Here is a 57,671-nt window from a genome sequence, read left to right on the forward strand (position 1 = left end):
AGAGCGCTTCGTTCACACCGAAGAGGTCACTGGTTCGAACCCAGTATCGCCCACCCGGAACCGGCGGCCCGTCTGCGATCACGCGGACGGGCCGCCGGCGTATGTACGGGGCGCCGGGGAGCGCGGTGACGATCCGTTACTTCTGAGTGCGGCGTCGGCGATCGCGCCGAGAAGTCGACCACCCGTCCCGTTCTTCCCGAAGAAGTATTTGAGGATCAAGGAGAAGGCCGACTTCCGGGACTATGTCCCATTCCGGGAGAAGTTCCGGACGTTGCCTCCGGAGGAAATCCCCGGACCTTTTCCAAAACGCCGTCACCTTTCTTCACGGGTACGGAAGGAGAGATCCCGAACCGGCGGGCGCCCGGTCCAGACTCGTCCCATGGACTGGACCCACTACCGCTTCCGCACCTGGTGGACCCTGCCCGCACCGCCCGACGCCGTCTACCGGGCACTGGAACGGGTCGAGGACTACCCCCGCTGGTGGCGGCAGGTGCGCGAGGTGACCCGGACCGACGCGGCGACCGGCGTGATCCGGATCCGCTCCCTCCTGCCCTACGACCTGACCTTCACCGCGCGCGAGGTACGCCGCGACCCGGCCGCCGGAGTCCTGGAGGCCGTGCTCACCGGGGACGTCGACGGCTGGGCGCGCTGGACGCTCACCGCGCACGGCACCGGCACCCTCGCCCGCTACGACCAGGTCGTCGACGTGAACAAACCGCTGCTCAGGCGGTTCGCCGTGCCCGGCCGGCCCCTCTTTCGCGCGAACCACCGGCTGATGATGCGAGCCGGACGACGCGGACTGGCCGCACACCTGGAAGCGGTTTGAACGAACGCCCCGCAGACCTGTATGGTTCAGTGCGTTCCCGGGCGATTAGCTCAGTGGGAGAGCGCTTCGTTCACACCGAAGAGGTCACTGGTTCGAACCCAGTATCGCCCACCGGGTAAGGCCGGTCCGCACAGGCGGACCGGCCTTTTCTCATGCCTACGCGGCCGCCGCCGGCAGGTCCGGACGCAGCGGCCACGACGGGTCCACCGTCTCCTCCGTCCCGCTGCGCGCGAACCACGCCTGAAGACCGCGGGCCTGCGCCGCGTGCCATCCCGTCTGCAGCGTGTGCAGTTCCGCCGGGGTCAGCCGCTCCAGGCGGGCCGCGAACCGGCGGCCGAGCGCGCGGACCACTTCCATCGCGGCCAGGGCGTCCGCCGCCGCGTCGTGCGCGTCCTGCAGGGCCACGCCGTAGTGCGCGCACAGATCGGTGAGGGTGCGCCTGCCCTTGCGGTAGCGGTCGAGATGCTTGTCCAGCACCCGCGGATCCAGCACCCGCAGCGACGACGCCTCGAACCAGTGGTCCAGCGACGAGGCCCGATGGCGACGCAACTCCCGGTCCAGCAGCGTCAGATCGAACGGCGCGTTCATCACCACCAGCGGCCGCCCCAGAGCGGCCTGCTCCGCCAGCTCCTCGGCCAGCTCGTGCATCACCGGCGCCGGCCAGCGCCCGTTGCGCTGGAGATGCTCGTCGGTCAGCCCGTGCACCGCCGTCGCCGCCTCCGGAACCGGCACGCCCGGATTCACCAGCCAGCGGTGAACCCGCGGCCGGAAGGCCGGGCCGTCCTGGACGACGACGGCGGCCGACACGATGCGGTCGGTCTCGACGTCGACGCCCGTCGTCTCCGTGTCGAACGCGGCCAGAGGCCCCTCGTACCAGCACGTCATACGCCCACAACTCCTCCGTCCACCTGGGCAGCTGACGCGGCGTCTCCTGCGTTCGCCTTCTGCCCGTTTGGTGATACCCGGGCTGTTTGCGCCGTACGCCGGAAGGACACAACAGGAGTGCGGGTCTTTGCAGTTCACGCGCCCGCAGCGGGGATTCACCAATCGTGGAAGGCTGTTGGTCATGGTGATGGCGCAGCCCGAGCGGGGCGGGCTGCTGCCCGAGCGCGCGAGCGCCCCACGGGGCACACTCGCCACCACCGCCTGCATGGAGACACTTCAGGTGGGCTATCTGCACGCGGTCGCCGCGGCGGCCGGCTGCTCGCTGTCGCAGCCCTTCCCCGACAACGGCATCGACTGGCACGTCAGCCACAGCGCCCCCGGACACACCGTCGACGACGAGGTGACCATCAAGGTGCAGCTGAAGTGCACCTACCAGGTACCGCCCAACCCCCCGGGCCGGTTCTTCTCCTTCACGCTGGACAACGCCCACCTGGCGAAACTCGCCCGCACCCCGGTCTCGGTGCACAAGATCCTCGTCGTGATGATCGTGCCCCGGTCGCAGGACCAGTGGCTGCGCGCCGGCCATGACCGGCTCGACCTCAGGCACTGCTGCTACTGGGTCAACCTCGCCGGCCACCCCCTCACCGGCCGGCACCGCACCACCGTGCGGATCCCGACCTCGCGCATCTTCGACGACCGGGCCCTGTGCGAGATCATGACGCGGGTCGGGACGGGAGGCAGACCATGACGCACCGCCCCCTCGACGAACCGCTGCGACCGGTGCGGCCGCACCCCGTCGACGCCCACCGCAACCGCCTTCCCGCGCCCTCCGACGTCGACCCCGCCGTCCTCGGGACCCTGCTGCGCCGGCACGGCTGGCAGCGGCGCGGCGGCGCCGCCGGCCGCTACGGCCGCTGGACCCCGCCCGGCCCCGGCGGTGCCGGCACCAGCCTGCTCGTGCCCGAGAGCCGCGCCTTCCCCGACAGCGACGACCTGCTCGGCGAGGCGCTGGACGCCCTCGCCCGCAGCGGCATGCCCTCCGCGCGCGAGGTACTGGTCGCGCTCACCCTGCCCAGCGACGAGATCCGCTGGTGGCGGGATGTACCGGAGGGGCCGGCCGACGCCGCCGGCTGGACCGTCGAGGAACGGCTGCGCGCCGCCGCCCGGCAGATGCTGCTCGCCGCCGCGCTCGCCACATGCGCGCGTGCCGGCTACCACGGCGCCCGCCACCGGCGCTCGGCCGCCGCCTGCCTGGACCACGTCCTCGTCGGCTCCGCCGCCGACGGCCGCGGCCTGACCGCCTTCGTCCCCGTCGACCCCGGACGCCCCCTCGCCGTATGCCTCCACCAGGCCCTGTACGCCGTCCGCGAGGCCGTCGACTACCGCCGGGCCACCGGCGCCATGGACGCCTTCGACGGTGCCGTCCGCGCGGGCGCCAGCCGTGAACTCACCGAGGCCGTCGCCGCCCTCGTCCGCGGCACCGAGGGCGCGCGGGTCGATGTCGAGTGGGCGCCCGCCGCGGGTGTCCCCGAGGCCTGCGCGGCCGCCGCCGAGGCCGTCGAGTTCTCGCCGGGCGACCTGCCCGTGCTCCGCGAGGCCGGCGCCCGCTATCTGCGCGCCGAACCGTCGGTGCCCGCGCGGATCACCGGCACCGTGGTGCGGATGCGCAGAGCGCAGCCGCGCGGCGAGGGCACCGTACGGCTGCGGGTGCTCGCGGGCGCCGAAGTGCCGTACGTGCGCGCGACCCTGGACGAGGAGGACTACCGCATCGCCGGGCACGCCCACCTCGTCGGACTGCCCGTGCGCGTGCTCGGACGGCTGGAGAGCCGCGGTGGCTTCCGCCGGCTCACGGGCGCCTCCGGCGTCGTACCCGTTCAGGTGGACGACGAGGAGCGGGACCGGCTGATGAAGTCGTTGCAGGAGAACGCCAAGGACAGGGACTATTTCGAGGAGGCGTGCGGCGGGGACGACCACGACTGAGGCGAACGACTGCGACCGACCGTGGACCGTGCGTAATCGTTTCGCGGTCACGGGCCCGGGGTCGGTACGATCCCAGTCATGCGCGCGCTCCAGGTATGGCGCCGCACCCCACCTGCAGTCAGGAGAGACCGGTGTCAGACGTCCGTGTGATCATCCAACGCGATTCCGAGCGGGAAGAGCGCACGGTGACGACGGGCACCACGGCCGCCGACCTCTTCGCCGGCGAGCGCTCGATCGTCGCCGCGCGCGTCGGCGGCGAACTCAAGGACCTCGCCTACGAGGTCGAGGACGGCGAGACCGTCGAGGGCGTCGAGATCTCCTCCGAGGACGGCCTCAACATCCTGCGCCACTCCACCGCGCACGTCATGGCGCAGGCCGTGCAGGAGATCTTCCCCGAGGCCAAGCTGGGCATCGGCCCGCCGGTCAGGGACGGCTTCTACTACGACTTCGACGTCGAGAAGCCGTTCACGCCCGAGGATCTCAAGGCCATCGAGAAGAAGATGCAGGAGATCCAGAAGCGGGGCCAGCGCTTCTCCCGCCGCGCCGTCAGCGACGAGGCCGCCCGCGAGGAGCTGGCCGACGAGCCGTACAAGCTGGAGCTGATCGGCCTCAAGGGCTCCGCGTCGCACGACGACGGAGCGGACGTCGAGGTCGGCGCCGGCGAGCTGACGATCTACGACAACCTGGACGCCAAGACCGGCGAGCTGTGCTGGAAGGACCTCTGCCGCGGTCCCCACCTGCCCTCCACCCGGCTGATCCCGGCGTTCAAGCTGATGCGCAACGCCTCGGCGTACTGGCGCGGCAACGAGAAGAACAAGCAGCTCCAGCGCATCTACGGCACCGCCTGGCCGTCCAAGGACGAGCTGAAGGCGTACCTCGACTTCCTCGCCGAGGCCGAGAAGCGCGACCACCGCAAGCTGGGCAACGAGCTGGACCTGTTCTCCATCCCCGAGCAGATCGGCTCCGGTCTGGCGGTCTTCCACCCCAAGGGCGGCATCATCCGCCGAGTGATGGAGGACTACTCGCGCCGCCGCCACGAGGAGGAGGGCTACGAGTTCGTCTACACCCCGCACGCGACCAAGGGGAAGCTCTTCGAGACCTCGGGCCACCTGGACTGGTACGCCGAGGGCATGTACCCGCCCATGCAGCTCGACGAGGGCGTGGACTACTACCTCAAGCCCATGAACTGCCCGATGCACAACCTGATCTTCGACGCGCGCGGGCGGTCGTACCGGGAACTGCCCCTGCGGCTCTTCGAGTTCGGCACGGTCTACCGCTACGAGAAGTCGGGCGTCGTGCACGGCCTGACCCGTGCCCGCGGCTTCACCCAGGACGACGCGCACATCTACTGCACCCGCGAGCAGATGGCCGACGAGCTCGACAAGACGCTCACCTTCGTGCTGAACCTGCTGCGCGACTACGGCCTGACCGACTTCTACCTGGAGCTGTCCACCAAGGACCCGGAGAAGTACGTCGGCTCCGACGAGGTCTGGGAAGAGGCCACCGAGACCCTGCGCCAGGTCGGCGAGAAGCAGGGCCTGCAGCTGGTCCCGGACCCGGGCGGCGCGGCCTTCTACGGCCCGAAGATCTCCGTCCAGGTCAAGGACGCCATCGGCCGCACCTGGCAGATGTCGACGGTCCAGCTCGACTTCAACCTGCCCGAGCGCTTCGACCTGGAGTACACGGCCGCGGACGGCTCCAAGCAGCGCCCGGTCATGATCCACCGCGCGCTGTTCGGCAGCATCGAGCGGTTCTTCGCGGTGCTGCTCGAGCACTACGCGGGCGCGTTTCCGGCGTGGCTGGCGCCCGTGCAGGCGGTCGGCATCCCGGTCGGCGACGCCCACGTGGAGTACCTCCAGAAGTTCGCCGCGGACGCGAAGAAGAAGGGCCTGCGCGTCGAGGTGGACTCCTCCTCGGACCGCATGCAGAAGAAGATCAGGACGCATCAGAAGCTCAAGGTGCCGTTCATGATCATCGTCGGTGACGACGACATGAACGCGGGCACGGTGTCGTTCCGCTACCGCGACGGTTCGCAGGAGAACGGCATTCCGCGTGACGAGGCGCTGGCGAAGCTCCTCGACGTGGTGGAGCGCCGCGTACAGGTGTGATGCGGCGGCCACCGACACAGGCCTTCAGGCCCCCGGGGTATCCCCGGGGGCCTTTGCCTGTCCGCAGGTCGCACGCCATATGCTGCACGCATGACGAGTGAGCCGGAACAGCAGATCGGAGTGGGGACGCAGGACGCGTTCCAGCGCCTGTGGACGCCCCATCGGATGGCCTACATCCAGGGCGAGAACAAGCCGAGCGGCCCCGGTGCCGACGACGGCTGCCCCTTCTGCTCGATCCCGGCCAAGTCCGACGAGGACGGGCTGATCGTCCGGCGCGGCGAGCTGGTGTACGCGGTGCTCAATCTGTACCCCTACAACGGCGGCCACCTGATGACCGTGCCCTACCGCCACGTCGCCGACTACACGGACCTGACCGAGGCGGAGACCGCGGAGCTGGCGGAGCTGACCAAGCAGGCGATGCGGGCGCTGCGCGCCGCCTCCGGCGCCCATGGCTTCAACATCGGCATGAACCAGGGCACGGTCGCCGGCGCCGGTATCGCGGCCCATCTGCACCAGCACATCGTGCCCCGCTGGGGCGGTGACACGAACTTCATGCCGGTGGTCGGCCACACGAAGGTCCTGCCGCAGCTCCTCGCCGACACCCGCACGATGCTCGCGGAGGCCTGGCAGGCGTAGCCCGCACCGCGGGCGTACGCCTCACGCGTCGTAGGAGTCGGCCTTCTTCGGTGACACGTCCTGGACGGCGCCGCTGAGGACCGCGGAGCGGGAGCCGAACTTCTCGACGTTCACGCCGTTCTCCTTGAGGACCTTGAGCGCCGCGGCGTGCACCACCCGCAGCACGGGGGTGGCGGCGCGCAGCGCGTCGTCGGCCATGAAGCGGTGGCGCCAGGGCTGGTCGGCCCAGGCGTGCCGCAGCCCGAACGGCTCGGGCAGGGTGAGGCTGCCGCCGAGCCAGTTCAGCAGGGGCGGGTACCAGGACAGGGGGGCGCGGGCGGCGAGCCGTACCACCTCGTCGGCGTCGATCAGGGGCAGTTTCACCTTGCGGGTCTCCCAGAAGCGGAGCGCCTTCTGGACCGTCTTCTCCTTGGCCGCCGGTTTCTCGTTGAACAGGGGGTTGACCGGTCCGAGGGCGTGGCCGGTGACCTCGATGCGCAGGGTGTCGTGCAGCACCGTCACGGTGACCAGCATGGTGATCACCAGGTGGCCGTCCCAGAGGGTCCACTGCACGCCGAGGTAGTGGCGGTCGCCGCTGCCGAACTGCTGCTTGTTGCAGATGTCCTGCATGGCGTGCGTCTTGACCGTGTACGTCTCGACGTCGGCGCCGCTCGGCCGGGAGACCTCCTTGGCGTTCTCCCCGATCGGTGTGACGACCCAGTGGGTGACGGTCGGCTTGGGGAAGCCGCCGGTGTTGATGGAGGTGCGTTCCAGCATGGCCAGGCCGCCCTGGATCGCGGTGATGACGTCCCAGCTGCGGAAGGGGTGGAACTCCTTGCCCGGTTCGGCGGAGACCAGTTCCTCGGCCAGCTGCCAGCTGCCCCAGCGCGTGCCCATGCCGAGTATGCCCTTGGGGCCGGCGTAGAAGACGGAGTTGGAGCGCTGCTCGGCACTGAGCCGGGCGAGTTCCTTGCGTACTTGTTCGGCCGCGTCGCCGGGGTTGCCCGGTACGGCTTCGGGGATCTTGGCGCCCACGCCACCGCCGGTCAGGAGGCCTTCCCAGCGCTCCCGCAGTTCGCGCGCCGAGCGTTCGCAGATCTGCTTGGCCCAGAACCAGCCGATCACGGGCATGACGACCGCCGCGCGTGCGTACCACGCCCAGAAGTCGGTGAAGGGCATCTTGATCAGGAAGAGCACGGCGAGTGCGGCCATGGCGACCAGCAGGGTGTTGGCGAGGGCGCCGGCCCGTTTGTCCTCACGTTTGCCGATGGTGGCGCGCAGGGTGAACACGAGCAGCCACACGAGGAGGCCGGGCAGGAAGAGCGCCCCGCACAGTACGGTCACCGCCGTCAGCCAGTTGTCGCGGTCGCGGCGGATGCGGTGGGCGGCCAGGCAGTGCTCCACGACGACCTGGGGTTCGAGGCCGAAGGACTGGATGAGCGGTTTGCGCCCGGCGCCGAGCATGCGGTCGATCACCGCGCGGGAGAAGGCCTCGCCGAACCTGGGGCGGAAGATCTTCGCCCAGGGGCGCGGCAGGCTGACCTTGGACTGGTGCCATTCGTTGTCCGCGGCCAGGATCTTGGTCACTTCGTCGTCCCGGTAGGCGGCCGCGGCGAGCGAGTTGGTCGCCGCTGTCTGCCCCGCCGAGCCGGACAGGGGCACCTGAGCCCCGGGACTGAAATCGAATCCGTCCGTCACTTCCGCCCCCATTGCCGCCGCTCCTGCATCTGCGGCCTTCCCGACTTCCCTGCCCGGCACACCTGTTGATCAGGTCATCAGGGTATCGGCAGCCGAGCGCGCGGACAGGCGGACGGCCGGAGCCGTCCACCTGTTCGCAACGATGCGTTCCAGCGCCCTGGTTGTGCGCCGGGCGCGCCGACTATGAAGCTTCGCGCTCCTGTTGGCGTATCCGTTCGGCCACCTGGGGCGGCATCGGCTCGTGCCGTACGTACCTGCGGTCGAAGCGGGCCGTGCCGTGCGACAGGGAGCGCAGGTCGATCGCGTACCGGCCGATCTCGATCTCGGGCACCTCGGCGCGTATCAGGGTGCGGCCGCTGCCCACCTGTTCGGTGCCCAGTACCCGGCCGCGCCGTCCGGACAGGTCGCTCATCACGGGGCCCACATAGTCGTCGCCGACCAGCACGGTCACCTCGGCCACCGGTTCCAGCAGGTGGATCCGCGCGTCGGCCGCGGCTTCCCGCAGTGCGAGCGCGCCCGCGGTCTGGAAGGCCGCGTCGGAGGAGTCCACCGAGTGGGCCTTGCCGTCCAGCAGGGTGATCCGTACGTCGATCAGCGGGTGGCCGGCGGCGACGCCCCTGGCGGCCTGGGTCCGTACGCCCTTCTCCACCGAGGGGATGAACTGCCGTGGCACGGCTCCGCCGACGACCTTGTCCACGAACTCGATGCCCGAGCCGCCGGGCAGCGGCTCCACCTCGATCTCGCAGATGGCGTACTGGCCGTGGCCGCCGGACTGCTTGACGTGCCGTCCGCGCCCCGCGGACCGGTCCGCGAACGTCTCGCGCAGCGAGACCCGGTGCGGTACGACGTCGACCTGGACGCCGTAGCGGCTGCGCAGCCGTTCCAGGGCGACGTCGGCGTGGGCCTCGCCCAGGCACCACAGCACCACCTGGTGGGTGTCCTGGTTCTGCTCCAGGCGCATCGTCGGGTCCTCCGCGACCAGCCGGGCCAGGCCCTGGGAGAGCTTGTCCTCGTCGGGTTTGCTGTGGGCCTGGATGGCGAGCGGCAGCAGCGGGTCGGGCATCTGCCACGGCTCCATCAGCAGCGGGTCGTCCTTGGCGGAGAGCGTGTCGCCGGTCTCGGCGCGGCCCAGTTTCGCCACGCACGCGAGATCGCCGGCGATGACGTGCGTCACCGGGCGCTGCTGCTTGCCGAAGGGCGTGGACAGGGCGCCGACCCGCTCGTCGACGTCGTGGTCCTCGTGTCCGCGGTCGGCCAGGCCGTGTCCGGAGACGTGCACGGTCTCGTCGGGGCGCAGGGTGCCGGAGAAGACGCGGACCAGGGAGACGCGGCCGACGTACGGGTCGGAGGAGGTCTTGACGACCTCGGCGACCAGCGGCCCGTCCGGGTCGCACGGCCGCAGTTCGCGCGGGCCGCCGTCGATGGTGGTGACCGCGGGTGCCTCGTGCTCCAGCGGGGTGGGGAAGCCGCGGGTGATCAGGTCAAGGAGCTCCACGGTGCCGATGCCCTGCCTGGCGCCCTCGGCGGCGGGCGCGGCGGCCAGGACGGGGAAGAACGCCCCGCGCGCGACGGCCCGTTCCAGGTCCTCGATGAGCGTCTTGACGTCGACCTGTTCACCGCCGAGGTAGCGGTCCATGAGGGTCTCGTCCTCGCTCTCGGCGATGATGCCCTCGATCAGCCGGTTGCGGGCCTCCTCCAGCTGCGGCAGCTGGTCCTCGCCCGGTTCGGACTCCTTGCGCTCGCCGGAGGAGTAGTCGAACAGCTTCTGCGTCAGCAGTCCGACCAGACCGGTCGCGGGCGCGTGCCCGTCGGGTCCCTGCGGGCCGCGCAGCGGCAGGTAGAGCGGCAGGACGGCGTCGGGGTCGTCCGCGCCGAACGCCTCCGCGCACACCCGTGTCATCTCCTCGAAGTCCGCGCGCGCGGACTCCAGATGCGTGATCACGATGGCGCGGGGCATGCCGACGGCCGCGCACTCCTCCCAGACCACGCGGGTCGAGCCGTCCACGCCGTCGGAGGCCGAGACGACGAACAGGGCCGCGTCCGCGGCACGCAGACCGGCCCTGAGCTCCCCGACGAAGTCGGCGTAGCCGGGGGTGTCCAGCACGTTGATCTTGATGCCGTCCCATTCGACGGGTACCAGGGAGAGCTGCACCGAGCGCTGCTGCCGGTGCTCGATCTCGTCGTAGTCCGAGATGCTGCCGCCGTCCTCCACGCGGCCGGCGCGGTTCACCGCTCCTGCGGTCAGCGCGAGAGCCTCCACCAGGGTCGTCTTGCCCGATCCGGAGTGGCCGACCAGCACCACATTGCGTACGGATGCGGGATGGTCGGCCGCCCTTGCCCTGCCGGCGGCTCCGGGGTGGGTCTGCGTCTTGTCGCCCATGATCCTGCCTCCCGTTGAGGGTGAGGTCACTGTGGGCGCGGACACGCGGCACCGCGTGCACTGGCGGCTCCTGCGACGCCCGCGGTCCTTCGAGCTTTCCACTCCCGTCACGCTGCGTCCATACGAAGGACCCGATCCCGCTGTCCACCAGCGCTTGCGCACGCCCGGCCGCCGGTGCCCGCGGAGGTCGGGCGCCCGGCCGCCGCGCACGCGCGCGCGTGACTACGATGGGCCAGCCGGTGGCCAGCAGGGGCCGCCCGGCGACACCGACCCTCGGGAAGGCCATGCTGAACAAGTACGCGCGTGCATTCTTCACGCGTGTCCTCACACCGTTCGCCGCGTTTCTCATCCGCCGGGGCGTGAGCCCGGACACGGTCACGCTCATCGGGACCGCCGGAGTGGTCGCGGGTGCGCTGGTCTTCTACCCGCGGGGCGAGTTCTTCTGGGGCACGGTCGTGATCACGCTGTTCGTGTTCTCCGACCTCGTCGACGGCAACATGGCCCGCCAGCTCGGCCGCTCCAGCCGCTGGGGCGCTTTCCTGGACTCCACCCTCGACCGGGTCGCCGACGGCGCGATCTTCGGCGGTTTCGCCCTGTGGTACGCGGGTCATGGCAACGACAACGTGCTGTGCGCGGTGTCGATCTTCTGCCTGGCCAGCGGCCAGGTGGTGTCGTACACCAAGGCCCGCGGCGAGTCGATCGGCCTGCCGGTCGCCGTCAACGGGCTGGTCGAGCGTGCCGAGCGGCTGGTGATCTCGCTGGTCGCGGCCGGGTTCGCGGGCCTGCACAAGTTCGGGGTGCCGGGCATCCAGTACCTGCTGCCGATCGCCCTGTGGATCGTCGCCGCGGGCAGCCTGGTCACGCTGATCCAGCGGGTCGTCACGGTGCGCCGGGAGTCCGCCGAGGCGGAGGCCGCGGCGGCCCGGCGGGAGCAGGGGAGCGAGGCGGCGAAATGACCGTCCAGGAGCGGCTCACCGACGGGCTGTACGGCCTCGGCTGGGGCACCGTCAAGAAGCTCCCCGAACCGGTCGCCGCACGGCTCGGCCGCACGGTCGCCGACCTGGCCTGGCGGCAGCGGGGCAAGGGTGTGCGGCGGCTGGAGGGCAACTACGAGCGCGTGGTGCCCGACGCGACCCCCGAGCGCCTCGCCGAGCTGTCGCGCGCGGGGATGCGCTCGTACCTGCGCTACTGGATGGAGTCCTTCCGGCTGCCGGCCTGGAGTGCCGAGCGGATCAGGGCGGGCTTCGACCCCAAGGACCTGCACCACCTGACCGACGGCCTGGCGTCCGGCAAGGGCGTCGTCCTCGCCCTGCCCCACCTGGCCAACTGGGACCTGGCCGGCGCCTGGGTCACCACCGAGCTGAAGACGCCGTTCACGACGGTCGCCGAGCGGCTGAAGCCGGAGACGCTCTACGACCGGTTCGTCGCCTACCGCGAGGGCCTCGGCATGGAGGTCCTGCCGCACAGCGGCGGCTCCGCGTTCGGCACGCTGGCCCGGCGGCTGCGCGACGGCGGCCTGGTCTGCCTGGTCGCCGACCGAGACCTGTCCGCCTCCGGGGTGGAGGTGAGGTTCTTCGGCGAGACGGCCCGGATGCCCGCCGGTCCCGCCCTCCTCGCCCAGCAGACGGGAGCCCTGCTGCTGCCCGTCACCCTCTGGTACGACGACTCGCCCGTCATGCGGGGCCGTGTGCATCCTCCGGTCGACGTCCCCGGGACAGGTACGCGGGCCGAGAAGACGTCTGTCATGACACAGGCGCTGGCCGACGCCTTCGCCACGGGGATCGCCGAGCATCCGGAGGACTGGCACATGCTTCAGCGCTTGTGGCTCGCGGACCTGGATCCCGGACGGGATCCCGCGCACCCCGGGACGGCGACGGCGTGAGGATCGGCATCGTCTGCCCCTACTCGTGGGACGTGCCCGGTGGTGTGCAGTTCCACATCCGGGACCTGGCGGAGTACTTCATCGGCCTCGGCCACGAGGTGTCCGTCCTCGCCCCCGCGGACGACGACACCCCGCTGCCGCCCTACGTCGTCTCGGCCGGCCGGGCGGTCCCGGTGCCTTACAACGGCTCGGTGGCCCGGCTCAACTTCGGCCTCCTGTCGGCGGCCCGGGTGCGGCGCTGGCTGCACGAGGGCCGGTTCGACGTGATCCATATCCACGAGCCGACCTCGCCGTCGCTGGGCCTGCTGACCTGCTGGGCGGCCCAGGGCCCGATCGTCGCCACCTTCCACACCTCCAATCCCCGGTCGCGGGCGATGATCGCCGCGTACGCCATCCTCCAGGCGGCCCTGGAGAAGATCAGCGCGCGGATCGCGGTGAGCGAGTACGCCCGCCGCACCCTCGTCGAGCACCTCGGCGGCGACGCGGTGGTGATCCCCAACGGCGTCGACGTGGATTTCTTCGCCCAGGCCGAGCCCAAGGCCGAGTGGCAGGGGGACACGATCGGCTTCATCGGCCGCATCGACGAGCCCCGCAAGGGCCTGCCCGTGCTGATGAGGGCGCTGCCCGGGATCCTCGCCGCCCGGCCGGGGGCCCGTCTGCTGGTCGCGGGCCGCGGGGACGAGGAACAGGCCGTGGCGGACCTGCCGAGGGAACTGCGCTCGCGCGTGGAGTTCCTCGGCATGATCAGCGACGAGGACAAGGCGCGTCTCCTGCGCAGCGTCGACCTGTACGTGGCCCCGAACACCGGCGGGGAGAGCTTCGGCATCATCCTGGTCGAGGCCATGTCGGCCGGAGCCCCGGTCCTCGCCTCGGACCTGGACGCCTTCGCCCAGGTCCTGGACCAGGGCAAGGCCGGTGAACTCTTCGCCAACGAGGACGCCGACGCCCTCGCCGAAGCCGCCGTGCGCCTGCTGGCCGACCCGTCCCGCCGAGCCGAACTGCGCGAACGCGGCAGCACCCATGTGCGGCGCTTCGACTGGTCGACCGTCGGCGCCGACATCCTCTCCGTCTACGAGACGGTCACCGCCGGCGCCGCGGCCGTGGCCGCCGACGAACGCGCCACGGGGCTGCGGGCCCGCCTGGGCCTGGCCCGGGACTGACCTCGGCGGCTCGTCCGGGACGCAAGGCCCCGGCCATCCGGGCGTGGCGTCCCGGTAGCCTTGCCGCCCGTGACCGTAACGCTCATCTGGATTGTCGTCGCGCTCGTGGCCGTCGGGCTGTATCTGAGCTGGACGGCCGGGCGGCTGGACCGGCTGCACGCCCGTATCGACGCCGCGCGGGCCGCGCTGGACGCGCAGTTGCTGCGGCGGGCCTCGGTGGCGCAGGAACTGGCCACCTCCGGCGTGCTTGACCCGGCGGCCTCCATCGTGCTGTACGAGTCCGCGCACGCCGCGCGGCAGGCCGAGGAAGAGCAACGGGAGGTCGCGGAGAGCGAGTTGAGCCAGGCACTGCGGGCCGTGTTCGCCGAGGCCCAGCAGGTCGAGGCGGTGCGCGAGGCGCCCGGGGGAGAGGAGGCGGCGCACGAGCTGACCGAGGCCGTGCGCAGGGTGCCGATGGCCCGCCGCTTCCACAACGACGCCGTGGGAGCCGCCCGCCGGCTGCGCGAACACCGCAAGGTGCGGTGGTTCCGGCTGGCCGGACACGCCCCGTTCCCCATGGCCTTCGAGATGGACGACGAGCCGCCGACGGCCCTGGCGGAGCGGGCCGCCTGACCGGAACCAGTGGCGCTCTCTCGGGCGGTGCCGGGCGAAAAGGATCCACCGGGTTCCCATTGGCCCTTGCTCTGGACTGGTCCAATCCCGTTTCCTCAGTGGCGCACCACACCCTCTTCTCACCAAGTGAGGTCACCCGTGTCCACCACGATTTCCGACTCCGCCCAGACCCCCGAGACCGGTACAGCCCGTGTGAAGCGCGGCATGGCCGAGCAGCTCAAGGGCGGCGTGATCATGGACGTCGTCACGCCGGAGCAGGCGAAGATCGCCGAGGACGCGGGCGCCGTCGCGGTCATGGCCCTGGAGCGTGTCCCCGCCGACATCCGCAAGGACGGCGGCGTGGCCCGCATGTCCGACCCGGACATGATCGAGGGCATCATCGACGCCGTCTCCATCCCGGTCATGGCCAAGTCCCGCATCGGCCACTTCGTCGAGGCCCAGGTCCTTCAGTCGCTCGGCGTCGACTACATCGACGAGTCCGAGGTCCTCACCCCGGCCGACGAGGTCAACCACTCCGACAAGTGGGCCTTCACCACCCCCTTCGTCTGCGGCGCCACCAACCTCGGCGAGGCCCTGCGCCGGATCGCCGAGGGCGCCGCGATGATCCGCTCCAAGGGCGAGGCCGGCACCGGCAACGTCGTCGAGGCCGTCCGCCACCTGCGCCAGATCAAGAACGAGATCGCTCGCCTGCGCGGCTACGACAACCACGAGCTGTACGCCGCCGCCAAGGAGCTGCGCGCCCCGTACGAGCTGGTCAAGGAGGTCGCCGAGCTGGGCAAGCTCCCGGTCGTGCTGTTCTCCGCCGGCGGTGTGGCCACCCCCGCCGACGCCGCTCTGATGCGCCAGCTCGGCGCCGAGGGTGTCTTCGTCGGCTCCGGCATCTTCAAGTCCGGCGACCCGGCCAAGCGCGCCGCCGCCATCGTGAAGGCCACCACCTTCTACGACGATCCGAAGATCATCGCGGACGCGTCCCGCAACCTCGGCGAGGCCATGGTCGGCATCAACTGCGACACCCTCCCCGAGGCCGAGCGCTACGCCAACCGCGGCTGGTGAGCGGGCTCCAAGGGACCGCACGCAGAGAGAACCCCACGTACATGACCGACTCACCCGTCATAGGCGTCCTGGCCCTCCAGGGCGACGTACGGGAGCACCTCATCGCCCTGGCCGCGGCGGACGCCGTGGCCAGGCCGGTGCGGCGCCCCGAAGAGCTCGCCGAGGTCGACGGCCTCGTCCTCCCCGGCGGCGAGTCCACCACCATCTCCAAGCTGGCCGTCCTCTTCGGAGTGATGGACCCCCTCCGCGCGCGCGTGCGGGACGGCCTGCCTGTCTACGGCACGTGCGCCGGCATGATCATGCTCGCCGACAAGATCCTCGACCCGCGTTCGGGCCAGGAGACCATCGGCGGGATCGACATGATCGTGCGCCGCAACGCCTTCGGACGGCAGAACGAGTCCTTCGAGGCCGCCGTCGAGGTCAAGGGCGTTCTGGGAGATCCTGTGGAGGGCGTCTTCATCCGCGCCCCCTGGGTCGAGTCCGTCGGCGCCGGGGCCGAGGTGCTCGCCGAGCACGAGGGCCACATCGTCGCGGTCCGCCAGGGCAACGCGCTGGCCACGTCGTTCCACCCGGAGCTGACCGGCGACCACCGCGTGCACGCCCTGTTCGTCGACATGGTGCGCGCGAACCGGACACCGGAGTCCTTGTAGGATTCCTGCGTTCGTACGCAGACGGGTTACGCGAAGGAGACAGGCAGATGTCCGGCCACTCTAAATGGGCCACGACGAAGCACAAGAAGGCCGTCATCGATGCCAAGCGCGGCAAGCTCTTCGCGAAGCTGATCAAGAACATCGAGGTCGCGGCTCGCATGGGCGGCGTCGACCTGGACGGCAACCCGACGCTCTACGACGCCGTGCAGAAGGCCAAGAAGCAGTCGGTGCCGAACAAGAACATCGACTCGGCCATCAAGCGCGGCGGTGGCCTCGAGGCCGGCGGCGCCGACTACGAGACGATCATGTACGAGGGTTACGGGCCGAACGGTGTCGCGGTGCTCATCGAGTGCCTCACCGACAACCGCAACCGCGCCGCCTCCGACGTCCGCGTCGCCATGACCCGCAACGGCGGCTCCATGGCCGACCCGGGCTCGGTGTCGTACCTCTTCAACCGCAAGGGCGTCGTGATCGTCCCCAAGGACGAATTGTCGGAGGACGACGTCCTGACGGCCGTCCTGGACGCGGGCGCCGAGGAGGTCAACGACCTCGGCGAGTCCTTCGAGGTGCTCAGCGAGGCCACCGACCTGGTGGCGGTCCGCACCGCCCTCCAGGAGGCCGGCATCGACTACGACTCCGCCGAGGCCAACTTCGTCCCCACCATGCAGGTGGAGCTGGACGAGGAGGGCGCCAAGAAGATCTTCAAGCTGATCGACGCGCTCGAGGACAGCGACGACGTGCAGAACGTCTTCGCCAACTTCGACGTCAGCGACGAGATCATGGAGAAGGTCGAGGCGTAACCGCCGCCGCGGATCGCCTGGGCTTGTACGGGCCGGTGGGACATTCCCGCCGGCCCGCCGTCGTTGTCGGTGGCAGCGGATAGCCTGGCGTCAGGCAAAGATCACCACCACGGACCGCGACCATGTCACGAGGGGAGGGGACACGCGTGCGCGTACTGGGAGTCGACCCCGGACTGACCCGCTGCGGCGTCGGTGTCGTCGAGGGAGTCGCGGGCCGGCCGCTGACCATGCTCGGCGTCGGCGTCGTCCGCACCCCCGCGGACGCCGACCTCAGCCACCGCCTGGTCGCCGTCGAGCAGGGGATAGAGCGGTGGCTGGACGAGCACCGCCCCGAATACGTGGCGGTGGAACGCGTGTTCAGCCAGCACAACGTGCGCACGGTGATGGGCACCGCCCAGGCCAGCGCCGTGGCGATGCTCTGCGCGGCCCGCCGCGGCATCCCGGTCGTCCTGCACACCCCCAGCGAGGTCAAGGCCGCCGTCACCGGCAGCGGCCGTGCCGACAAGGCGCAGGTCGGCGCCATGGTCACCCGCCTGCTGCGGCTCGCCGCGCCTCCCAAGCCGGCCGACGCCGCCGACGCTCTCGCCCTGGCCATCTGCCACATCTGGCGAGCCCCCGCCCAGAACCGGCTCCAGCAGGCCGTCGCCGCGCACGCGGCCGGACAACCCTCGACAACGAAAGGCCGTACGGCATGATCGCCTTCGTCAGCGGCACGGTCGCAGCCCTCGCCCCCGACGCCGCGGTGGTCGAGGTCGGCGGTGTCGGCATGGCCGTGCAGTGCACCCCGAACACGCTGTCCACGCTCCGCCTCGGCCGGCCGGCCAGGCTCGCCACGTCCCTCGTCGTGCGGGAGGACTCGCTGACCCTGTACGGCTTCGCGGACGACGACGAGCGCCAGGTCTTCGAGCTGCTGCAGACCGCCAGCGGGGTGGGACCGCGGCTCGCCCAGGCGATGCTGGCCGTGCACACGCCCGACGCCCTGCGCCGGGCCGTCGCCACCGGAGACGAGAAGGCCCTCACCGCCGTCCCGGGCATCGGCAAGAAGGGTGCCCAGAAGCTTCTGCTGGAGCTCAAGGACCGGCTCGGCGAGCCCGTCGGCGCACCCGTCGTCGGCGCGCCGGTCACCCAGGGCTGGCGCGACCAGCTGCACGCGGCGCTGATCGGCCTCGGATACGCCACCCGCGAGGCCGACGAGGCGGTGACCGCCGTGGCACCCCAGGCCGAGGCCGCCGGGGGCACGCCCCAGGTGGGCCGGTTGCTCAAGGCGGCCCTGCAGACCCTGAACCGAGCCCGCTGAGCCAGGAGTACGTGAGTGAACTGGGACGACACGACCGACACGCCCGCCGCCGAGGAGCGTGTCGGCCCCGGGGCGGACCGGCTGGTGGGTTCCGCCGCCGACGGTGAGGACCAGGCCGTCGAGGCCGCCCTGCGCCCCAAGGACCTGGACGAGTTCATCGGCCAGGAGAAGGTCCGCGAACAGCTCGACCTCGTGCTGCGCGCCGCCCGGGCGCGCGGCGCCACCGCCGACCACGTGCTGCTGTCCGGCGCCCCCGGCCTGGGCAAGACCACCCTGTCCATGATCATCGCGGCCGAGATGGGCGCCCCCATCCGCATCACCTCGGGTCCCGCCATCCAGCACGCCGGCGACCTCGCGGCCATCCTGTCCTCCCTCCAGGAGGGCGAGGTGCTCTTCCTCGACGAGATCCACCGCATGTCCAGGCCCGCCGAGGAGATGCTCTACATGGCGATGGAGGACTTCCGGGTCGACGTGATCGTCGGCAAGGGCCCCGGCGCCACCGCCATCCCGCTCGAACTGCCCCCGTTCACACTCGTGGGCGCCACGACACGCGCGGGCCTGCTGCCGCCCCCGCTGCGCGACCGCTTCGGCTTCACCGCGCACATGGAGTTCTACGGGCCCGCGGAGCTGGAGCGCGTCGTCCACCGCTCGGCGAGCCTCCTCGACGTCCGGATCGACACCGACGGGGCAGCCGAGATCGCCGGCCGCTCCCGGGGCACCCCGCGCATCGCCAACCGCCTGCTGCGCCGCGTCCGCGACTACGCGCAGGTCAAGGCCGACGGGACCATCACGCGCGAGATCGCCGCCGCGGCCCTGGCGGTCTACGAGGTGGACGCCCGCGGCCTCGACCGGCTCGACCGGGCGGTCCTCGAGGCTCTGCTGAAGCTCTTCGGCGGCGGCCCGGTCGGCCTGTCGACGCTCGCGGTCGCCGTGGGGGAGGAGCGCGAGACCGTCGAGGAGGTCGCCGAGCCGTTCCTCGTCCGCGAGGGCCTGCTCGCCCGCACTCCGCGCGGCCGTGTCGCCACCCCCGCCGCCTGGGCGCACCTCGGCCTCACCCCGCCCGGCTCGTCAGCTGCGGGAAACGGACAACAGGGCCTGTTCGGGGCGTGACGGCTGGGGTATTGGCCCGGGAAGGAACCCAGGTGTCATGCTGAGCGTTGTTCCTTGCATGCGGACTCGCCTAGACTCCGCCGATGCCGCCTTTGTAGGCAGTACACATACCCCCAACCAATCAGGCCGCTCCCCATCGCGGTCGTGTGAAGGAAGTTCCGACCCGTGAGTCTCGTGACCCTCCTCCCGTTCATCGTGCTCATCGGGGCCATGTTCCTGATGACCCGGTCGGCCAAGAAGAAGCAGCAGCAGGCCGCGGACATGCGCGACCAGATGCAGCCCGGCAGTGGTGTCCGCACCATCGGGGGCATGTACGCCACGGTCAAGGAGGTCAACGACGACACGGTCCTCCTCGACGCGGGCCCGGGCGTTGAGCTGCTGTTCGCCAAGAACGCGATCGCGACCGTCCTGAGCGACGACGAGTACAACCGCATCGTCCACGGCATCGAGCACGACCTGAAGTCCGACGCCGACCTCGTCCCCGACGACGCCTCCTCCCTCACCGGTACCGACGAGTCCGCCGACACCGACGGCGCCTCCGACGACAAGCCCATCGACCTCGGCAAGAAGGACGCGGCCGAGGAGCCGGCCGACGCGGCCGAGGCGAAGGCGGAGGACGAGCCGAAGAAGACCGACGGCGACTCCGAGGCGAAGTAGTCACCACCCAGGGCGCGCGGCACGACCTGCGCGCGCCCTGGGATGCGTTCACTTCGTGCGGGATTCCGACACCATGTGATGGCCGTCGCCGAGCTGACCCGGCGCGGGACGGCCCGAGAGGGAGTAGCTAAAAGGTGGCTGTATCCAAAAAGGGACGCAGTGCGAGCGCCCAGAGCAAGCCGGGGCGCTCGCTGGCCCTCATTCTGTTCGCCATTGTGGCGCTCACCGGAGGCATGTTCGTCACCGGCAACACCGCTCCGCGCCTGGGCATCGACCTGGCCGGCGGTACGAGCATCACGTTGCGGGCGGTACCGGAGCGCGGTCAGGAATCCGCGATCAACAAGGCCAACATGGACACGGCCGTCAACATCATGGAACGCCGTGTCAATGGTCTCGGTGTGTCGGAGGCCGAGGTCCAGACCCAGGGGAATGACAACATTATTGTCAACATCCCCAAGGGCACCAACTCCAAGCAGGCCCGGGACCAGGTCGGCACCACCGCGAAGCTGTACTTCCGTCCGGTCCTCGCCACCGACATCAGCGGCGCCGCCCCGGCCGAGCCGTCGCCCAGCACCTCTCACAAGGCGACCGACAAGTCCACCGGCAAGGCGACGCCCTCCGGTTCCCCGACTCCTTCGGCGAGCGAGACCAAGCAGGGCCGCCCGGTCACCGACGCCCTCAAGGCGGACGCCACCCCGTCCGCGAGTGTCTCCCCGGCCAGCCCGAAGGCCTCGGCGAGCCCGTCGGCCCCCGCCAGCGCCGCCCCGTCCCCGAGCGGCGGCTCCGGTGACGCGAACAGCAAGCTCCAGGCCCAGTACGCCGCCCTGGACTGCAGCAAGCAGGGCGTGCGCGCCACCGCCGGCAAGGGCGTGCTGCCCACCGAGTCGACCGTCGCCTGCGGCCAGAACTCGCAGGGCCAGTGGCAGAAGTACCTGCTCGGCCCCGCCGAGGTGGACGGCACCGACGTCGACAAAGCGCAGGCGGTCTTCGACACGCAGGGTGCCTCCGGCTGGATCGTCCAGCTCGACTTCACGAGCAAGGGCGGCAAGAAGTTCGCGGACATCACCGGCAGGCTGGCTCAGAACCAGTCCCCGCAGAACCAGTTCGCCATCGTCCTGGACGGCGACGTGGTCTCGGACCCGTACGTGCGCAGCGCCATCACCGGTGGCAACGCCCAGATCTCGGGCAGTTTCGACCAGCAGTCCGCTCAGAGCCTCGCCAACATGCTGTCCTACGGCTCTCTGCCGCTGACCTTCAAGGAGGACAGCGTCACCACCGTGACCGCCGCGCTCGGCGGCGAGCAGTTGCACGCCGGTCTGATCGCGGGCGCCATCGGCCTGGCCCTGGTCGTGATCTACCTGGTGGTCTACTACCGCGGCCTGGCGATGATCGCCATCACTTCGCTGATGGTCTCCGCGATGCTGACGTACACCCTCATGTCGTTGCTCGGCCCGACCATCGGCTTCGCGCTGAACCTGCCGGCCGTGTGCGGCGCGATCGTCGCCATCGGCATCACAGCGGACTCGTTCATCGTGTTCTTCGAACGCATAAGGGACGAGATCCGAGAGGGCCGCTCGCTGCGCCCCTCCGTCGAGCGCGGCTGGCCGCGGGCCCGACGCACTGTCCTGGTCTCCGACTTCGTGTCGTTCCTGGCTGCCGCGGTGCTCTTCATCGTCACCGTCGGCAAGGTCCAGGGCTTCGCTTTCACGCTCGGCCTGACCACCCTGCTCGACGTCGTGGTCATCTTCCTGTTCACCAAGCCGCTGATGACGATTCTCGCCCGTCGGAAGTTCTTCGCGAGTGGCCACAGCTGGTCGGGACTGGATCCCAAGCGCCTGGGCGCCAAGCCTCCGCTGCGCCGCACCCGTCGTCCCTCCGCCCCCATCGAGACGAAGGAGGCGTGAGGTGTCCAAACTCGGCAACCTCGGCGCCCGACTGCACCACGGCGAGGTCGGCTACGACTTCATCAAGAACCGCAAGATCTGGTACGGCGTCTCCATCCTGATCACCATCACGGCCATCCTGGGCCTGGCGGTGCGTGGCCTGAACATGGGCATCGAGTTCCAGGGCGGAGCGGTCTTCACCACGCCGAAGCACATGAGCACGTCGGTGGCCCAGGCGGAGAGCTACGCCCACGACGCCTCCTCCGGCGCGGAGTCGATCGTGCAGAAGCTCGGTGACGGCACCCTGCGCATCCAGATCGCCGGCATCGAGACCGGCAAGTCCGACCAGATCAAGGAAGCTCTGGCCAAGGACCTGAAGGTCAATCCGGAGCACATCAACGCCGACCTGGTCGGTCCCAGCTGGGGTGAGCAGATCGCCAACAAGGCCTGGCAGGGCCTGGGGATCTTCATGGTCCTGGTCGTGATCTACCTGGCGATCGCGTTCGAGTGGCGTATGGCGCTGGCCGCGCTCGTCGCGCTGATCCACGACCTGACGATCACCACCGGCGTCTACGCCCTCGTCGGCTTCGAGGTCACGCCGGGCACGGTGATCGGTCTGCTGACGATCCTCGGTTACTCGCTCTACGACACGGTCGTCGTCTTCGACAGCCTCAAGGAGCAGACGAAGGACATCACCCGGCAGACCCGCTGGACGTACAGCGAGATCGCGAACCGCTCGATCAACGGCACGCTGATCCGTTCCATCAACACCACCGTGGTGGCGCTGCTGCCGGTGGCGGGCCTGCTGTTCATCGGCGGCGGTGTGCTCGGCGCGGGCATGCTGAACGACATCTCGCTGTCGCTGTTCGTCGGCCTCGCGGCCGGTGCGTACTCCTCGATCTTCATCGCCACGCCGCTCGTCGCCGACCTCAAGGAGCTCGAGCCGCAGATGAAGGCCCTCAAGAAGCGCGTGCTCGCCAAGCGGGCGCACGCGGCGGCGCAGGGTGAGCCCCTGGAGGCGGAGTCCGCCGGGGTCACCGCCGATGACGACACGGAGGACCCGGAGGACGCCACACCCGCCGTGGTGGGCCCGCGCAACCAGCCCGCCTCCCGTGGCCGGGGCCGCGGCCGACCCTCGGGGAAGCGACGATGACCGACGTCCAGGAGCTGCTGCTCAGCCGCATCCGTGATGTGGCCGACTATCCGTCGCCGGGGGTGATGTTCAAGGACATCACCCCGCTCCTGGCGGATCCGGCGGCGTTCACCGTCCTCACGGACGCGCTGGCGGAGGTCGGCACCCGGGAGGGGGCGACGAAGGTCGTCGGCCTGGAGGCCCGCGGCTTCATCCTCGGCGCCCCGGTCGCGCTCCGCGCGGGCCTCGGCTTCATCCCCGTGCGCAAGGCGGGCAAGCTTCCCGGAGCGACGCTGAGCCAGGCGTACGACCTGGAGTACGGCTCGGCGGAGATCGAGGTCCACGCGGAGGATCTGAGCGCGGGGGACCGTGTTCTGGTCGTCGACGACGTGCTCGCGACGGGTGGTACCGCGGAGGCGTCCATCCAGCTCATCCGGCGGGCGGGGGCCGAGGTCGCCGGTGTGGCGGTACTGATGGAACTCGGGTTCCTCGGTGGGCGGACGCGGTTGGAGCCGGCGCTGTCGGGGGCGCCGCTGGAGGCGCTCCTCCGCCTCTGACCAAGGTGGGCCTGGGGGTTGCTGCCCCAGGCCCCCTTTTTTTCGGGGGCTGCGCCCCGGCTTCGCCCACCCGTCCGCCCGTCTCGGTGGGTGGGGAGGGTCCCGTCCCTGGGGCTCCGCCCCAGTCCCCGGCGGGGGCTCCGCCGCCTGCACCCCTGGTTTCCCACCCGTCTGCCCGTCTCGGTGGGTGAGGAGGGTCCCGTCCCTGGGGCTCCGCCCCAGTCCCCGGCGGGGGCTCCGCCCCCTGCACCGCGGCTTTCCGGCCGCAGCCGTCTCGTCACCCTGTGCCTTTCGGATTACCGGTTACCTGCCCGGCTCGGTGGGGGAGAGGCCCCCCGACCTGGGGCTCTGTCCAGGCCACGGCGGGGGTTTCGCGCGCGCCGTGCACGGGCGGCGCCCCGCTGTGCGGGGGCTTGAAATGTGGGTACCGGAATCCCGTGTCCGTCTTGTGTGTTTGTCCCGTAAACGGTCCTTCGATCGGGCTGGAGGGCATCCTGGAGCTCTGGATCGCTACCATGGGGGCTCCGGAGCCTGACCGGGGGACCCGGATCGCGCACGAGGAGTCCTCTTGCCAGACGAGGCCCAGCCACTGACCGCCGCAAAGCCCGAGTCCGCCTCGGCGCCCGCGGCGAAGCCCGCGCCGCACGCGAAGAGCGACACGCGTGGGACGGCCGAGCACGCCCAGTCGGCCCCCGTCGGCAAGTCGACCGAGGCCGCGCGTCCCAAGCCGGCCCCGCCCGAGCGTCCCGCGCCGCCCCCCGTCGTGCGCCCCTCCGTCGGCCAGCCCGGCCGTTCCGGCTCCTCCAACCGCGTCCGCGCCCGCCTCGCCCGTCTCGGTGTGCAGCGCGCCAACCCGTACAACCCGGTGCTGGAGCCGCTGCTGCGGATAGTGCGCAGCAACGATCCGAAGATCGAGAACTCGACCCTGCGCCAGATCGAGCGCGCCTACCAGGTCGCCGAGCGCTGGCACCGCGGCCAGAAGCGCAAGAGCGGCGACCCGTACATCACGCACCCGCTCGCCGTGACCACCATCCTCGCCGAACTCGGCATGGACCCGGCCACACTGATGGCGGGGCTGCTGCACGACACCGTCGAGGACACCGAGTACGGCCTGGACCAGTTGCGCCGCGACTTCGGCGACACCGTCGCCCTGCTCGTCGACGGCGTCACCAAGCTGGACAAGGTCAAGTTCGGCGAGGCCGCGCAGGCGGAGACCGTGCGCAAGATGGTCGTCGCCATGGCCAAGGACCCCCGCGTCCTGGTCATCAAGCTCGCCGACCGCCTGCACAACATGCGCACCATGCGCTACCTCAAGCGCGAGAAGCAGGAGAAGAAGGCCCGCGAGACGCTCGAGATCTACGCCCCGCTCGCCCACCGGCTGGGCATGAACACCATCAAGTGGGAGCTGGAGGACCTCGCCTTCGCGATCCTCTACCCCAAGATGTACGACGAGATCGTCCGCCTCGTCGCCGAGCGCGCCCCCAAGCGCGACGAGTACCTGGCCATCGTGACCGACGAGGTCCAGGCCGACCTGCGCGCCGCGCGCATCAAGGCCACCGTCACCGGCCGGCCCAAGCACTACTACAGCGTCTACCAGAAGATGATCGTCCGCGGCCGTGACTTCGCGGAGATCTACGACCTGGTGGGCATCCGTGTCCTGGTCGACACGGTCCGCGACTGCTACGCCGCCCTGGGCACCGTGCACGCGCGATGGAATCCGGTCCCCGGCCGGTTCAAGGACTACATCGCGATGCCCAAGTTCAACATGTACCAGTCGCTGCACACGACGGTCATCGGTCCCAACGGCAAGCCGGTCGAGCTGCAGATCCGCACCTTCGACATGCACCGCCGCGCCGAGTACGGCATCGCCGCGCACTGGAAGTACAAGCAGGAGGCCGTCGCCGGCGCCTCCAAGGTCCGTACCGACGCGCCGAAGCCCGCCGGCAAGGCCGGCAAGGACGCGGGCGCCATCAACGACATGGCGTGGCTGCGCCAGTTGCTGGACTGGCAGAAGGAGACCGAGGACCCCGGCGAGTTCCTGGAGTCGCTGCGCTTCGACCTGTCCCGCAACGAGGTCTTCGTCTTCACGCCCAAGGGCGACGTCATAGCGCTCCCGGCCGGCGCCACCCCGGTGGACTTCGCGTACGCCGTCCACACCGAGGTCGGCCACCGCACCATAGGGGCACGCGTCAACGGCCGGCTCGTCCCGCTGGAGTCGACCCTGGACAACGGCGACCTGGTGGAGGTCTTCACCTCCAAGGCGGCCGGCGCCGGCCCCTCCCGCGACTGGCTCGGCTTCGTCAAGTCCCCGCGGGCCCGCAACAAGATCCGGGCCTGGTTCTCCAAGGAGCGCCGGGACGAGGCGATCGAGCAGGGCAAGGACGCCATCGTCCGCGCGATGCGCAAGCAGAACCTGCCGATCCAGCGCATCCTGACCGGCGACTCACTGGTCACCCTCGCGCACGAGATGCGCTACTCGGACATCTCCGCGCTGTACGCGGCGATCGGCGAGGGGCACGTCTCCGCGCCGAACATCGTGCAGAAACTGGTGCAGGCGCTCGGCGGCGAGGAGGCGGCCACCGAGGAGATCGACGAGAGCGTGCCGCCCTCGCGCGGGCGCTCCCGCAAGCGCCGCTCCAGCGCCGACCCCGGTGTCGTGGTCAAGGGCGTCGACGACGTATGGGTCAAGCTGGCCCGCTGCTGCACTCCGGTCCCCGGTGACCCGATCATCGGCTTCGTCACGCGGGGCAGTGGTGTATCGGTCCACCGCAGTGACTGCGTCAACGTGGACTCACTGTCGCGTGAGCCGGAGCGGATCCTCGACGTCGAGTGGGCGCCCACCCAGTCCTCGGTCTTCCTGGTCGCCATCCAGGTCGAGGCCCTGGACCGCTCCCGTCTGCTCTCGGACGTCACGCGCGTCCTGTCCGACCAGCACGTCAACATCCTCTCCGCGGCCGTCCAGACCTCCCGCGACCGCGTCGCCACCTCCCGCTTCACCTTCGAGATGGGCGACCCCAAGCACCTGGGGCACGTCCTGAAGGCCGTACGGGGGGTGGAGGGCGTCTACGACGTCTACCGGGTCACGTCGGCGCGCAGCCGGGCGTAGCCCCGGCCGGACACGTACAGGGAAAGACAGTCCGGACAACGGCTGAGGGCCCCCGTAGCGCCTACGGGGGCCCTCAGCCGTCAGTGGAAGCGTCGCCGGATCCAGGCGGACCGGATCAGCCGCCGAACTCCTGGAGGCCCTTCAGGGCCTGGTCCAGGAGCGCCTGGCGGCCTTCCAGCTCCTTCTCGAGCTTGTCGGCCCTGGACGTGTTGCCCTGGGCGCGGGCCTGCTGGATCTGCCCCCTCAGCTTGTCCACGGCGGCCTGGAGCTGACCGGTCAGACCCTCGGCACGGGCCCGCGCCTCCGGGTTCGTCCGGCGCCACTCGGCCTCCTCGGCCTCCTGGATGGCCCGGTCGACCGTGTGCATCCGGCCCTCCACCCGCGGACGGGCGTCGCGCGGCACATGGCCGATGGTCTCCCAGCGCTCGTTGATCGAGCGGAAGGCGGCGCGAGCGGCCTTCAGGTCCGTGATCGGCAGGAGCTTCTCGGCCTCGCCGGCCAGCTCCTCCTTCAGCTTCAGGTTCTCCGCCTGCTCGGCGTCCCGCTCGGCGAACACCGAGCTGCGGGCGGCGAAGAAGACGTCCTGGGCACCGCGGAAGCGGTTCCACAGATCGTCCTCGTGCTCGCGCTGGGCACGGCCGGCGGCCTTCCACTCCGTCATCAGCTCGCGGTAGCGGGCCGAGGTGAGGCCCCAGTCCGTCGAGCCCGACAGCGCCTCCGCCTCGGCGACCAGCCGCTCCTTGGCCTTGCGTGCGTCCTCGCGCTGCGCGTCCAGCTGCGCGAAGTGCGCCTTGCGCCGCTTGGAGAACGCCGACCGGGCGTGCGAGAAGCGGTGCCACAACTCGTCGTCGGACTTGCGGTCCAGGCGCGGCAGCCCCTTCCAGGTGTCCACCAGCGCGCGCAGCCGCTCCCCGGCCGCCCGCCACTGATCGGAACGGGCCAGCTCCTCGGCCTCCGTGACCAGCGCCTCCTTGGCGTGCCGGGCATCGTCCGCCTGCCGGGCGCGCTGCGCCTTGCGCTCCTCACGGCGTGCCTCGACCGTCTCGACCAGCTTGTCCAGGCGGACACGCAGCGCGGCCAGGTCGCCCACCGCGTGGTGCGCGTCGACCTGCTCCCGCAGATGGCCGACGGCGGCCTGGGCGTCCTTCGCCGACAGGTCGGTGGTCTGCACTCGCTTCTCGAGGAGGCCGATCTCGACAACCAGGCCCTCGTACTTGCGCTCGAAGTAGGCCAGCGCCTCCTCGGGGGAGCCGGCCTGCCAGGAACCGACGACCTGCTCGCCATCGGCCGTACGCACGTACACGGTCCCCGTCTCGTCGACGCGGCCCCACGGGTCGCTGCTCACAGCGCCTCCTCCACATGATGCCTGCGGAGGGCCTCGAAGCTCCCCCGGGCATCGTCCACAGTTTCGTCACCGCCAACATAGGCGACCGGCGGGTGGCCTGTCCGCATCCAGCGCGACCGAAATTTCCCAGCCGGTCGTCGCTGCCGTCAGGACTTCGTCACCGTCGCCTTGTTGATCACTACGGTCGCGTTCGGGGCGGTGTTGCCCGTCTGCGGATCGGCGGGCTGGGCGCCGGCGTCGGCGATCTTCTTCAGCACCTTCATACCCGATGCGGAGATGGTGCCGAACGGGGTGTAGCTGGGCGGAAGAGGGCTGTCCTGGTACACCAGGAAGAACTGGCTGCCGCCGCTGTTCGGCTGCGACGTGTTCGCCATCGCCACGGTGCCCGCCGGATAGACGCCGCCCTTCAGGCTTTTGTCCTTGAGGTTCTCGTCGGGAATCGTGTACCCGGGACCGCCCCGGCCCGTACCCTCCGGGTCGCCGCACTGCAGGACGTAGATGCCCTCCGCGGTGAGCCGGTGGCACTTGGTGTGGTCGAGGAAGCCCTTGCCGACCAGGAAGTCGAAGGAGTTCACGGTGTGCGGCGCCGCGGAGGCCTTCAGGTCCAGGTCAATCGCGCCGCACGTGGTGTCGAGCGTCATCGTGTACTTCGCCGACTTGTCGATCGCCATCGCCGGTTCCTTGGCCCAGCTCAGCTTCTTCACCGAGCCCGCCGCCGGCTTCGCGCACGGGTCCGGCGCCTTGCTGGTGGCCGAGGCGCTGGGGGTGACCTCGGCGCTCGCGTTGGCCTTGTCGTCGTTGCCGTTCTTCAGCACCCCGGTCGTGTACAGCGCGACACTGCCGATCACGACCACGCCCAGCACCGACGCGATCACGGAGGTGCGTACGCGTGCCTTGCGCCGTGCGGCGGTGCGCCGCTGCTGCTGCCGCAAGAACTTCTCCCGGGCGAGCTGACGCCGCCGCTGCTCCTGGCTGACCACCGCGTTCTCTCCTCATGCGTCTCGTGTGTCCACCGGTACGGGTGCGTCGCCCGAGGCGGCCACCCGCGTGTGCCCGTACCGTATATGGGTTAGCTGAGGATCCGGCAGCGCCGGTAGGCTCTGACAACAGCTTTAGCCGCCCGTAATCGACACAACGAAGGACGATCGTGCTCATTGCCGGGTTCCCCGCCGGGGCCTGGGGGACGAACTGCTACCTCGTCGCCCCCGCCGCCGGTGAGGAGTGCGTGATCATCGACCCCGGCCACCAGGCCGCCCAAGGCGTCGAGGAAACGCTGAAGAAGCATCGGCTCAAGCCCGTCGCCGTCGTCCTCACCCACGGCCACATCGACCACGTGGCCTCGGTCGTCCCGGTGTGCGGCGCGCACGACGTACCGGCCTGGATCCACCCGGCCGACCGGTACATGATGAGCGACCCCGAGAAGGCGCTCGGCCGTTCCATCGGCATGCCGCTGATGGGCGAGCTGACCGTGGGGGAGCCGGACGACGTCCAGGAGCTGGCCGACGGCGCCGAACTGAAGCTGGCCGGCCTGGAATTCTCCGTCGCGCACGCGCCCGGCCATACCAAGGGGTCGGTGACCTTCCGGATGCCCGGGGCCGCGGACATCCCGCCGGTCTTCTTCTCCGGGGATCTGCTGTTCGCCGGCTCCATCGGACGCACCGACCTGCCCGGCGGTGACACGGCCGAGATGCTCGACTCGCTGGCCCGCGTGTGCCTGCCGCTCGACGACTCGACCGTGGTGCTGTCCGGCCACGGCCCCCAGACGACCATCGGCCGGGAGCGCACCACCAATCCCTATCTGCGGCAGGTGGCCGCCGGCCCGGGAGCGGACCTGGACGACGCTCCCCGACGAGGAATGTGACGAGAGACCTTCCGTGAGCACCTTCAAGGCCCCCAAGGGCACGTACGACCTGATCCCGCCGGACTCCGCGAAGTACCTGGCGGTCCGCGAGGCGATCGCCGCCCCGCTGCGCAACTCCGGCTACGGCTACATCGAGACCCCCGGCTTCGAGAACGTGGAGCTGTTCGCGCGCGGCGTCGGCGAGTCCACCGACATCGTGACCAAGGAGATGTACGCCTTCGAGACCAAGGGCGGCGACAAGCTCGCCCTGCGCCCCGAGGGCACCGCCTCCGTGCTCCGCGCCGCCCTGGAGGCCAACCTCCACAAGGCCGGCAACCTGCCGGTCAAGTTGTGGTACTCCGGTTCCTACTACCGCTACGAGCGCCCCCAGAAGGGCCGGTACCGCCACTTCTCGCAGGTCGGCGCGGAGGCGATCGGGGCGGAGGACCCAGCGCTCGACGCCGAGCTGATCATCCTGGCCGACCAGGCCTACCGTTCGCTGGGCCTGAGCGACTTCCGTATCCTGCTCAACAGCCTGGGCGACAAGGAGTGCCGTCCGGTCTACCGGGCCGCCCTCCAGGACTTCCTGCGCGGCCTGGACCTGGACGAGGACACCCGCGCCCGGATCGAGATCAACCCCCTGCGCGTCCTGGACGACAAGCGGGAGTCGGTGCAGAAGCAGCTGACGGGCGTCCCGCTGCTGCGCGACTACCTGTGCGACGGCTGCAAGGCGTACCACGAGGAAGTGCGGGCGCTGCTGGAGGCCCAGGGGGTCGCCTTCGAGGACGACGCCAAGCTGGTCCGCGGACTCGACTACTACACCCGCACCACCTTCGAGTTCGTGCACGACGGGCTCGGTTCCCAGTCCGCGGTGGGCGGCGGCGGCCGGTACGACGGACTGTCCGAGATGATCGGCGGCCCCGCGCTGCCGTCGGTGGGCTGGGCGCTGGGCGTGGACCGTACGGTCCTGGCCCTGGAGGCGGAGGGAGTCGAGCTCCAGCTCCCGTCGAGCACCAGCGTGTTCGCGGTTCCGCTCGGCGAGGAGGCACGCCGGGTGCTGTTCGCGAAGGTCTCCGAACTGCGCAAGGTGGGCATCGCCGCCGACTTCTCCTACGGCCACAAGGGCCTCAAGGCCGCCATGAAGGCGGCCAACCGGTCCGGTGCCCGCTTCGCGCTCGTCGCCGGCGAACGCGACCTCGCCGACGGCGTCGTCCAGCTCAAGGAGATGGAGTCCGGAGAGCAGACGGCGATCGCCGTCAACGAGATCGTCGCGGAACTGGAATCCCGCCTCGGCTGACGACCCTCACGCAAGGGCGCCGGTGCTCGTCCGGGCACCGGCGCCCTTTGCCGTCCCGGCCCAGGGTCCCGCTTCAGCCCGCCCGCCGGTCCTTCCAGCGGAACGTCAGCAGGCACAGCACCAGTCCGCCGGCGCACCAGGCCGCGAGCACCAGGGCGATCCGCCCGAACTCCCAGCTCCCCGCGTGCTCCAGCACCCGCGCCGAGTCCGGCAGGAACACCCCGCGCAGGCCCTGGCACAGCCACTTCAGCGGGAAGAGGGCGCCGACGTTCAGCATCCAGCCGGGCAGGGCGTCGATCAGGATGTAGACCCCGGAGATGAACTGGAGCACGAGGAACGGCAGGACGACCACCGAGCCGGCACTCCTCGCCGACCGGGGTACCGAACTGATCGCGATGCCGAGCAGCGCGCACCCGGTCAGGCCGAGCACGAAGATCCAGGCGAAGTGGAACCACCGGGTCGCGTCCGAGGGCAGCCGGACGCCGTACAGCGTGGTGCCGACGAGCAGCAGGATCGCCGTCTCCAGCACGCCGGTGAACAGAACCAGCCAGATTTTCCCCAGGAAGTACGCCGTCGGCGGCATCGGCGTGCCGCGCAGCCGGCGCAGCGCCTTCTCGTCCCGTTCGACCGCGATCGATATGCCCAGGGACTGGAAGCTGGTCGACATGATGCCCGAGGCAAGCATCGAGGGGACGTAGAGCTGCGAGGCGGTGACGCCGGTGACGCTGACGTCGTCGCGGAAGATCGACGCGAACAGGAACAGGAACACCACCGGGAAGGCGAAGGTGAACACCACCTGCTCGCGCTGCCGGAAGAACTGCCTGATCTCCAGGGCGCCCCGGTGCAGCCCGATGCCCCCACGCCCCGGGCAGCCGTGCGGCCGCCGTCCCGGCGCGGGTCCGTCCGGCGGTCGAGGTCATCACGCGTCCTCCTGTCCGGTCAGCCGGAGATAGACGTCCTCCAGCGTGGGGCGGCCGACCCGCAGGCCCGGTATCTCGCCGTCGAAGCGGCGCATCAGGTCGGCGACGGTCCTGGTGGGGGTCCCGGTGTGCTCGGTGCGCGGGGTGCCGTCGGGGTCCGTCCACTCGACGGTGGCGCCGGTGGCGTGCCGTTCCCGCAGCTCGCGGGAGGTGCCCTCGGCGACGATCCGGCCCCGGGCGACCACCGCCAGCCGGTCCGCGAGGGCCTCCGCCTCCTCCAGGTAGTGCGTGGTCAGCAGGATCGTCGTGCCCTCCTGGGCGAGCGTGCGGATCAGCGCCCAGAACCGGCGCCGGGCCGCCGGATCGAAACCGGTCGTCGGCTCGTCCAGGAGCAGCAGCTCGGGGCCGCCGATCACACCGAGGGCCACGTCCAGCCGGCGCCGCTGGCCGCCCGACAGCGCCTTGATCCGGCTCCCCGCCTTCGCCTCCAGACCCACCAGGGCGATGACCTCCTCCGGGTCGCGCGGCCGGGGATAGTACCGGGCGAAGTGCCGCACGGTCTCCCGGACCGTCAACTCGGCGGGCGCCGATTCGTCCTGCCAGACGATTCCGACGCGCGAACGCCACGCGCGCGTGGCGCCCGCCGGGTCCGCCCCCAGGACCGAGACCTCGCCCGCGTCCCGTGAGCGGTGGCCCTGGATGATCTCCACCGTGGTGCTCTTGCCCGCGCCGTTTGGCCCGAGCAGCCCCAGGACCTCGCCCTTCTTGATCGCCAGATCCATTCCGTCGACCGCGGTGACGTCCCCGTACCGCTTGCGCAGCCCCCGTACGTCCACCGCGAGTTCGTTTCGCGTCATGGTCCGAGCATCGTCCGGAACCGAACGTTCGAGTACGGCCGTGCACACCTTCGTGTCGCCACCTGACGGTGTTCACACACGCACGTGCGGCACAATGGCCCTGCCCGAAGAAGGTTCAACTCACAAGTGACGGAATCGGCGTGATGAGCAAGACGACAGTCAAACCCGTCTCCGCGGAGCCCGAGCCGGAGCGCGCGGTGACCGCGCCGCGGACGGTGGGCGGCAGCCGTGCCTTCGCCCTGCTGCTGGTGATCACCGGAGCGGCCGGTCTGCTCGCCGCGTGGATCATCACGATCGACAAGCAGAAGATCCTCGAGGGCAAGCTCAGCGGCAAGACCTTCACCCCGAGCTGCAGCCTCAACCCGATCGTGTCCTGCGGCAGCGTCATGGAGAGCAAGCAGGCCACCGTCTTCGGGTTCCCCAACCCGCTCCTCGGCCTGATCGCCTACGGCATCGTCATCTGCGTCGGCATGAGCCTGCTCGCCCGCACCACCTTCCCGCGCTGGTACTGGCTGACGTTCAACTTCGGCACGCTCTTCGGCGTCTGCTTCGTCACCTGGCTCCAGTTCCAGTCGCTGTACCGCATCAACGCGCTGTGCCTGTGGTGCTCGCTGGCCTGGGTGGCCACGATCGTCATGTTCTGGTACGTGACCTCCTTCAACATCCGCAACGACTTCCTGCCCGCCCCGCGCCCGGTGAAGAACTTCCTCGCCGAGTTCACCTGGGTGCTGCCCGTCACGCACTGCGGTGTCATCGTCATGCTGATCCTGACCCGCTGGGGCACCAGCCTCTGGGCCTGAGCCGGAGCCGGTGATCCACCGTCCGGCCACGTTGTCGGCGGTGTGCCATAGGGTTTCAGCGTGGAGCCCGACCTGTTCACCGCCGCAAGTGAAGAACGCCAGGAGAAGGACCCGGCCGCGAGTCCCCTGGCGGTCCGGATGCGCCCGCGCACCCTCGACGAGGTGGTGGGCCAGCAGCACCTGCTCAAGCCCGGTTCCCCGCTGCGCCGGCTGGTCGGCGAGGGCGCGGGCGGCCCTGCGGGACCCTCCTCGGTGATCCTGTGGGGCCCGCCCGGCACCGGCAAGACCACCCTGGCGTACGTGGTCTCCAAGGCCACCAACAAGCGCTTCGTGGAGCTGTCGGCGATCACCGCGGGCGTCAAGGAGGTCCGCGCGGTCATCGACGGCGCCCGCCGCGCCTCCGGCGGGTACGGCCAGGAGACCGTCCTCTTCCTGGACGAGATCCACCGTTTCAGCAAGGCCCAGCAGGACTCCCTGCTCCCGGCGGTCGAGAACCGCTGGGTGACCCTGATCGCGGCCACCACGGAGAACCCGTACTTCTCGGTGATCTCCCCGCTGCTCTCCCGCTCGCTCCTGCTCACTCTCGAACCGCTCACCGACGACGACGTGCGCGGTCTGCTCCGCCGAGCGCTCACCGACGAACGGGGCCTGAGGTCGGCCGTCGGCCTGCCCGAGGACACCGAGAGCCATCTGCTGCGCATCGCCGGCGGCGACGCCCGCCGCGCCCTGACCGCCCTGGAGGCCGCCGCCGGGGCCGCCCTCGACAAGGGCGAGAGCGAGATCGGCCTGACCACCCTCGAGGAGACCGTCGACCGGGCCGCGGTGAAGTACGACCGCGACGGCGACCAGCACTACGACGTCGCCAGCGCCCTGATCAAGTCCATCCGCGGCTCCGACGTCGACGCCGCCCTGCACTACCTGGCCCGGATGATCGAGGCCGGCGAGGACCCCCGGTTCATCGCCCGCCGCCTGATGATCTCCGCCAGTGAGGACATCGGTCTGGCCGACCCGCACGCGCTGCCCACGGCGGTCGCCGCCGCCCAGGCCGTCGCCATGATCGGCTTCCCCGAGGCCGCCCTGACCCTCAGCCACGCCACCATCGCCCTGGCCCTCGCCCCCAAGTCCAACTCGGCGACCACGGCGATCGGCGCCGCCCTGGACGACGTGCGCAAGGGACAGGCCGGACCGGTCCCGCCCCATCTGCGGGACGGGCACTACAAGGGCGCGGCCAAGCTCGGCCACGCGCAGGGGTACGTCTACCCGCACGACCTGCCCGAGGGCATCGCCGCCCAGCAGTACGCGCCGGACGCCCTGAAGGACCGCGAGTACTACTCCCCGGGCCGGCACGGCGCCGAGGCGCGGTACGCGGACGCGGTGGAGTGGACCCGCAAGCACCTCGGTCGGAAGCGGCCCTGACCGCCCTGTAGACTGCCTGGAAGCGCTGAGTTCCGTGTCCGGAACCCCGAAAGGGGAACCGGCGCCACCAGAGCGGGACATTCAGCCGGAACTCCGCCGTTCCAGGACGGCGGGGATCCAGGAGCGTCGCGCACCGTCGAACGGTGTCGCGGGCAGCCCACCACCACCCGGAGTTCCGGGAACGGTCGGTGGGCCACTCGCGTGCTGCACGTATGTGCCCAGACCAGGGGAGCGGCTGCCCATCGGGCCCGACAGGGATCCGAGGGGTTTCCCCGGCTGCGGATGCGACCTCCCCTAACCCTGGTGAAGCCGTATTCGCACAGAAAAAACGAGGTGTTTGGTTCATGGCGAACCAGTCCCGCCCCAAGGTCAAGAAGTCGCGTGCCCTCGGCATCGCGCTGACCCCGAAGGCCGTCAAGTACTTCGAGGCGCGCCCCTACCCGCCGGGTGAGCACGGCCGTGGCCGCAAGCAGAACTCGGACTACAAGGTCCGTCTGCTGGAGAAGCAGCGTCTGCGCGCTCAGTACGACATCAGCGAGCGCCAGCTCGTCCGCGCCTACGAGCGTGCCGCCAAGACGTCGATGAAGACCGGTGAAGCCCTCGTCATCGACCTCGAGAAGCGTCTTGACGCCCTGGTGCTGCGTTCGGGCATCGCCCGCACGATCTACCAGGCCCGCCAGATGGTCACCCACGGCCACGTCCAGGTCAACGGCAAGAAGGTCGACAAGCCGTCCTTCCAGGTCCGTCCCGACGACGTGGTCCAGGTCCGCGAGCGCAGCCGCGAGAAGACCCTCTTCCAGGTCGCCCGCGAGGGTGGCTTCGCCCCCGACGGCGAGACCCCCCGCTACCTCCAGGTGAACCTCAAGGCCCTGGCGTTCCGCCTGGACCGCGAGCCGAACCGCAAGGAGATCCCGGTGATCTGCGACGAGCAGCTCGTCGTCGAGTACTACGCCCGCTGATCACCGGCAGGCCGTAGCACCACCGCACCACCCCGGCCCGCCGTCTCCCCGCCCCTCCGGGCGGGCGGGACGGCGGGCTCGCTCATGTCACCGGCGCGCGTGCCAAATCCGGTACGGAGCCCCACCCTCGGCGCGATAGGCTCGGTGCACGACTTTCTCGATGTACAGGCACGTTTCAGGGAGCGGGTGCGCACAGTGTCCGGTGGAGAGGTGGCCGGGATCCTGGTGGCCGTGTTCTGGGCGATCCTGGTCTCCTTCCTCGCCGTCGCACTGGTGAGGCTGGCCCAGACGCTCAAGGCGACCACCCGGCTCGTGGCGGACGTGACCGACCAGGCCGTTCCGCTGCTGGCCGATGCCTCCCAGGCGGTGCGCTCCGCGCAGAGCCAGATCGACCGCGTCGACGCGATCGCCTCCGACGTCCAGGAGGTCACGTCCAACGCCTCCGCGCTGTCGACCACCGTCGCCTCCACCTTCGGCGGTCCGCTGGTCAAGGTCGCGGCCTTCGGCTACGGCGTGCGCCGGGCGCTCGGCGGCCGCAAGGAGGACGCGCCCGGCAAGACGTCGAGGCGTACCGTGATCGTGGGCCGCACTGTCCCGGCCGCACGGCGGGGGAAGCGGAACAACCGGGAGAAGTAAGGACTAGCGATGTTCCGCCGTACGTTCTGGTTCACCACAGGTGTCGCCGCCGGAGTGTGGGCCACCACCAAGGTCAACCGCAAACTCAGGCAGCTGACCCCCGAGAGCCTCGCCGCGACCGCGGCGACCAAGGCGGTCGAGGCGGGTCACCGGCTCAAGGACCGCGCCCTCGGCTTCGCGCTCGACGTCCGCGACAACATGGACCAGCGGGAGGCCGAACTCGGCGAGGCACTGGGACTGAACGCCCCGGTCGACCCGGAACTGCCCCCGTCCAGGCGGTACACCGCCATCGAGAACCGCAATCACCCGAAGTACGTCGAGGGTCCGGCGTCCTCGGAACACCCCTACACGACGTACTCGTACAACCGGAATGAGGACCACTGATGGAGTCGGCTGAGATCCGCCGCCGCTGGCTGAGCTTCTTCGAGGAGCGCGGGCACACCGTCGTCCCTTCGGCGTCGCTCATCGCGGACGACCCGACTCTGCTCCTCGTCCCGGCCGGCATGGTGCCCTTCAAGCCCTACTTCCTGGGTGAGGTCAAGCCGCCCTTCCCGCGCGCCACCAGCGTGCAGAAGTGCGTGCGCACGCCCGACATCGAAGAGGTCGGCAAGACCACCCGGCACGGCACCTTCTTCCAGATGTGCGGCAACTTCTCCTTCGGCGACTACTTCAAGGAAGGCGCCGTCAAGCTCGCCTGGGAACTGCTCACCACGCCCCAGGACAAGGGCGGTTACGGCCTGGAGCCGGAGAAGCTCTGGATCACCGTCTACCAGGACGACGACGAGGCCGAGCGGATCTGGCACGAGGTCGTCGGCGTGCCCAAGGAGCGCATCCAGCGCCTGGGCAAGAAGGACAACTTCTGGTCCATGGGCGTGCCCGGCCCGTGCGGCCCCTGCTCCGAGATCAACTACGACCGCGGCCCCGAGTTCGGCGCCGAGGGCGGCCCCGCCGTCAACGACGAGCGGTACGTGGAGATCTGGAACCTCGTCTTCATGCAGTACGAGCGTGGCGAGGGCACCGGCAAGGACAACTTCGAGATCCTCGGCGACCTGCCGAGCCAGAACATCGACACCGGGCTCGGCCTGGAGCGGCTCGCCATGATTCTGCAGGGCGTGCAGAACATGTACGAGATCGACACCTCCCTGGCCGTCATCGACAAGGCCACCGAGCTCACCGGTGTCGCCTACGGCGCCGCCCACGACTCGGACGTGTCGCTGCGCGTGGTCACCGACCACATGCGCACCGCCACCATGCTCATCGGCGACGGCGTCACCCCCGGCAACGAGGGCCGCGGCTACGTCCTGCGCCGGATCATGCGCCGCGCCATCCGCAACATGCGTCTGCTGGGCGCCACCGGTCCGGTCGTCAAGGACCTGGTCGACGTGGTGATCGGCACGATGGGGCAGCAGTACCCCGAGCTGATCACCGACCGCGAGCGGATCGAGAAGGTCGCCCTCGCCGAGGAGGCCGCCTTCCTCAAGACGCTGAAGGCCGGCACCAACATCCTCGACACCGCCGTCACCGAGACCAAGCAGACCGGTGGCACGGTCCTCTCCGGCGACAAGGCCTTCCTGCTCCACGACACCTGGGGCTTCCCGATCGACCTCACCCTGGAGATGGCCGCCGAGCAGGGCCTGTCCGTGGACGAGGACGGCTTCCGCCGCCTGATGAAGGAGCAGCGGGAGCGGGCCAAGGCCGACGCCCAGGCCAAGAAGACCGGCCACGCCGACCTCGGTGCCTACCGTGAGATCGCCGACTCCGCCGGCGAGACCGACTTCATCGGCTACACCGCCACCGAGGGCGAGTCCACGATCGTCGGCATCCTCGTCGACGGCGCCTCCTCCCCGGTCGCCACCGAGGGCGACGAGGTCGAGATCGTCCTCGACCGCACCCCCTTCTACGCCGAGGGCGGCGGCCAGATCGGCGACACCGGCCGCATCAAGGCCGACTCCGGCGCCGTCATCGAGGTCCGCGACTGCCAGAAGCCGGTCCCGGGCGTGTACGTCCACAAGGGTGTCGTCCAGGTCGGCGAGGTCACCGTCGGTGCCAAGGCCCACGCCTCGATCGACTTCCGCCGCCGCAAGGCCATCGCCCGCGCCCACTCCGCCACGCACCTGACCCACCAGGCCCTGCGTGACGCCCTCGGTCCGACGGCCGCCCAGGCCGGCTCCGAGAACCAGCCCGGCCGCTTCCGTTTCGACTTCGGCTCCCCGTCCGCCGTCCCGACGGCCGTGATGACCGACGTCGAGCAGAAGATCAACGAGGTGCTCGCCCGCGATCTGGACGTGCACGCCGAGGTCATGGGCATCGACGAGGCCAAGAAGCAGGGAGCCATCGCCGAGTTCGGCGAGAAGTACGGCGAGCGCGTGCGCGTGGTGACCATCGGTGACTTCTCCAAGGAGCTGTGTGGCGGCACCCACGTGCACAACACCGCCCAGCTGGGCCTGGTGAAGCTGCTCGGCGAGTCGTCGATCGGCTCCGGTGTGCGCCGTATCGAGGCCCTGGTCGGTGTGGACGCCTACAACTTCCTCGCCCGTGAGCACACGGTCGTCGCCCAGCTGCAGGAGCTGATGAAGGGCCGCCCCGAGGAGCTGCCCGAGAAGGTCTCCGCCATGCTCGGCAAGCTGAAGGACGCCGAGAAGGAGATCGAGAAGTTCCGCGCCGAGAAGGTGCTCCAGGCCGCCGCCGGTCTCGCCGAGTCCGCCAAGGACGTCCGCGGTGTGGCCGTCGTCACCGGCCGGGTCCCGGACGGCACCACGCCGGACGACCTGCGCAAGCTGGTGCTCGACGTGCGCGGCCGGATCCAGGGCGGCCGGGCCGCCGTGGTCGCCCTGTTCACGGTGAACAACGGCAAGCCGCTCACGGTGATCGCCACCAACGAGGCCGCCCGCGAGCGCGGCCTGAAGGCCGGCGACCTGGTCCGCACGGCCGCCAAGACCCTCGGCGGCGGCGGTGGCGGCAAGCCGGACGTCGCCCAGGGCGGCGGACAGAACCCGGCCGCCGTCGGCGAGGCCGTGGACGCCGTGGAGCGGCTCGTGGCCGAGACGGCGAAGTAGGGCGGCCGAAGCGATGCGCAGAGGACGTCGGCTCGCGATCGACGTCGGGGACGCCCGGATCGGGGTCGCCTCGTGCGACCCCGACGGGATCCTCGCCACCCCGGTGGAGACGGTTCCCGGCCGGGACGTCCCCGCGGCACACCGCCGGCTCAGGCAACTCGTCGCGGAGTACGAGCCGATCGAGGTCGTCGTCGGCCTCCCGCGCTCCCTCAAGGGGGGCGAGGGCCCGGCCGCGGTCAAGGTCCGCGCCTTCGCCGGCGAGCTGGCCAAGGGCATCGCCCCGGTGCCGGTCCGCCTGGTGGACGAGCGGATGACCACGGTGACGGCCAGTCAGGGACTGCGCGCCTCCGGGGTGAAATCCAAGAAGGGACGCTCCGTGATCGACCAGGCCGCGGCCGTCATCATCCTCCAGCAAGCCCTCGAATCCGAACGAGCGTCAGGGAAAGTACCCGGCGAGGGCGTCGAAGTGGTCATCTGATCGCGATACGGTAACGTTCCGCGCGATGCGCCTGCGTTCGAACACACGACGCACAGAAAGAGGCGGAACGGAAGCCGGGGCACACAGCCGTGTGACCGCCGCCTCGCGGCTCTAGGGGATCGATGACTGAGTATGGCCGGGGTCCAGGCCCCGAACCGTGGCATCCGGAGGACCCGTTGTACGGGGACGGCGGATGGGGAGGACAGCAGGCCCACGCGGGCCCGCAGTCCCCCCACGGGGGTGGGCCGCAGCACCATCCGCAGCAGCCGCAGCAACAGCAGTACGGCGACTGGGGTCAGCAGCAGCCCGGCTACGACGGGCAGTACCAGCAGCAGCCCTACGGCAACCAGGGGCAGCAGCACTACGACCCGCAGGGTCAGCAGCACTACGGTCAGCAGGGTCAGCAGCAGTACGACCCTCGGTACGGGGCACACCCCCAGCAGCAGGGCTACGGCCAGGGCGGATGGGACGGCGCCGGCGGGCAGCAGCAGCCGGCCTACCCCGGAGACCCGGCCGACCCGTACGGCCAGCAGGCCGCGGCCTACGGCGCGCAGCAGCCCGATCCGTACGGCACCCCCGAGGCCTACCCGCCGCCGGAGCCGCCGAGCCGTCGGCGCGCCGAGCCGGAGCCGCGGCCGGACTGGGACCCGGATCCCGAGGCCGTCCAGGAAGACCACGCGTTCTTCGCGGGTGACGGCGAGGACGACGAAGACGGCGACGATCCGAACGAGGGCCGGGGGCGGGGCGACCGCAAGGGCCGCGGCGGCAAGGGCAAGGACAAGAAGCGCCGCAGCGGCTGTGCCTGCCTCGTGGTCGCCCTGGTGTTCGGCGGAGGTACGGCCGGAGTCGTCTACTACGGCTACCAGTTCTACCAGGATCGTTTCGGCGCAGCCCCGGACTACGCGGGCGACGGAATCAACGAGATGGTGACCGTCGAAATCCCCAAGGGCGCGGGCGGCTACGACATCGGCCGGGCGTTGAAGGCGGCGGGCGTGGTCAAGAGCGTCGACGCCTTCGTGGCGGCGCAGTCGCAGGTTCCCAATGGGGGGCAGATCCAGGCGGGCGCCTATCTGCTGAAGAAGCAGATGTCCGCGGCGAGCGCGGTGACCATGATGCTCGACCCCAAGAGCCAGAGTAATGTCCTGGTCAAGCCGGGCGAACGCAATGCCTTGGTCTACGAGGACATCGACAAGCGGCTGGAACTGGCCGCCGGTACCACGCAGAAGATCGCCGCGAAGCAGTACAAGGACCTCGGCCTGCCCAAGTGGGCCCAGAACAACAGCCAGATCAAGGATCCGCTGGAGGGCTTCCTCTACCCGGGCACGTATGCCGCGGCCAAGGGAATGAAGCCCGAGGCGGTCCTGAAGGAAATGGTCAAGCAGGCCGACGAGGCCTACGTCCGGTACAAGCTCGCCGACAAGGCGAAGGCACTGAACCTGGACGACCCGTTCCAGCTCGTCACGGTCGCGAGCCTGGTCCAGGCCGAGGGCAAGACGCACGACGACTTCCGCAAGATGGCGGAAGTGATCTACAACCGCCTGAAGCCGACCAACACCGAGACCATGCAGTTGCTGCAGTTCGACTCGACCTTCAATTACCTGAAGGGCCAGAGCAACATCCACATCAGCGCAAAAGAGATCAACAGCAACCAGGACCCGTACAACACATACACCCACAAGGGCCTTCCGCCCGGTCCGATCGGAAACCCCGGCGACGACGCGCTGAAGGCGACATTGAATCCGACCGAGGACGGCTGGATCTATTTCGTGGCGACCGACGGCATGCACAAGACCGAGTTCGCCAAGACGTATGCCGAATTCCTCAAGCTCAAGGACAAGTTCGATGCCACCAAGGGCAACTGACGCCCGTCGCGCGGCTGTGCTCGGTTCGCCGATCGCCCACTCGCTCTCCCCGGTGCTGCACCGGGCGGCATACGCGGAGCTGGGGCTCGCGAACTGGTCGTACGAACGGTTCGACATCGACGAGGCAGGCCTGCCCTCGTTCTTCGAGGGTCTGGGACCCGAGTGGGCCGGGCTGTCGCTGACCATGCCGCTGAAGCGGGCGGTCATCCCGCTGCTCGACGAGATCAGCGACACCGCCGCGTCCGTCGAGGCGGTCAACACGGTCGTGTTCACCGCGGATGGCCGCCGGGTCGGGGACAACACCGATGTGCCGGGCATGGTCGCGGCCCTGCGCGAGCACGGCATCGAGCAGGTCGGCTCGGCGGCGATCCTCGGAGCCGGCGCCACCGCCTCCTCCGCGCTGGCCGCGCTCGCCCGCGTCTGCACCGGCGAGGTCGTCGCCTACGTCCGCAGCGAGGCCCGCGCGGCCGAGATGCGGGAGTGGGGTGAGCGGCTGGACGTCGAGGTCCGCACGGCGGACTGGGCGGACGCCGCGCAGGCCCTGAAGGCGCCACTGGTGATCGCCACCACCCCGGCCGGAACGACGGACGCGCTCGCCGACGCCGTACCCGGACGGCCCACCACCCTCTTCGACGTCCTCTACGACCCGTGGCCCACGCCCCTGGCGGCCCGCTGGTCCATGGCCGGCGGCGCCGTCGTCGGCGGCCTCGACCTGCTGGTGCACCAGGCGGTCCTCCAGGTCGAGCAGCTGACGGGCCACAGCCCGGCCCCCCTGCAGGCCATGCGCGCAGCGGGCGAGAAGGCCCTCGCGGCCCGCTGACCAGGGAGCATCCGCTCCGGCGCAGGAGCGCGGGCCCTCGCGGCCCGGATGGCCCACTCGCCGTGTGCCCGTGACGGGCCGACGGGAGTGCGTGACATGCCGGTGCCGCGGGGCGGGCCTGTGCGCCGGGCGTCCGACTGCTGGACCGGCGACCGGGGCCGGCGTCCGGACGTGGGAGGATCGGAGGTGGCGGGCCAGGGCCGCGCACCCGGTCGCGCCGTCGCAGTTCCAGGCGCGAGCATGAGGAGCACCGTTGAGCAGGTTGCGCTGGCTGACCGCGGGGGAGTCCCACGGCCCCGCACTCGTCGCCACGCTGGAGGGCCTTCCCGCCGGCGTGCCCATCACCACGGAGATGGTGGCGGACCACCTCGCACGGCGGCGCCTGGGCTATGGACGCGGTGCCCGGATGAAGTTCGAGCGGGACGAGGTCACCTTCCTCGGCGGCGTCCGGCACGGCCTCACCATCGGCTCCCCGGTGGCGATCATGGTGGGCAACACCGAGTGGCCCAAGTGGGAGAAGGTCATGGCCGCCGACCCGGTCGACCCGGCGGAGCTGGCCGAACTCGCGCGCAACGCGCCGCTGACCCGGCCCCGGCCCGGGCACGCCGATCTGGCCGGCATGCAGAAGTACGGCTTCGACGAGGCCCGGCCGGTGCTGGAGCGGGCCTCCGCGCGCGAGACCGCGGCCCGTGTCGCGCTGGGCGCCGTGGCCCGGTCGTACCTGAAGGAGACCGCGGGCATCGAGATCGTCAGCCACGTCGTCGAACTGGCCGCGGCCAAGGCGCCCTACGGCGTGTACCCGACCCCGGCGGACGTCGAGAAGCTGGACGCGGACCCGGTGCGCTGCCTGGACACGGACGCCTCCAAGGCGATGGTCGCGGAGATCGACCAGGCCCACAAGGACGGCGACACGCTCGGCGGCGTGGTGGAGGTGCTGGCGTACGGCGTGCCGGTGGGTCTGGGTTCCCACGTGCACTGGGACCGGCGACTCGACGCCCGGCTCGCGGCCGCGCTCATGGGCATCCAGGCGATCAAGGGCGTCGAGGTCGGCGACGGCTTCGACCTGGCCCGGGTGCCAGGCTCCCAGGCGCACGACGAGATCGTCACCACCGACGAGGGCATCCGGCGTGCCACGGGCCGCTCCGGCGGCACCGAGGGCGGACTGACCACGGGCGAGCTGCTGCGGGTGCGCGCCGCGATGAAGCCGATCGCGACCGTACCGCGGGCCCTGCGGACCGTGGACGTCTCCACCGGCGAGTCCGCGCAGGCCCACCACCAGCGCTCCGACGTGTGCGCGGTGCCGGCCGCAGGCATCGTGGCCGAGGCCATGGTGGCCCTCGTCCTCGCCGACGCCGTCGCGGAGAAGTTCGGCGGCGACAGCGTGCCCGAGACCCACCGCAACGTGCGGTCCTACCTCGAGAACCTGGCGATCCGGTGAGCGCCGAGCCGGTCGTCGTCCTGGTCGGACCCATGGGCGTCGGCAAGTCCACCGTCGGGCGGATGCTGGCCGACCGCCTCGGGGTCGCCTACCGGGACGTCGACGACGACATCGTCGCGGAGCAGGGCCGCACCATCGCCGAGATCTTCGTCGACGAGGGCGAGCCGTTCTTCCGCGCCGTCGAGAAGGAGGCGGTGCGCCGGGCGCTCGCCGGGCACGACGGCGTACTGGCCCTCGGCGGCGGCGCGATCCTGGACCCGGACACGCGGGCGCTGATCGCCCGACTGCCGGTCCTGTACCTGTCGATGGACGTCGAGGAGGCCGTCAGGCGCACCGGCCTGAACGTGGCCCGCCCGCTGCTCGCCGTGAACCCGCGCAAGCAGTGGCGCGAGTTGATGGAGGCCCGGCGGCACCTGTACGAGGAGGTCGCCACCGCGGTCGTGCCGACCGACGGGCGCACCCCTGAAGAGGTCACCCAAGCCGCCCTGGACGCACTGGAGTTGAAGGAAGCATGAGCGAGTCGGTCACGCGGATCCACATCGCCGGCACGGCCGGCACCGAGGCGTACGACGTCCTGGTGGGCCGCCGGCTCCTCGGTGAACTCACCGGCCTGGTCGGCGAGAAGGCCAAACGGGTCGCCGTGATCCACCCCGAGGCGCTCGCCGAGACCGGGGACGCGCTCCGCGCCGACCTGGCCGAGCAGGGCTACGAGGCCGTCGCCATCCAGGTGCCGAACGCGGAGGAGGCCAAGACCGCGGAGGTCGCCGCGTACTGCTGGAAGGCGCTCGGCCAGTGCGGGTTCACCCGCACCGACGTCATCGTGGGCGTGGGCGGCGGCGCCACCACCGACCTGGCCGGATTCGTGGCCGCGACCTGGCTGCGCGGGGTGCGCTGGATCGCCGTCCCGACCACCGTGCTGGCCATGGTGGACGCGGCCGTCGGCGGCAAGACCGGCATCAACACCGCCGAGGGCAAGAACCTCGTGGGCGCCTTCCACCCACCCGCGGGCGTGCTGTGCGACCTGGCCGCGCTGGACTCCCTCCCAGTCAACGACTACGTCTCCGGGCTCGCGGAGGTCATCAAGGCCGGCTTCATCGCCGACCCGGTGATCCTCGACCTGATCGAGTCCGACCCCGAGGCCGCCCGCACCCCGGCCGGCCCGCACACCGCCGAACTCGTCGAGCGGTCCATCAGGGTCAAGGCGGACGTCGTCTCCGCCGACCTGAAGGAGTCGGGCCTGCGGGAGATCCTCAACTACGGCCACACGCTGGGCCACGCGATCGAGAAGAACGAGCGGTACAAGTGGCGGCACGGCGCCGCGGTCGCCGTCGGTATGCACTTCGCCGCCGAACTCGGGCGTCTGGCCGGCCGGTTGGACGACGCCACGGCCGACCGCCACCGTACGGTCCTCGAATCGGTGGGCCTGCCGCTGCACTACCGCTACGACCAGTGGCCCAAGCTGCTGGAGACGATGAAGGTCGACAAGAAGTCCCGCGGCGACCTGTTGCGCTTCATCGTCCTGGACGGCCTTGCCAAGCCCACCGTCCTGGAGGGCCCCGACCCGGCCGTACTCCTCGCCGCGTACGGCGAGGTCGGGCAGTAAGTCCCACCGAGCGGCATCCGCCCCGTTCTGCCTGCCGCGACGGGCACTTCGGACCGCGCCCGGCCGTTCACCATATGGCGGCCGGGGACGGTACCGTTCGGTAGGCGGCGGGGCTCGGACCCGCTGCCGGCGCCAATTGCCCCGTACGAGACGGAGTCGCACCGGATGCAGCACGCAGTGGGTTCACCGCTGCCGCCGCCCCGCCAGCCGGGGCACGGACCGGCCGCCGGCTGGGCGCCGGCCGCACATCACCCGGGGCCGCGGCACCCGGGCGCGCCCCAGGGCTCCGCGCCCGTGCCCCCGCCGCCTCCGGCATCGGGCTATCCCGGCGCCCCGACACCGCAACCGCCGGGCCCGCCTCCGGCGGCGCCGCATCCCCAGACTCCGCGTCCTCAGGGTCCGCCTCCGTCGGCGCCGCGCCCGCAGAGCCCGCGTCCTCAGGGTCCGCCCCCCTCCGCGCCGCACCCCCAGAGCCCGCATCCTCAAGGGCCGCCCCCGTCAGCGCCGGGCCCGCAGAGCCCGCGTCCTCAGGGTCCGCCTCCCTCGGCGCCGCAACCGCCGGGCCCGCGTCCGTCAGCACCGCATCCTCAGGGCTCGCCCCCGTCGGCGCCGCACCCCCAGAGCCCGCATCCTCAAGGGCCGCCCCCGTCAGCGCCGCACCCCCGGAATCCGCACGCCCAGAGCCCCCATCAGTCGGCCCCCGCGGTGCCGCCGCCCGCCGCGCCGCCCGCGCCGGATGCCACCGGCCATGTCCGGTTGCCGCCGGGCGGTCCGGTCGGCATGCCCAGCGTGCCGCCGGCCCAGACCGCGCCCGACCCGACGACCACCACGCTGGCGGTGCTGCTGATCGGGCCGGCGGGCGCCGGCAAGACGAGCGTCGCCAAGTACTGGGCCGACCACCGCCGCGTGCCCACCGCGCACATCAGCCTCGACGACGTCCGCGAGTGGGTCCGCTCCGGCTTCGCCGACCCGCAGTCGGGCTGGAACGACCACTCCGAGGCGCAGTACCGCCTCGCCCGCCGCACCTGCGGCTTCGCCGCCCGCAACTTCCTCGCCAACGGCATCTCGTGCATCCTCGACGACGCCGTCTTCCCCGACCGCCCGGTGGTCGGGCTCGGCGGCTGGAAGCGCCACGTCGGCCCCGGCCTGCTCCCGGTCGTGCTGCTGCCCGGCCTGGACATCGTCCTGGAGCGCAACGCCGAGCGATCCGGAAACCGCCGGCTGACCGACGAGGAGGTCGCCCGCATCCACGGCCGCATGGCCGGTTGGTACGGATCCGGCCTCCCCATCATCGACAACTCCCAACTCGACGTCCCGGCCACGGCCAGAGTCCTGGACGAGGTCCTGTCCCGCGCCATCGCCAGCCCTCCGAACTGGTAGGACGCGGCCGCGCCTGTCGGGCCCGGGCAGGCGGCCCGACCGCCGGACACGGCCCCCGGCGCCACGAAGCCGGGATCCGGCAGACCCACTCGGACCTCTCGAACGGCGATATTGAGCCATGACTCTTACGCTCGGTTCATGTCAGAGGTGTACGCGGCCCGCCGGACCCGGCTGAGGGAGCGCTGCAACGCGGGCGGCAGCGCGGCGGCGCTGGTGACTCGTCCCGCCAATGTGCGGTACCTCGCGGGGGCGGCCCCGCAGGGTGCCGTCCTGCTTCTCGGAAGGCGCGAGGACCTGCTGGTGTGCCAGAGCCCGCCGGACGACCGGCCCTGCGAGGACCGCCCCGACGAGGCGCTGCGGGTACAGGTCCTGCCCCAACCCCCCGGCGGCGACGCGGCCGTCGCCGCCGCCGACCACGCCCGGACCCAGGGCGCCGACTCGCTCGCCGTGGAGGAGCACCACCTCACGGTGGCCCGCTATCGCGCCCTCGGCTCGGTGGCGCCCCAGCTGCGCCTGGCCGACCTGGGCGGCGCGGTCGAGCAACTCCGCGTCGTCAAGGACGAGGAGGAGATCTCCTGTCTGAGAATCGGCGCCGAGATCGCCGACCAGGCCCTGGGCGAGCTGCTGGAGTCCATCTTGGTCGGCCGCACCGAGCGCCATCTCGCCCTGGAGCTGGAGCGGCGGCTCGTCGACCACGGCGCCGACGGACCCGCCTTCCCGACCTCCGTGGCCACCGGCCCGAACTCCGGCCGCCGCGGCCACCGGCCCACCGACCGGCGGGTCGAGGAGGGCGACTTCCTCACGGTGTGCCTGGGCGCCGCCTACCGCGGCTACCGCTGCGAGATCGGCCGCACCTTCGTGATCGGCACGTCTCCGGCGGACTGGCAGATCCAGCTCTACGACCTCGTCTTCGCAGCCCAGCGCGCTGGACGGGAGGCCCTGGCGCCCGGCGCCGCCTACCGCGACGTGGACCGCGCCGCACGCCAGGTACTGGACTCGGCCGGGTTCGCCGAGGGCCTGCAACCCCTCACCGGGCACGGGGTCGGACTCGAAATCGACGAGGACCCGCAGCTGGCCCCTTCAGCCATGGGTAAACTGGACGCTTGCGTGCCGGTCACCGTCGAACCGGGGGTCCACCTCCCGGGCCGGGGCGGTGTCCGGATCGATGACACGCTCGTCGTGCGCCCCGAGGCGGACGGCGGACCCGAGCTACTCACCATCACGACCAAGGAGCTCCTCGCGCTCTAGCCTCGCGCTGTGCGCCTGCCCCCGGTCGTACGTCAGTCCAGGAGATTCCGCAACCGTGGCTTCCACGAACGACCTCAAGAACGGCATGGTGCTCAAGCTCGACGGCGGCCAGCTGTGGTCCGTCGTCGAGTTCCAGCACGTCAAGCCCGGCAAGGGCCCGGCCTTCGTGCGCACCAAGCTCAAGAACGTGCTCTCCGGGAAGACCGTCGACAAGACGTTCAACGCCGGCGTCAAGGTCGAAACGGCCACCGTCGACAAGCGTGACATGCAGTTCTCCTACATGGACGGCGACTACTTCGTCTTCATGGACATGGAGACCTACGACCAGCTGCACATCGAGCGCAAGGTCGTCGGCGACACCGCCAACTTCCTCATCGAGGGCTTCGAGGCCACCGTCGCCCAGCACGAGGGCGAGGTGCTCTTCGTCGAGCTGCCGGCCGCCGTCGAGCTGACCGTCGCCGAGACCGAGCCGGGCGTCCAGGGCGACCGCTCCACCGGTGGCACCAAGCCCGCCACCCTGGAGACCGGCCACCAGATCCAGGTCCCGCTCTTCATCACCACCGGTGAGAAGATCAAGGTCGACACCCGTACGAGCGACTACCTCGGCCGGGTGAACAGCTAACCGTGGCCGCCCGCAATACGGCCCGCAAGCGTGCCTTCCAGATCCTCTTCGAGGGTGACCAGCGCGGCGCCGACGTCCTGACGGTCCTCGCTGACTGGATCCGGCTCTCCCGGACCGACACCCGGCAGCCACCGGTGAGCGAGTACACGATGCAGCTCGTCGAGGGCTACGCGGAGCACGCGACCCGGATCGACGAACTCATCGCGCAGTACGCGGTCGGCTGGACGCTCGACCGCATGCCGGTCGTCGACCGCAACATCCTGCGGCTCGGCGCGTACGAGCTGATCTGGGCCGACGAGACCCCGGACGCCGTCGTGCTGGACGAGATGGTGCAGCTGGCGAAGGAGTTCTCGACGGACGAGTCGCCCTCGTTCGTCAACGGCCTGCTGGGCCGTCTGAAGGAGCTCAAGCCCTCCCTCCGTCGCGACCAGGTGTGAGAGGGGCCCGGCCTGCAGCCGGTGCCCGCACGGACTCGCAGGGGCCCGCAGCACGACTGCTGCGGGCCCCTCGGCGTCCGTGTGCACGCCCCCGGGTCCACCGGACCACACCCACTCCGCCAGGTCCGCGTCCGCCCCTTCAGGGCTGCGGAAAAGCCGCCGGGGTGGCCGGAACCAAACGGTTCCGGCCACCCCGGCGGCACGTTTCTGCTAGGTCTGCCGAGCGGTCAGCTCTCCTCGTGGGACGCCACCGCGCGGCGCGCGTCCGCGTCCAGCACGCCCCAGCTGATCAGCTGCTCGGTGAGGACCGAGGGCGACTGGTCGTAGATGACGGCGAGTGTGCGCAGGTCGTCCTGGCGGATGGAGAGCACCTTGCCGTTGTAGTCGCCGCGCTGGGACTGGATCGTCGCCGCGTACCGCTGGAGCGGGCCCGCCTTCTCGGCCGGCACCGTGGCCAGCCGCTCCAGGTCCAGGACCAGCTTCGGCGGGGGCTCGGCGGCGCCGCCCGGGGTGGTGCCGGGCAGCAGCTCCTGCACGGGGACACCGTAGAAATCCGCCAGCTCGGCGAGGCGCTGCACGGTCACGGCACGGTCGCCGCGCTCGTACGAACCGACCACGACCGCCTTCCAGCGTCCCTGGCTCTTCTCCTCGACACCGTGGAGGGAAAGGCCCTGCTGGGTGCGGATCGCCCGGAGCTTGGCCCCGAGCTGTTTGGCGTATTCGCTGGACATATGGCTCCCCGGACACTGTGTCGACGCGACTGGCTCGGGTGCCACGCCGCGCGGCTGGTAACTCACTGTGAGGTTACGCAGCGTTACTCTGCCGCGTCAAGCCGAATGGTCCGCAGCGCTGCTTCCGTGGTAACCGCGGCCCGTTGCGCCAAGGGGGTGATCGGGGAGGCCTCCGGCACCTGGTAGCGTGTATGGCGCAATTCCGACGTCCTTTAAGGTCCGTCCCGTGAGGCGGAGAAGGAGGTCCGTTTCTTATGGACTCGCACGAAACCGCGCAAGCCTCCGGTGCCCGGCCCGTTCTCGAGGGCCCCGACATCGAGCGGGTGCTGACCCGCATCGCCCACGAGATCGTCGAGCGCGCCAAGGGCGCCGACGACGTGGTGCTCCTCGGCATTCCGACCCGGGGCGTCTTCCTCGCCCAGCGGCTCGCCGTCAAACTCGAGCAGATCACCGAGCGCAAGGTCCCCTGCGGCTCGCTCGACATCACCATGTACCGCGACGACCTGCGCATGCAGCCCCCGCGTGCGCTGGCCCGCACCGAGATCCCCGGTGACGGCATCGACGGCCGCCTGGTCGTCCTCGTCGACGACGTACTCTTCTCCGGCCGCACCATCCGCGCCGCCCTCGACGCCCTGAACGACACCGGGCGCCCGCGCGCGGTGCAGCTCGCCGTCCTCGTCGACCGCGGCCACCGCGAACTGCCGATCCGCGCCGACTACGTCGGCAAGAACCTCCCCACGTCGCTGCGGGAGACGGTCAAGGTCCTGCTCACCGAGGAGGACGGTCGCGACACCGTGCTGCTCGGCGCCAAGCCGGCCGCCCAGGGCGACCAGCCGTAACACGCGCGCGTACGCATCGCCGTACGCCCCGCGCGTGTGCCCTCGCACGCGCCCGTCTGCCCCAATTCTCCCGAATGAACCGCCTTACGGAGCCTGACAGATGCAGCGTCATCTCATCTCGGCCGCCGACCTCACCCGCGACGACGCCGTCCTGATCCTCGACACCGCCGAGGAGATGGCCCGGGTCGCCGACCGGCCGATCAAGAAACTGCCGACCCTGCGCGGCCGCACCGTCGTCAACCTCTTCTTCGAGGACTCCACCCGCACCCGGATCTCCTTCGAGGCCGCGGAGAAGCGGCTGTCCGCGGACGTCATCAACTTCACCGCCAAGGGATCCTCGGTGTCCAAGGGCGAGTCCCTGAAGGACACCGCCCAGACTCTGGAGGCCATGGGCGTCGACGCCGTGGTCATCCGGCACGGCGCCTCCGGGGCCCCGTACCGGCTGGCCAACTCCGGCTGGATCGACGCCGCCGTCATCAACGCCGGCGACGGCACCCACCAGCACCCCACTCAGGCCCTGCTCGACGCCTTCACCCTGCGCCGCCGGCTGGTCGGCAGGGACGCGGGCCTCGGCCAGGACCTGTCCGGCAGGCGCGTCACCCTCGTCGGCGACGTGCTGCACAGCCGGGTGGCCCGGTCCAACGTCGACCTGCTGCACACCCTCGGCGCCGACGTCACCCTGGTCGCCCCGCCGACCCTGCTGCCGGTCGGCGTCGAGTCCTGGCCCTGCGAGGTCTCCTACGACCTCGACGCCACACTGCCCAAGTCCGACGCGGTGATGATGCTCCGCGTGCAGCGCGAGCGGATGCACGCCGCCTTCTTCCCGACCGAGCGCGAGTACTCGCGGCGCTACGGGCTGGACGGCGAGCGGATGGCGAGGATGCCCGAGCACGCCATAGTGATGCACCCCGGTCCGATGGTCCGCGGCATGGAGATCACCGCCGAGGTCGCCGACTCCGCCCGCTGCACCGCCGTCGAGCAGGTCACCAACGGCGTCTCCATCCGCATGGCCGTGCTGTACCTGCTGCTCGGCGGCATGGAACCCGCCGCCCAAGCCCGCACCACCGAGGAGAAGTAAGAGACATGAGCAAGATCCTGATCCGTGGTGCCAGGGTGCTCGGCGGCGCGCCGCAGGACGTCCTGATCGACGGCGAGGCCGTCGAGGCGGTCGGCACCGGGCTGTCCGACGAGGGCGCGGAGATCGTCGAGGCCGACGGCAAGGTGCTGCTGCCGGGCCTGGTCGACCTGCACACCCATCTGCGCGAGCCGGGCCGGGAGGACTCCGAGACCGTCCTGACCGGCACCCGCGCGGCCGCCTCCGGCGGCTACACCGCCGTGTTCGCCATGGCCAACACGTTCCCCGTGGCCGACACCGCCGGCGTCGTCGAGCAGGTCTGGCGTCTGGGCCGGGAGCACGGCTACTGCGACGTGCAGCCCATCGGCGCCGTCACGGTCGGCCTGGAGGGCAGGAAGCTCGCCGAACTCGGCGCCATGCACGAGTCGGCCGCCGGGGTCACCGTCTTCTCCGACGACGGCAAGTGCGTCGACGACGCGGTGATCATGCGCCGGGCGCTGGAGTACGTGAAGGCCTTCGGCGGCGTCGTCGCCCAGCACGCCCAGGAGCCGCGGCTGACCGAGGGCGCCCAGATGAACGAGGGCGTCGTCTCCGCCGAACTGGGCCTGGGCGGCTGGCCGGCCGTCGCCGAGGAGTCGGTCATCGCCCGCGACGTCCTGCTCGCCGAGCACGTCGGCTCGCGCGTCCACATCTGCCACCTGTCGACCGCGGGCAGCGTCGAGATCGTCCGCTGGGCCAAGTCCCGCGGTATCCAGGTCACCGCCGAGGTCACCCCGCATCACCTGCTCCTCACCGACGAGCTGGTGCGCACCTACAACCCGGTCTACAAGGTCAACCCGCCGCTGCGCACCGAGCGGGACGTGCACGCCCTGCGCGAGGCGCTCGCCGACGGCACGATCGACATCGTCGCCACCGACCACGCCCCGCACCCGCACGAGGACAAGGACTGCGAGTGGGCCGCGGCCGCCATGGGCATGGTCGGCCTGGAGACCGCCCTGTCGGTGCTCCAGGAGACCATGGTCGACACCGGCCTGCTGGACTGGGCGGGCATCGCCGACCGCATGTCCTTCGCGCCGGCCCGGATCGGGCGGGCCGCCGGCCACGGCCGCCCCGTCTCGGCAGGTGAGCCCGCCAACCTCACGCTGGTCGACACGGCATACCGTGGGCAGGTGGACCCCGCGGGCTTCGCCTCGCGCAGCAGGAACACCCCGTACGAGGGACGTGAGCTGCCGGGCCGTGTCACCCACACGTGGCTCCGGGGCAAGGCCACGCTCGTCGACGGGAAGCTCACGTGACACCTGCACCTCTGCTCGCAGCCGGGCTCGCGACCGAAATCGCCACGGAAGGGAAATCGGCCGAGGTCACCGACTGGGCCGCCCGTATCGGCTGGCTGATCGGCCTCGTCCTGTTCATCGCCCTCGTCTACTGGCTGATGCGCGAGGGCTGGAAGTGGCGCGCCACCCTCCAGGGCGACCTGCCCGAGCTGCCGAGCACGCCCGAGGAGCCCGGTCCGGCGAAACTGACGATGACCGGCCGCTACCACGGATCCACCACCGCCGGACAGTGGCTGGACCGCATCGTGGCGCGCGGCCTGGGCACCCGCAGCCGCGCCGAGCTGACCCTGACCGGCGCGGGCCTGGACGTGGTGCGCCCCGGAGCGAGCGACTTCTTCGTCCCGGCCGAGCGGCTGCGCGGGGCCCGGCTCGACAAGGGCATCGCCGGCAAGGTGCTCACCGAGGGCGGGCTGCTCGTCGTGACCTGGGAGCACGGCGATCGCCTGATCGACTCCGGGTTCCGCTCCGACCGGGCGGCCGAGCACACCGAATGGGTCGAGGCCCTCAACTCCATGATCGCGAAGAACAGCACGGAAGGCGCCGAACGATGACCACCTCCACCAGGGGAACCTCGAGGGTTCCCGCCGTACTCGTCCTGGAGGACGGCCGGATCTTCCGCGGCCGTGCCTACGGGGCCGTGGGGGAGACGTTCGGCGAGGCCGTGTTCTCCACCGGGATGACCGGCTACCAGGAGACGCTCACCGACCCGTCGTACCACCGCCAGGTCGTCGTCATGACCGCCCCGCACGTCGGCAACACCGGCGTCAACGACGAGGACCCCGAGTCGAAGCGGATCTGGGTCTCCGGCTACGTCGTGCGCGACCCCGCGCGCCGGCCCTCCAACTGGCGTGCCCAGCGCACCCTGGACGAGGAGCTCGCCGCGCAGGGCGTCGTCGGCATCAGCGGCATCGACACCCGCGCCCTCACCCGCCACCTGCGCGAGCGCGGCGCCATGCGCGTCGGCGTCTTCAGCGGCCCGGCCGTCCAGGACGACGCCAAGCTGCTGGCCCGGGTCCTCGAGTCGCCCCGGATGGAGGGCGCGGACCTGTCCGCCGAGGTGGCCACCGAGGAGGCGTACGTGGTCCCCGCGATCGGCGACAAGAAGTTCACCGTCGCCGCGGTCGACCTCGGCATCAAGGGCATGACCCCGCACCGCATGGCCGAACGCGGCATCGAGGTGCACGTGCTGCCCGCCACCGCCACCGTCGAGGACGTGTACGCGGTCGAGCCCGACGGCGTGTTCTTCTCCAACGGCCCCGGCGACCCGGCCACCGCCGACCACGCCGTCTCCGTCATGCAAGGCGTCCTGGAGCGCGGCACGCCGCTGTTCGGCATCTGCTTCGGCAACCAGATCCTCGGCCGCGCGCTGGGCTTCGGCACCTACAAGCTGAAGTACGGCCACCGCGGCATCAACCAGCCGGTGCAGGACCGTACGACCGGCAAGGTCGAGGTCACCGCGCACAACCACGGCTTCGCCGTCGAGGCCCCCACCGACGGTGTCTCCGACACCCCCTTCGGCCGTGTCGAGGTCTCCCACGTCTGCCTCAATGACAACGTGGTGGAAGGCCTCCAACTGCTCGACAAGCCGGCCTTCAGCGTCCAGTACCACCCCGAAGCGGCCGCGGGACCCCACGACGCCGCCTACCTGTTCGACCGCTTCGTCTCCCTGATGGAGGGCCAGCGTGCCTAAGCGCACCGATATCCAGTCCGTCCTGGTCATCGGCTCCGGCCCGATCGTCATCGGCCAGGCCGCCGAGTTCGACTACTCCGGCACCCAGGCGTGCCGCGTCCTGAAGGCCGAGGGCCTCCGGGTCGTCCTCGTCAACTCCAACCCCGCGACGATCATGACCGATCCGGAGATCGCCGACGCCACCTACGTCGAGCCGATCACCCCGGAATTCGTCGAGAAGATCATCGCCAAGGAGCGCCCCGACGCCCTGCTGCCCACCCTGGGTGGCCAGACCGCGCTCAACACCGCCATCTCGCTGCACCAGAACGGCGTCCTGGAGAAGTTCGGCGTCGAGCTGATCGGCGCCAACGTCGAGGCCATCCACAAGGGCGAGGACCGCGACCAGTTCAAGGAGGTCGTGGAGGCCGTCCGGCGCAAGACCGGGCACGGCGAGTCCGCCCGCTCCGTGATCTGCCACACCATGGACGAGGTCCTGGCCGGCGTCGACGAGCTCGGCGGCTACCCGGTCGTGGTCCGCCCCTCCTTCACCATGGGCGGCGCCGGCTCCGGCTTCGCGCACGACGAGGAGGAACTGCGCCGCATCGCCGGACAGGGCCTGACTCTCTCGCCGACCACCGAGGTGCTCCTGGAGGAGTCCATCCTCGGCTGGAAGGAGTACGAGCTGGAGCTGATGCGCGACAAGCACGACAACGTCGTGGTCGTCTGCTCCATCGAGAACTTCGACCCGATGGGCGTGCACACCGGCGACTCCATCACGGTCGCCCCGGCGATGACGCTCACCGACCGCGAGTACCAGATCCTGCGGGACATCGGCATCGCCGTCATCCGCGAGGTCGGCGTCGACACCGGCGGCTGCAACATCCAGTTCGCGGTGAACCCCGAGGACGGCCGGGTCATCGTCATCGAGATGAACCCGCGTGTGTCGCGCTCCTCCGCGCTCGCCTCCAAGGCGACCGGCTTCCCCATCGCCAAGATCGCCGCCAAGCTCGCCGTCGGCTACACCCTCGACGAGATCCCCAACGACATCACGCGGGAGACCCCGGCCTCCTTCGAGCCGACCCTCGACTACGTGGTCGTCAAGGCGCCCCGGTTCGCCTTCGAGAAGTTCCCGCAGGCCGACTCCACGCTGACCACCACCATGAAGTCGGTCGGCGAGGCCATGGCCATCGGCCGCAACTTCACCGAGGCCCTCCAGAAGGCCCTGCGCTCGCTGGAGAAGAAGGGCAGCCGGTTCACGTTCGTCGGCGACCCCGGCGACCGGCACGAACGGCTGCGCGAGGCCGTCCGCCCGACCGACGGCCGGATCAACGCGGTGATGCAGGCCATCCGCGCGGGCGCCACGGCCGAGGAGGTCTTCGACGCCACGAAGATCGACCCGTGGTTCGTCGACCAGCTGTTCCTGATCAAGGAGATCGCCGACGAGCTGGCCGACGCGCCCGAGCTCACCGCCGAACTCCTCGCCGAGGCCAAGCGGCACGGCTTCTCCGACCAGCAGATCGGCGAGATCCGGGGCCTGCGCGAGGACGTGGTCCGCGAGGTGCGGCACGCGCTCGGCATCCGCCCGGTCTACAAGACGGTCGACACCTGCGCCGCCGAGTTCGCCGCGCGGACGCCGTACTTCTACTCCTCCTACGACGAGGAGAACGAGGTCGCCCCGCGCGAGAGGCCCGCGGTGATCATCCTGGGCTCCGGCCCCAACCGCATCGGCCAGGGCATCGAGTTCGACTACTCCTGCGTGCACGCCTCCTTCGCGCTGCACGACGCCGGGTACGAGACCGTGATGGTCAACTGCAACCCGGAGACCGTCTCCACCGACTACGACACCTCCGACCGGCTCTACTTCGAGCCGCTGACCCTGGAGGACGTCCTGGAGATCGTCCACGCGGAGCGGCAGGCCGGCCCCATCGCCGGTGTCGTCGTCCAGCTCGGCGGCCAGACCCCACTGGGCCTGGCACAGGCCCTGAAGGACAACGGCGTGCCGATCGTCGGCACCCCGCCCGAGGCGATCCACGCGGCCGAGGACCGGGGCGCCTTCGGCCAGGTGCTGGCCGAGGCGGGCCTGCCGGCCCCCAAGCACGGCACCGCGACCACCTTCGCCCGGGCCAAGACGATCGCCGACGAGATCGGCTACCCGGTCCTGGTCCGCCCGTCCTACGTCCTGGGCGGCCGCGGCATGGAGATCGTGTACGACGAGGCGCGCCTTGAGGCGTACATCGCCGAGTCGACGGAGATCAGCCCCTCCCGCCCGGTGCTCGTCGACCGGTTCCTCGACGACGCCATAGAGATCGACGTCGACGCCCTCTACGACGGCGGGGAGCTGTACCTGGGCGGCGTCATGGAGCACATCGAGGAGGCCGGCATCCACTCCGGCGACTCGGCGTGCGCGCTGCCGCCGATCACGCTCGGCGGGTTCGACATCAAGCGGCTGCGAGCCTCCACCGAGGCCATCGCGCGCGGTGTCGGGGTGCGCGGCCTGATCAACATCCAGTTCGCGCTGTCCGGCGACATCCTCTACGTCCTCGAGGCCAACCCGCGCGCCTCCCGTACGGTCCCCTTCACCTCCAAGGCGACCGCCGTGCCGCTCGCCAAGGCCGCCG

51 protein-coding genes, 1 tRNA gene and 1 pseudogene (1 of these 53 running past the window's edge) are annotated in these 57,671 nt (G+C 70.8%); 45 read left to right on the top strand and 8 right to left on the bottom strand.

Annotated features, from left to right (window positions below):
* The first annotated feature begins 379 nt into the window (after window positions 1-379).
* Together ACWEK3_RS25150 and ACWEK3_RS25155 are read left to right on the top strand one after the other, a co-directional pair.
* A complete protein-coding gene (locus tag ACWEK3_RS25150) occupies window positions 380-826 on the top strand; it encodes an SRPBCC family protein (protein ID WP_453250652.1) in 447 nt (148 codons plus the stop codon).
* 39 nt (window positions 827-865) lie between these two features.
* Window positions 866-937 (top strand) — tRNA-Val (locus tag ACWEK3_RS25155).
* Window positions 938-982: 45 nt separating this feature from the next.
* On the opposite strand, the gene ACWEK3_RS25160 is transcribed toward ACWEK3_RS25155, so the two are convergent.
* The gene (locus ACWEK3_RS25160; RefSeq protein WP_390724347.1) at window positions 983-1,711 is read right to left on the bottom strand and encodes a 3'-5' exonuclease; all 729 of its coding nucleotides are present in this window, start codon (window positions 1,709-1,711) and stop codon (window positions 983-985) included.
* Window positions 1,712-1,892: 181 nt separating this feature from the next.
* Here ACWEK3_RS25160 and ACWEK3_RS25165 point away from each other — a divergent pair, with 181 nt between their 5' ends.
* The 4 genes from ACWEK3_RS25165 (at window position 1,893) to ACWEK3_RS25180 (ending at window position 6,435) form a co-directional block, all read left to right on the top strand.
* On the top strand, window positions 1,893-2,459 hold the full coding sequence (locus ACWEK3_RS25165; protein WP_390724346.1) for a DUF4365 domain-containing protein: 567 nt from the start codon (window positions 1,893-1,895) through the stop codon (window positions 2,457-2,459).
* Window positions 2,456-3,691 (top strand): hypothetical protein, encoded by a 1,236-nt coding sequence (locus ACWEK3_RS25170; protein ID WP_453250653.1) that lies wholly within the window; start codon window positions 2,456-2,458, stop codon window positions 3,689-3,691. Before ACWEK3_RS25165 ends, ACWEK3_RS25170 begins: the two co-directional genes overlap by 4 nt.
* A gap of 131 nt (window positions 3,692-3,822) precedes the next feature.
* Window positions 3,823-5,799 carry a threonine--tRNA ligase gene (thrS, locus tag ACWEK3_RS25175; protein WP_365421909.1) on the top strand — a complete coding sequence of 659 codons (1,977 nt, stop codon included), beginning with the start codon at window positions 3,823-3,825 and terminating at the stop codon, window positions 5,797-5,799.
* Window positions 5,800-5,889: 90 nt separating this feature from the next.
* On the top strand, window positions 5,890-6,435 hold the full coding sequence (locus ACWEK3_RS25180; RefSeq protein ID WP_365421907.1) for an HIT family protein: 546 nt from the start codon (window positions 5,890-5,892) through the stop codon (window positions 6,433-6,435).
* 21 nt (window positions 6,436-6,456) lie between these two features.
* Here ACWEK3_RS25180 and ACWEK3_RS25185 read toward each other — a convergent pair whose 3' ends face one another.
* Together ACWEK3_RS25185 and ACWEK3_RS25190 are read right to left on the bottom strand one after the other, a co-directional pair.
* Window positions 6,457-8,124, bottom strand: coding sequence for a hypothetical protein (locus ACWEK3_RS25185; RefSeq protein WP_450542016.1), 1,668 nt, complete (start codon window positions 8,122-8,124; stop codon window positions 6,457-6,459).
* Between the two features lie 169 nt (window positions 8,125-8,293).
* Window positions 8,294-10,492: an elongation factor G-like protein EF-G2 gene (locus tag ACWEK3_RS25190; protein WP_450542017.1), complete on the bottom strand. Its 2,199-nt coding sequence runs from the start codon at window positions 10,490-10,492 to the stop codon at window positions 8,294-8,296.
* Window positions 10,493-10,719: 227 nt separating this feature from the next.
* Between ACWEK3_RS25190 and pgsA the strand changes: the two genes are divergently transcribed.
* The 15 genes from pgsA (at window position 10,720) to relA (ending at window position 26,391) form a co-directional block, all read left to right on the top strand.
* Window positions 10,720-11,448 (top strand): phosphatidylinositol phosphate synthase, encoded by a 729-nt coding sequence (gene pgsA, locus ACWEK3_RS25195; protein WP_361412882.1) that lies wholly within the window; start codon window positions 10,720-10,722, stop codon window positions 11,446-11,448.
* Window positions 11,445-12,374: a phosphatidylinositol mannoside acyltransferase gene (locus ACWEK3_RS25200; protein WP_453250654.1), complete on the top strand. Its 930-nt coding sequence runs from the start codon at window positions 11,445-11,447 to the stop codon at window positions 12,372-12,374. Before pgsA ends, ACWEK3_RS25200 begins: the two co-directional genes overlap by 4 nt.
* A complete protein-coding gene (locus ACWEK3_RS25205; protein ID WP_453250655.1) occupies window positions 12,371-13,534 on the top strand; it encodes a glycosyltransferase family 4 protein in 1,164 nt (387 codons plus the stop codon). The genes ACWEK3_RS25200 and ACWEK3_RS25205 overlap by 4 nt, the downstream gene beginning before the upstream one ends.
* Before the next feature lie 69 nt (window positions 13,535-13,603).
* Window positions 13,604-14,146: a LemA family protein gene (locus ACWEK3_RS25210; protein WP_365421888.1), complete on the top strand. Its 543-nt coding sequence runs from the start codon at window positions 13,604-13,606 to the stop codon at window positions 14,144-14,146.
* A gap of 204 nt (window positions 14,147-14,350) precedes the next feature.
* On the top strand, window positions 14,351-15,199 hold the full coding sequence (gene pdxS / locus ACWEK3_RS25215) for a pyridoxal 5'-phosphate synthase lyase subunit PdxS (protein ID WP_228918645.1): 849 nt from the start codon (window positions 14,351-14,353) through the stop codon (window positions 15,197-15,199).
* Window positions 15,200-15,240: 41 nt separating this feature from the next.
* Window positions 15,241-15,849 carry a pyridoxal 5'-phosphate synthase glutaminase subunit PdxT gene (pdxT, locus tag ACWEK3_RS25220; RefSeq protein ID WP_450542023.1) on the top strand — a complete coding sequence of 203 codons (609 nt, stop codon included), beginning with the start codon at window positions 15,241-15,243 and terminating at the stop codon, window positions 15,847-15,849.
* 47 nt (window positions 15,850-15,896) lie between these two features.
* Window positions 15,897-16,649: a YebC/PmpR family DNA-binding transcriptional regulator gene (locus ACWEK3_RS25225; RefSeq protein ID WP_361412751.1), complete on the top strand. Its 753-nt coding sequence runs from the start codon at window positions 15,897-15,899 to the stop codon at window positions 16,647-16,649.
* Between the two features lie 146 nt (window positions 16,650-16,795).
* On the top strand, window positions 16,796-17,344 hold the full coding sequence (gene ruvC, locus ACWEK3_RS25230; RefSeq protein ID WP_450542025.1) for a crossover junction endodeoxyribonuclease RuvC: 549 nt from the start codon (window positions 16,796-16,798) through the stop codon (window positions 17,342-17,344).
* Window positions 17,341-17,946: a Holliday junction branch migration protein RuvA gene (gene ruvA / locus ACWEK3_RS25235; protein ID WP_361412749.1), complete on the top strand. Its 606-nt coding sequence runs from the start codon at window positions 17,341-17,343 to the stop codon at window positions 17,944-17,946. The genes ruvC and ruvA overlap by 4 nt, the downstream gene beginning before the upstream one ends.
* 15 nt (window positions 17,947-17,961) lie before the next feature.
* Window positions 17,962-19,056, top strand: coding sequence for a Holliday junction branch migration DNA helicase RuvB (gene ruvB / locus ACWEK3_RS25240; protein WP_365421875.1), 1,095 nt, complete (start codon window positions 17,962-17,964; stop codon window positions 19,054-19,056).
* Window positions 19,057-19,221: 165 nt separating this feature from the next.
* Window positions 19,222-19,713 (top strand): preprotein translocase subunit YajC, encoded by a 492-nt coding sequence (gene yajC, locus ACWEK3_RS25245; protein WP_384424716.1) that lies wholly within the window; start codon window positions 19,222-19,224, stop codon window positions 19,711-19,713.
* A 134-nt stretch (window positions 19,714-19,847) separates the two neighbouring features.
* Entirely contained in the window at window positions 19,848-21,617 is a 1,770-nt protein-coding gene (gene secD / locus ACWEK3_RS25250) for a protein translocase subunit SecD (RefSeq protein WP_453250656.1), read from the top strand.
* 1 nt (window position 21,618) lies between these two features.
* The gene (secF, locus tag ACWEK3_RS25255; RefSeq protein ID WP_450542030.1) at window positions 21,619-22,749 is read left to right on the top strand and encodes a protein translocase subunit SecF; all 1,131 of its coding nucleotides are present in this window, start codon (window positions 21,619-21,621) and stop codon (window positions 22,747-22,749) included.
* Window positions 22,746-23,285: an adenine phosphoribosyltransferase gene (locus ACWEK3_RS25260; protein ID WP_141362739.1), complete on the top strand. Its 540-nt coding sequence runs from the start codon at window positions 22,746-22,748 to the stop codon at window positions 23,283-23,285. The genes secF and ACWEK3_RS25260 overlap by 4 nt, the downstream gene beginning before the upstream one ends.
* 568 nt (window positions 23,286-23,853) lie before the next feature.
* Window positions 23,854-26,391: a GTP pyrophosphokinase gene (relA, locus tag ACWEK3_RS25265; RefSeq protein WP_384424722.1), complete on the top strand. Its 2,538-nt coding sequence runs from the start codon at window positions 23,854-23,856 to the stop codon at window positions 26,389-26,391.
* 115 nt (window positions 26,392-26,506) lie between these two features.
* Here the strand turns inward: relA and ACWEK3_RS25270 are convergent, their stop codons facing one another.
* Both ACWEK3_RS25270 and ACWEK3_RS25275 read right to left on the bottom strand, forming a co-directional pair.
* Entirely contained in the window at window positions 26,507-27,736 is a 1,230-nt protein-coding gene (locus ACWEK3_RS25270; RefSeq protein WP_450542034.1) for a DUF349 domain-containing protein, read from the bottom strand.
* A gap of 146 nt (window positions 27,737-27,882) precedes the next feature.
* Window positions 27,883-28,716 carry a peptidylprolyl isomerase gene (locus ACWEK3_RS25275; protein WP_450542035.1) on the bottom strand — a complete coding sequence of 278 codons (834 nt, stop codon included), beginning with the start codon at window positions 28,714-28,716 and terminating at the stop codon, window positions 27,883-27,885.
* A 167-nt stretch (window positions 28,717-28,883) separates the two neighbouring features.
* Between ACWEK3_RS25275 and ACWEK3_RS25280 the strand changes: the two genes are divergently transcribed.
* Together ACWEK3_RS25280 and hisS are read left to right on the top strand one after the other, a co-directional pair.
* Window positions 28,884-29,597 (top strand): MBL fold metallo-hydrolase, encoded by a 714-nt coding sequence (locus ACWEK3_RS25280; protein ID WP_453250657.1) that lies wholly within the window; start codon window positions 28,884-28,886, stop codon window positions 29,595-29,597.
* A gap of 13 nt (window positions 29,598-29,610) precedes the next feature.
* Complete coding sequence (hisS, locus tag ACWEK3_RS25285) at window positions 29,611-30,873, top strand: histidine--tRNA ligase (RefSeq protein ID WP_376398900.1); 1,263 nt, start codon at window positions 29,611-29,613, stop codon at window positions 30,871-30,873.
* A gap of 73 nt (window positions 30,874-30,946) precedes the next feature.
* On the opposite strand, the pseudogene ACWEK3_RS25290 reads toward hisS, so the two are convergent.
* Together ACWEK3_RS25290 and ACWEK3_RS25295 are read right to left on the bottom strand one after the other, a co-directional pair.
* A pseudogene (locus ACWEK3_RS25290) lies at window positions 30,947-31,793 on the bottom strand (ABC transporter permease).
* On the bottom strand, window positions 31,793-32,650 hold the full coding sequence (locus ACWEK3_RS25295) for an ABC transporter ATP-binding protein (protein ID WP_376398894.1): 858 nt from the start codon (window positions 32,648-32,650) through the stop codon (window positions 31,793-31,795). Before ACWEK3_RS25295 ends, ACWEK3_RS25290 begins: the two are co-directional and overlap by 1 nt.
* 143 nt (window positions 32,651-32,793) lie before the next feature.
* Here ACWEK3_RS25295 and ACWEK3_RS25300 point away from each other — a divergent pair, with 143 nt between their 5' ends.
* The 16 genes from ACWEK3_RS25300 to nusB all read left to right on the top strand — a co-directional run bounded on the left by ACWEK3_RS25300 (window position 32,794) and on the right by nusB (window position 49,405).
* Window positions 32,794-33,450, top strand: a complete 657-nt coding sequence (locus ACWEK3_RS25300) for a vitamin K epoxide reductase family protein (RefSeq protein ID WP_453250658.1) — start codon at window positions 32,794-32,796, stop codon at window positions 33,448-33,450.
* Between the two features lie 60 nt (window positions 33,451-33,510).
* Window positions 33,511-34,866: a replication-associated recombination protein A gene (locus ACWEK3_RS25305; protein WP_361412736.1), complete on the top strand. Its 1,356-nt coding sequence runs from the start codon at window positions 33,511-33,513 to the stop codon at window positions 34,864-34,866.
* Window positions 34,867-35,210: 344 nt separating this feature from the next.
* Window positions 35,211-35,825: a 30S ribosomal protein S4 gene (rpsD, locus tag ACWEK3_RS25310; protein WP_361412735.1), complete on the top strand. Its 615-nt coding sequence runs from the start codon at window positions 35,211-35,213 to the stop codon at window positions 35,823-35,825.
* A 186-nt stretch (window positions 35,826-36,011) separates the two neighbouring features.
* Window positions 36,012-36,461, top strand: coding sequence for a DUF948 domain-containing protein (locus ACWEK3_RS25315; protein WP_376547976.1), 450 nt, complete (start codon window positions 36,012-36,014; stop codon window positions 36,459-36,461).
* A gap of 9 nt (window positions 36,462-36,470) precedes the next feature.
* A complete protein-coding gene (locus ACWEK3_RS25320; RefSeq protein ID WP_390724329.1) occupies window positions 36,471-36,845 on the top strand; it encodes a hypothetical protein in 375 nt (124 codons plus the stop codon).
* Window positions 36,845-39,517 (top strand): alanine--tRNA ligase, encoded by a 2,673-nt coding sequence (alaS, locus tag ACWEK3_RS25325; protein WP_450542041.1) that lies wholly within the window; start codon window positions 36,845-36,847, stop codon window positions 39,515-39,517. The genes ACWEK3_RS25320 and alaS overlap by 1 nt, the downstream gene beginning before the upstream one ends.
* Window positions 39,518-39,530: 13 nt before the next feature.
* Window positions 39,531-39,995 carry a Holliday junction resolvase RuvX gene (gene ruvX, locus ACWEK3_RS25330; protein ID WP_365426449.1) on the top strand — a complete coding sequence of 155 codons (465 nt, stop codon included), beginning with the start codon at window positions 39,531-39,533 and terminating at the stop codon, window positions 39,993-39,995.
* Window positions 39,996-40,117: 122 nt separating this feature from the next.
* Complete coding sequence (gene mltG, locus ACWEK3_RS25335; protein ID WP_450542044.1) at window positions 40,118-41,857, top strand: endolytic transglycosylase MltG; 1,740 nt, start codon at window positions 40,118-40,120, stop codon at window positions 41,855-41,857.
* Window positions 41,838-42,677, top strand: a complete 840-nt coding sequence (locus ACWEK3_RS25340) for a shikimate dehydrogenase (RefSeq protein ID WP_453250659.1) — start codon at window positions 41,838-41,840, stop codon at window positions 42,675-42,677. The genes mltG and ACWEK3_RS25340 overlap by 20 nt, the downstream gene beginning before the upstream one ends.
* A 253-nt stretch (window positions 42,678-42,930) precedes the next feature.
* Window positions 42,931-44,115 (top strand): chorismate synthase, encoded by a 1,185-nt coding sequence (gene aroC, locus ACWEK3_RS25345; protein ID WP_450542047.1) that lies wholly within the window; start codon window positions 42,931-42,933, stop codon window positions 44,113-44,115.
* On the top strand, window positions 44,112-44,630 hold the full coding sequence (locus ACWEK3_RS25350) for a shikimate kinase (RefSeq protein WP_450542048.1): 519 nt from the start codon (window positions 44,112-44,114) through the stop codon (window positions 44,628-44,630). The genes aroC and ACWEK3_RS25350 overlap by 4 nt, the downstream gene beginning before the upstream one ends.
* Entirely contained in the window at window positions 44,627-45,718 is a 1,092-nt protein-coding gene (gene aroB, locus ACWEK3_RS25355; RefSeq protein ID WP_225076247.1) for a 3-dehydroquinate synthase, read from the top strand. The genes ACWEK3_RS25350 and aroB overlap by 4 nt, the downstream gene beginning before the upstream one ends.
* A gap of 294 nt (window positions 45,719-46,012) precedes the next feature.
* Entirely contained in the window at window positions 46,013-47,098 is a 1,086-nt protein-coding gene (locus ACWEK3_RS25360; RefSeq protein ID WP_453250673.1) for an AAA family ATPase, read from the top strand.
* 138 nt (window positions 47,099-47,236) lie between these two features.
* On the top strand, window positions 47,237-48,346 hold the full coding sequence (locus ACWEK3_RS25365) for an aminopeptidase P family protein (protein ID WP_450542051.1): 1,110 nt from the start codon (window positions 47,237-47,239) through the stop codon (window positions 48,344-48,346).
* 55 nt (window positions 48,347-48,401) lie between these two features.
* A complete protein-coding gene (efp, locus tag ACWEK3_RS25370; RefSeq protein ID WP_365428905.1) occupies window positions 48,402-48,968 on the top strand; it encodes an elongation factor P in 567 nt (188 codons plus the stop codon).
* Window positions 48,969-48,970: 2 nt separating this feature from the next.
* Window positions 48,971-49,405 carry a transcription antitermination factor NusB gene (gene nusB, locus ACWEK3_RS25375; RefSeq protein ID WP_390724322.1) on the top strand — a complete coding sequence of 145 codons (435 nt, stop codon included), beginning with the start codon at window positions 48,971-48,973 and terminating at the stop codon, window positions 49,403-49,405.
* A 227-nt stretch (window positions 49,406-49,632) separates the two neighbouring features.
* Here the strand turns inward: nusB and bldD are convergent, their stop codons facing one another.
* On the bottom strand, window positions 49,633-50,136 hold the full coding sequence (gene bldD / locus ACWEK3_RS25380; protein WP_004990661.1) for a transcriptional regulator BldD: 504 nt from the start codon (window positions 50,134-50,136) through the stop codon (window positions 49,633-49,635).
* 254 nt (window positions 50,137-50,390) lie between these two features.
* Between bldD and pyrR the strand changes: the two genes are divergently transcribed.
* From pyrR to carB, 6 genes are all read left to right on the top strand, one after another.
* Window positions 50,391-50,975: a bifunctional pyr operon transcriptional regulator/uracil phosphoribosyltransferase PyrR gene (gene pyrR / locus ACWEK3_RS25385; protein WP_390727497.1), complete on the top strand. Its 585-nt coding sequence runs from the start codon at window positions 50,391-50,393 to the stop codon at window positions 50,973-50,975.
* A 100-nt stretch (window positions 50,976-51,075) separates the two neighbouring features.
* Window positions 51,076-52,053: an aspartate carbamoyltransferase catalytic subunit gene (locus ACWEK3_RS25390; RefSeq protein ID WP_361417020.1), complete on the top strand. Its 978-nt coding sequence runs from the start codon at window positions 51,076-51,078 to the stop codon at window positions 52,051-52,053.
* A gap of 5 nt (window positions 52,054-52,058) precedes the next feature.
* Complete coding sequence (locus ACWEK3_RS25395; protein WP_450542054.1) at window positions 52,059-53,345, top strand: dihydroorotase; 1,287 nt, start codon at window positions 52,059-52,061, stop codon at window positions 53,343-53,345.
* A complete protein-coding gene (locus ACWEK3_RS25400; protein WP_450542056.1) occupies window positions 53,342-53,935 on the top strand; it encodes a PH-like domain-containing protein in 594 nt (197 codons plus the stop codon). Before ACWEK3_RS25395 ends, ACWEK3_RS25400 begins: the two co-directional genes overlap by 4 nt.
* Window positions 53,932-55,074, top strand: coding sequence for a glutamine-hydrolyzing carbamoyl-phosphate synthase small subunit (gene carA, locus ACWEK3_RS25405; RefSeq protein ID WP_450542058.1), 1,143 nt, complete (start codon window positions 53,932-53,934; stop codon window positions 55,072-55,074). The genes ACWEK3_RS25400 and carA overlap by 4 nt, the downstream gene beginning before the upstream one ends.
* On the top strand, window positions 55,067-57,671 hold the 5' portion of the coding sequence (gene carB / locus ACWEK3_RS25410) for a carbamoyl-phosphate synthase large subunit (protein ID WP_453250660.1). It continues 704 nt past the right edge of the window; only the first 2,605 of its 3,309 coding nucleotides appear in the window; the start codon lies at window positions 55,067-55,069; its stop codon lies off the right edge, out of view. Before carA ends, carB begins: the two co-directional genes overlap by 8 nt.

The organism is Streptomyces sp. NPDC004721, from assembly GCF_053601495.1.

Bases quoted from the DNA above. Each gene is read 5' to 3' on its own strand.
- ACWEK3_RS25150 (WP_453250652.1), top strand. From the start codon at position 380: ATGGACTGGACCCACTACCGCTTCCGCACCTGGTGGACCCTGCCCGCA.
- ACWEK3_RS25160 (WP_390724347.1), bottom strand. From the start codon at position 1,711: ATGACGTGCTGGTACGAGGGGCCTCTGGCCGCGTTCGACACGGAGACG.
- ACWEK3_RS25165 (WP_390724346.1), top strand. From the start codon at position 1,893: ATGGTGATGGCGCAGCCCGAGCGGGGCGGGCTGCTGCCCGAGCGCGCG.
- ACWEK3_RS25170 (WP_453250653.1), top strand. From the start codon at position 2,456: ATGACGCACCGCCCCCTCGACGAACCGCTGCGACCGGTGCGGCCGCAC.
- ACWEK3_RS25180 (WP_365421907.1), top strand. From the start codon at position 5,890: ATGACGAGTGAGCCGGAACAGCAGATCGGAGTGGGGACGCAGGACGCG.
- ACWEK3_RS25185 (WP_450542016.1), bottom strand. From the start codon at position 8,124: ATGGGGGCGGAAGTGACGGACGGATTCGATTTCAGTCCCGGGGCTCAG.
- ACWEK3_RS25190 (WP_450542017.1), bottom strand. From the start codon at position 10,492: ATGGGCGACAAGACGCAGACCCACCCCGGAGCCGCCGGCAGGGCAAGG.
- pgsA (WP_361412882.1), top strand. From the start codon at position 10,720: ATGGGCCAGCCGGTGGCCAGCAGGGGCCGCCCGGCGACACCGACCCTC.
- ACWEK3_RS25200 (WP_453250654.1), top strand. From the start codon at position 11,445: ATGACCGTCCAGGAGCGGCTCACCGACGGGCTGTACGGCCTCGGCTGG.
- pdxS (WP_228918645.1), top strand. From the start codon at position 14,351: ATGGCCGAGCAGCTCAAGGGCGGCGTGATCATGGACGTCGTCACGCCG.
- pdxT (WP_450542023.1), top strand. From the start codon at position 15,241: ATGACCGACTCACCCGTCATAGGCGTCCTGGCCCTCCAGGGCGACGTA.
- ACWEK3_RS25225 (WP_361412751.1), top strand. From the start codon at position 15,897: ATGTCCGGCCACTCTAAATGGGCCACGACGAAGCACAAGAAGGCCGTC.
- ruvA (WP_361412749.1), top strand. From the start codon at position 17,341: ATGATCGCCTTCGTCAGCGGCACGGTCGCAGCCCTCGCCCCCGACGCC.
- ACWEK3_RS25260 (WP_141362739.1), top strand. From the start codon at position 22,746: ATGACCGACGTCCAGGAGCTGCTGCTCAGCCGCATCCGTGATGTGGCC.
- ACWEK3_RS25295 (WP_376398894.1), bottom strand. From the start codon at position 32,650: ATGACGCGAAACGAACTCGCGGTGGACGTACGGGGGCTGCGCAAGCGG.
- ACWEK3_RS25300 (WP_453250658.1), top strand. From the start codon at position 32,794: ATGAGCAAGACGACAGTCAAACCCGTCTCCGCGGAGCCCGAGCCGGAG.
- rpsD (WP_361412735.1), top strand. From the start codon at position 35,211: ATGGCGAACCAGTCCCGCCCCAAGGTCAAGAAGTCGCGTGCCCTCGGC.
- ACWEK3_RS25320 (WP_390724329.1), top strand. From the start codon at position 36,471: ATGTTCCGCCGTACGTTCTGGTTCACCACAGGTGTCGCCGCCGGAGTG.
- alaS (WP_450542041.1), top strand. From the start codon at position 36,845: ATGGAGTCGGCTGAGATCCGCCGCCGCTGGCTGAGCTTCTTCGAGGAG.
- ruvX (WP_365426449.1), top strand. From the start codon at position 39,531: ATGCGCAGAGGACGTCGGCTCGCGATCGACGTCGGGGACGCCCGGATC.
- mltG (WP_450542044.1), top strand. From the start codon at position 40,118: ATGACTGAGTATGGCCGGGGTCCAGGCCCCGAACCGTGGCATCCGGAG.
- ACWEK3_RS25340 (WP_453250659.1), top strand. From the start codon at position 41,838: ATGCCACCAAGGGCAACTGACGCCCGTCGCGCGGCTGTGCTCGGTTCG.
- aroB (WP_225076247.1), top strand. From the start codon at position 44,627: ATGAGCGAGTCGGTCACGCGGATCCACATCGCCGGCACGGCCGGCACC.
- ACWEK3_RS25365 (WP_450542051.1), top strand. From the start codon at position 47,237: ATGTCAGAGGTGTACGCGGCCCGCCGGACCCGGCTGAGGGAGCGCTGC.
- bldD (WP_004990661.1), bottom strand. From the start codon at position 50,136: ATGTCCAGCGAATACGCCAAACAGCTCGGGGCCAAGCTCCGGGCGATC.
- pyrR (WP_390727497.1), top strand. From the start codon at position 50,391: ATGGACTCGCACGAAACCGCGCAAGCCTCCGGTGCCCGGCCCGTTCTC.
- ACWEK3_RS25390 (WP_361417020.1), top strand. From the start codon at position 51,076: ATGCAGCGTCATCTCATCTCGGCCGCCGACCTCACCCGCGACGACGCC.
- ACWEK3_RS25395 (WP_450542054.1), top strand. From the start codon at position 52,059: ATGAGCAAGATCCTGATCCGTGGTGCCAGGGTGCTCGGCGGCGCGCCG.
- carA (WP_450542058.1), top strand. From the start codon at position 53,932: ATGACCACCTCCACCAGGGGAACCTCGAGGGTTCCCGCCGTACTCGTC.